Origin of the sequence: Psychromonas sp., assembly GCF_047632955.1 — a bacterium.
Classification (GTDB): Bacteria; Pseudomonadota; Gammaproteobacteria; order Enterobacterales; family Psychromonadaceae; genus Psychromonas.
Map to the genome: position 1 here is coordinate 115,343 of NZ_JBLIED010000005.1, position 57,671 is coordinate 173,013.

Here is a 57,671-nt window from a genome sequence, read left to right on the forward strand (position 1 = left end):
CCGCGTGAAAAGATAGCCAAAATGCTGAAATGGCTTGAAATAGGCCCTAAAACCGCACGCGTAAGCGGGATCACGGTCAGTGAAATTCCCTATCGGAAAAGCAATGATTTTGTTACTTGCTAGGACTGTTTATTTTTAAAATCCTTTAACACTATCTCTAAAGCGTCTACAACCACCTGCTTATCGATGTTGTTTTCTTCGAGGAGCTGGATTAAATCAACGGCTAGTTGCACCGCTTGCGGTGCATTGGCCAGCTGGGGATTATTCTCACTCATCACTGATATCCTGCAATTTAAATTCCAACATTTGGGTATAGGTATTACACTTTTGATAACGTCCTTTTAAGACCTCTATTTTTTCTTTAATGCCTATTTTTTGCTGCTGGTCTGCATTGATAATCAACTCTTCCTGCTCTGCAATCATGTTTAATAAACGTTCTTCGTAGTGATACTGTTTCTGTAACTGTTGGTAGATATTTTCTTTAATAGATGAATAGGATTTATATAATTTTTCAGCTTTCCCTTTTTCTAAGCTTTGTACCAGTTGTAATAATACCTGGAACTGATCAACAAAAAGTGTGCATTCATATTCAATCAGCGTTTCCGGAAGGTTTTTAGTCAGTGCATTTTGTAATGACTGAACCGTATGTTGTATTTGCTGGATATAACCTAAAAGGGTGAGACAACGTTTAGGGAATATATGTACTTGAAAAACAAAACAGTGGTTTTCTGTCTGCCGTATTCTAGCATCCAGTACTTTGCATCTTTCACTTAAGGCGTTTAATTGTTTCTCTAATTGCTCGATTGGTAAAGTTAACTGAACCATGCGTTGTACCCTAAGTTAATGGCCATTATCACCACAATCAATATGAAAATGGGGCGTATAAATTTAGCACCAAAATGAATAGCAGAATGCGCGCCTATGTATGCGCCAAGCATCAAACAGACACCCATGGTTAAACCAATCAGCCAGTCTACCTGACCAAAACAGATGAACACTAACAGGGAGGTGAAATTACTGGTGAAATTCATCGCCTTGGCAACACCGCTAGAGAGTAAAATATTCAGTTTATAAAGGCGCATATTGGAAATCACCCAAAATGCGCCGGTTCCTGGGCCGGAGGAACCATCGTAAAATCCTAACAAAAATCCCTGAATGAGCTGTTTTATGCGAAAAACTGACTTATTTTCAGGAAGCTTATGATTATCAACATCGGGTATTCGATTTAATAAGGTATAGAGAGCGGCAATTAAAATAATAACCGGCAGTATTTTCTCTATCCATTGGGTATCAATTAAATTAACAAAAATGGTGCCAATCAATGCACCTGTTAGCGTACTGTAGAAACTGTTTCGCCAAAATTGCGGATTAAATAATTGTTTTCTAAAGTAAGTATAGGATGCTGTACCCGAAGAAAAACAGGCCGATAATTTATTGGTGCCGAGGGTTAAATGCGCAGGTAACCCTAAGCTTAATAATGTCGGCACAGTCAGCATGCCTCCACCGCCAACGACTGCATCAATAAAACCTGCAATCAAGCCTACAAAAACCAGTAAAGCCCAAGTACCGGGGTCCAAAAAAAGTTCAGTCATTAATGTTTATTCTCAAATTCAATAGCAAAAGGGGGGAGAGCATCAAGCAAACCTTTCCCGTAACGTTTCGTTTTGACTCTCTTATCCAATATGATAATTTGCCCCGTATCATTTTCTTTTCTAATTAATCGTCCGCATGACTGGATCAGTTTTTTACTTGTTTCCGGAATCGAAAGCTGTAAAAAAGGGTTACCGCCCTGGGCTTTTATCCATTCAGAATGCGCCTCTTCAACGGGAGAATTTGGCACCGCGAAAGGCAATTTGGTAATAATCAAGTTGGTCAAATAATGGCCGGGTAAATCCAGCCCCTCGGATAAACCACCAGTACCGAAGATAATGCTTGTTTTACCCTGATCACAACGCTGTTTATGCGTTTCTATAAGTTTACTGCGTGATAATACCCCCTGTATTAATAAAGCATCCTGGTATTTTTTATCAAGTTTATCGGCGACTAAATTCATTTGCCAGTAGGATGCAAACAAAACTAAATTTCCCTCATTATCGCGCAAATAATGTTCTATTTTTTCAATCAGTTCATCATCAAAACCCGCTTGCGTCGGATCGTTTTCCATATCCGCAATAATTAAAGGGATGGCAGGATAATCAAAGGGAGATTTTAAACGCAGGTACTGCGTGCCGTCATTGCTTTTGAGCCCGCTTTGGCGCTTAAAGTATTCAAAATTATTCAGTGAAGTCAGCGTGGCCGAGCATAAAATAACCCCGGCGGCCTGTGACCAAAACATATATTCCAATATCCCGCCGACTTCTATCGGTGAAGCATTTAAATAAATCTCAGCTTTTTCTATTTCTGCCCATGCTGCGATGGGAGCTTGTTTAGTGGCTCTCTCTCTGGTCAGCATAACCCAAAGGGTATGCATCTTTTCGATACGTTGCAGGAAAAACCCCAGTTCAATCATTAAGGGTTCAATATCTTTAGTTTTGATATTACCGTCTTTGATCTCTTCACTGATAATATTGGACAATTTATTTAAAGCAGATAAACATTTTTTAGTTTCATCTTTTAAATTAGAGGCGGGGTTATGTAAGGCTTCGGGTAACTCTCCCAAAGCAAATCGGTATTGATTTGACTCATTAAAGTAACTTGGATTATTGTTGAAAAATAACTCTACAATTTTCAGATCTTTTATTATTTCCTGCGCACTTTCGAGCATATTAATACCCGGTGTGATGGTGGTATGGCGTTTAATGACCCTATTGATATGCTGGCTTAACTGGTTGATTTTTTTTAGCCAATCCTGACTGCCTTTGATACTGGCGCGCGCACTGGAAAAGTCGCGGGATATTTTAGGCAGGTGATGGGCTTCGTCCAGAACATAAAAGCAGTTATCCGGTTCGGGTAAAATGATCCCTCCGCCGAGCTCCAGGTCGGCCAACAGTAATGCGTGGTTTACCACAATAACGTCGGCTTTATTAATATAATCCCGAGCCCGATGAAAAGGACACTGGCGATGATTCGCCAGAGCGCGTTTACAGCTGAATTTATCGGAAACAATCTGCTGCCAGACGCGATTTGCAATGGGCGTCGGCCAACTATCACGGTCGCCCAACCATTTCCCTTCAAGATAAGCGCTGTGCAGACGTTTCAGTAATTCCTGATCACCCGCCTGCGGTTTTTCTGTAAATAAAACCTGCTGTTCACTGCTTTCCTGAGTGCTGAACAGTTTATGCTCACAGCAATAACGCTGACGTCCTTTCGCTAAGGTAAAGGTGAATTTAAATTCACTGTGACGCAAAAAAAAGGGCAGATCCTTATGCATTAACTGCTCTTGTAAGGTCACCGTTGCCGTCGAAATAATGAGTTTTTTGTTGGCATGTTGCGCAACGGGTAGCGCTGCAAGAATATACGCTAATGACTTACCAATCCCGGTTCCGGCCTCGGCAACTAGTATGCGCCGTGATTTGTCATATTCACCCGACAGTACTTTGGCTATTTCGGCAACCAGATAATTCTGTGCTTTACGCGTTGCGAAATGCGGCAAGGCCTCTGTAATAAGAGTATAACCTGCACGAATCTTTATTTTTAGGGAATCTGGAAGCATATATATCGCGGTTAAAGTAAAAAAAACATTTTAACAAAAATATCGCCACTAAACAGAATTTCTATCATACTTTTATGGCGTTAGTTAGGCACAGATCTTATAACTACTTATTGAACAGTTATTCAAGAGATGTATATATATAGGCCAAAATAAAGTATAACTACGAAAGTAAGCGCAGCAGATCTGCTTCCCCATCGGTTTCCCTCGGTAAATTAATGGGATTTTTTAAACCAGCTCCGAGCTTAATAAGACTAAGTTTCCTTTTTAAGGCAAATAAGTCTGTTAAGCCGCTTGTCTGACATTGCTCAGTACAAGAAGGGTAAAGAGAGAAATGTCTTTGCCTCCCGTATTTGGAAAGGAACTTAATATGAACCAACATCTTGTTGATAATTTCGACCGGAAGTTTGAATACTTGCGTCTGTCGATAACCGACGTCTGTAATTTTAAATGTAATTACTGCCTGCCCGATGGCTATCAAAGCACCCATGAAAAACAGTTTTTAAACAAGCAGGAAATAACCAACTTAGTGACTGCTTTCGCCGAATTGGGTGCAAAAAAAGTGCGTATTACAGGCGGAGAGCCTGCTTTGCGCAAAGATTTTCCGCAAATAATTGAAGCTATTGCTAATACCCCGGGTATCGAAAAAGTGGCCACCACTACTAACGGTTACAATTTGAGCAATAACGCCCAAGCCTGGTTTGATGCTGGACTCGATGCCATCAACGTCAGTGTGGATAGCCTGGATGCAAAAACCTTTCATCTTATTACCGGGAAAAATATATTCCAAAAGGTCATGCAGGGGGTCAATGATTCGGTCAAGGCTGGTTTTAAACAGGTTAAGATCAACAGCGTGTTAATGAAGGGGCTTAATGATATTGACATTGATTTGTATATTGACTGGATAAAAGATCAACCCATTCAACTACGATTCATTGAATTAATGCAGACCGAAGATAATAGTGAATTCTTTGATAAACACCACCTTTCCGGTGAATGGATTAAACAATATCTGTTAGAAAATGGCTGGACTAAAAAACAATCCTTAAGCCATGATGGCCCGGCACAAATTTTTTGCCATCCTGAATATCAGGGAGAAATAGGTTTGATCATGCCCTACAGTAAAGATTTTTGTAAAACCTGTAATCGTTTAAGGGTATCGTCGGTTGGTCGCCTGCATCTATGTTTATTCGGTGAAGAAGGGGTCGATTTACGCGATCTTTTAAGTTCACCGGCGGATAAAGAAAAGCTCAAACAACGCATATTAGACTCATTGAAAAGTAAAAAAGTAAGTCATTATTTGGCAGAAGGAAAATTAGGGGGAACACCACACCTTGCCTCCATCGGAGGTTAAATCTGTGCAGGCGATGTCTGCTCAGACGTTTTTGCCTGCAAAATAAAATCACTCCTATACTTTAAGCACTTAACAGTAAAATCAGGATCAACCTCTACTTGTTGCTATTTAGAGTTTGATCTCAATCAAGAACCCTACCGTTTGTAAAAATTAAACCTATCAATTCTGTATTCTACTCAATAATAAATTACCAACCAATAACCCTTTAATAATTAAGGTCTTTTTAGTGAAATTTGATAATAGTAAAAGAAACTTATTCAAAAAAAACGACAAAGTGACGGTTAATAATTTACTACCTTGGATTCAAGATGTGGATTTGTTCTTGAAAAATTGTACGCAATGTGGCGATTGCATTACAGCTTGTCCGGAAAAAATTATCGTCAAGGGTGATGGTGGTTATCCCAATATTGATTTTAATTTCGGTGAATGCACTTTCTGCGGGCAATGTGCGGAGGTCTGTGATGAACAGATTTTTGTTCCAGTAAAACAAACACCCTGGTTAAAAAAAGCGCACATCGAAAAATCCTGTTTAGCCTATGAAAATGTTTATTGTCGCAGCTGCAGTGAAAGTTGTGAAACGCAGGCACTCACTTTCCAAATAGGGTTAAGTGCCGTCCCTCAAATCAACCTTGATTTATGTACTGGTTGTGGCGCCTGTGTTGCACCTTGTCCAACGTCATCGATTTTTATAAAGGAATTAGCATGAACAGTGAAGAGTTACATATATCTAGTCTAATTGTTCACATCAGACCTGAAAAACTGCAGGAAATAGAAATCAGTATCAATTTATTAGACGGTGCTGAATTAATAACCATGTCACCCATTGGTAAGGCAGTGGTGGTGTTAGAAGCGCCCAATCAAGGCGTTATTATGGAAGTGATTGATACCATCAATGCTTTAGACGGGGTGATTAATACCGGCCTTGTCTATCACGAGTTTGAAAAATTAGAATCCTAATTTCAATTAATTAACCAGTGGTAACTCAATTAAATTATTTAGTTTCATTATATAGCGGGGAAACAACATGAAATTTACGAGACGTGAATTTATGAAAGCGCAGGCAGCAGCATCGGCAGCCGCTGTGGCTGGTATTGCATTGCCAGCAACAGCGAGCAATTTAATTGCAAGTCAGGATTTATCAAAAATAAAATGGGAAAAAGCGCCATGCCGATTTTGCGGTACGGGCTGCAGTGTTTTGATCGGTACCCAAAATGGGCGTGTGGTTGCAACACAAGGGGATCCTGAATCACCGGTCAATAAAGGATTAAATTGCATAAAGGGTTATTTCCTGTCAAAAATCATGTATGGCAAGGATCGTCTTACCACTCCTTTACTGCGTATGACCAATGGACTCTATGATAAAAATGGCCAGTTTGAAGCCGTTTCATGGGATGCCGCTTTTGATATTATGGCTGACAAATTTAAAGACGCGTTGAAGAAAAAAGGACCCACGTCTGTGGGCATGTTCGGTTCAGGTCAATGGACCTTGTGGGAAGGGTACGCGGCTTCTAAATTAATGAAAGCCGGTTTTCGGACTAACAATTTAGATCCAAATGCGCGTCATTGTATGGCTTCCGCCGTCGGCGGTTTTATGCGCACCTTCGGTATTGATGAGCCGATGGGCTGTTATGACGATCTTGAAAATGCCGATGCCTTTGTGTTGTGGGGATCTAACATGGCGGAGATGCATCCGATCCTCTGGTCGCGTTTAGCCGATCGCCGTTTAAGTAACCCCGATGTCAGAGTGCACGTGTTGTCTACCTACACACACCGTTCATTTGAGCTTGCAGATAACGGTATGATCTTTACCCCGCAATCTGATTTGGCCATTTTAAACTTTATTGCCAACTACATTATTCAAAACGATGCGGTTGATAAAGATTTTGTTAAAAAACATACTAATTTCCGCAAAGGTGTTACCGACATCGGTTATGGTTTACGGCCGACGGATCCTTTACAAAAAGCCGCTGCAAATCCAGATTCCGGTGCTTCGACGCCAATGACCTTCGATGAATTTGCCGAGTATGTCTCAGAATTTGATGTTGATTATGCCGTTAAAATGTCGGGTGTCCCTGCTGATAAATTAATTGAATTAGCAAAAGTCTACGCGGATCCGACCAAGAAGGTCGTTTCCTATTGGACAATGGGCTTCAACCAGCATACCCGTGGTGTCTGGGCAAATAACCTGATGTATAATGTGCATCTGTTAACTGGGAAAATCTCTAAACCTGGATCCGGACCCTTCTCATTAACCGGCCAACCCTCAGCTTGCGGTACCGCACGCGAAGTGGGTACCTTCTCTCACCGTTTACCGGCTGACTTAGTAGTCGCAAATCCTAAACACCGTGCCATTGCCGAAAAATTATGGAAACTGCCGGAAGGCACCATTGAGCCTAAACCTGGATATCATGCTGTATTACAAAACCGTATGCTTAAAGACGGCAAGTTAAATGCCTACTGGGTAATGTGTAATAACAATGTTCAGGCGGGGGCTAATATTAATGAAGAAATTATTCCGGGTTACCGTAATCCGGAAAATTTCATTGTTGTCTCTGACCCCTACCCAACCGTCACTGCGCAAATGGGTGATCTTATTTTGCCGACTGCAATGTGGGTGGAAAAAGAGGGCGCTTATGGTAATGCGGAACGTCGTACGCAATTCTGGCATCAACAAGTTAAAGCCCCTGAAGGTGCAAAATCTGATTTATGGCAATTAGTTGAATTCTCCAAACGTTTTAAAATTGAAGAAGTTTGGACGGAAGATCTGATCGCCAAAATGCCCGAAGTGCGCGGCAAAACGTTATATGATGTGCTTTATAAAAATGGTCAGGTTGATGCTTTTGGTTTAGACGAAGTAGCTGACGAGCGATTAAATGACGAAGCGCGTGATTTTGGGTTCTACATTCAAAAAGGTTTGTTTGAAGAATACGCTTCCTTTGGCCGTGGCCACGGTCACGATTTAGCGCCTTTTGATCAATACCATCAATCTCGTGGTCTGCGTTGGCCTGTGGTTGACGGTAAAGAAACGCTGTGGCGTTTCCGTGAAGGTTATGATCCCTATGTTGAAAAAGGCAGTGAAATACAGTTCTATGGCAAACCGGATAATAGAGCGGTTATTTTTGCACTACCCTATGAGCCACCCGCTGAATCACCGGATCAAGAGTACGACCTGTGGTTAAGCACCGGACGTATTTTAGAACATTGGCATTCCGGCTCCATGACCCGCCGTGTGCCTGAGCTTTATAAAGCCTTCCCCGATGCGGTGGTGTTTATGCATCCCGATGATGCTAAAGCCCGCGGTGTAAGACGTGGTGATGAGATAGTACTGGCTTCGCGGCGTGGTGAGTTAACTTCTCGTGTGGAAACACGCGGGCGAAACAGACCGCCACGAGGGTTGGTATTTATGCCCTGGTTTGATGCCAAACAGTTAGTGAATAAAATCACCCTTGATGCAACGGATCCGCTTTCTAAACAAACGGATTACAAAAAATGTGCCGTGAAAATCACTAAAAAAGTTTAACCTACAGTTTACGGCATTAATTCTCAGAGATCTCTGTGTTGCTGCCGTAAAATATTTAAATTCTTCGCTGTTATTTGAGCATGAGCATTAACAGCAAAAAGGATCAAGTTATGAAAAAAAAACTGACCGGGATTATTGCTTTCGGCATCTTTGTACTAAGTACATCAGTATGGAGTGCCGAAACGGTAATGCAAACCGATAATGGTGGCCTTAATTCGCTGCGCGGTTATCAACAAATCTCAGAAATCAACAAATCCGAAGCGCTTAAACGCGTACCAAGAGATCATTCCACGGTAGATCGAAACTATGTGCAGCAGCCTCCGGTTATTCCTCATTCCACTCGAGGTTATCAGGTTAACCTGAACGCCAACAAATGTTTATCCTGCCACAGTTTTAAAAATGCAGGCGCAATGGGGGCAACAAAAATCAGCGTCACCCATTTTGAAACACGTGAAGGTACTACATTATCCGATGTATCACCGCGTCGTTATTTCTGCTTACAATGCCACGTCACTCAAGCAGATGCTAAACCTCTGGTGGAAAATACTTTCCGTCCCGTTGAATCGTTACAGTAAGTTAGGAGCAAACTACTTATGCTAAATTTATTGAAACGGTTGTGGACCATTATGAAATCCCCCTCTTCTGCCGCGATGGGATTTATCCTGTTGATTGGTTTTTTAGGCGGAGTGATTTTCTGGGGTGGTTTTAATACGGGCATGGAGGTGACCAACACAGAAGAATTTTGTTCAGGTTGCCATGCGCCTATTGTTAAAGAAATCAAAGAAACCATTCACTATGCTAACCGTTCCGGCGTCCGTGCAATTTGTTCTGACTGTCATGTCCCCCATAACTGGACTGACAAAATCATTCGCAAAGTGCAGGCATCCAAAGAGTTAGTCGCGTTTGCCATGGGCACCATCGATACCGAAGAGAAATTTCAAGCGCGGCGCGGTTACCTGGCAAATCGGGAATGGCATCGCATGAAAGAAAACAACTCTCAGGAATGCCGCAATTGTCATGAGTTTGAATTCATGGATTTCAGTGAACAGGGACCGCGTAGTACCAAACAACACTCTACCGCACTTGCGTCCGGCGAAAAAACCTGTGTTGACTGCCATAAAGGCATTGCCCATAGACTGCCGAATATGGAGGGCATAGAAGGCTGGTAATGAAGTTATGATTCTGATCTCAATAATGTCGTCATTGTCATGAATTTGATTTTATGGATTTTAGTGAACAAGATACCCGCAGTAAAAAACAACACTCTACCGCACTTGCGTCTGGCGAAAAAACCTGTGTTGACTGCCATAAAGGCATTGCCCATAGACTGCCGAATATGGAGGGCATAGAAGGCTGGTAATCAAGTTATATTTCTGATTTTTATGGGAGTATACTTGTGGCACTGTGAAGGAGCATTTATGCTCCTTTTTTTTTGACAGCTGGATATGATAAATTGAAGATTGCAGGAATTGTTTTAGCGGGTGGATTGTCGTCGCGAATGGGCCAGGATAAAGCAAGTTTACAATTAGCGGAACAAAGTTTATTAACACGTAGCGTTAATTTACTTGAATCTCTGGATATTGAGAAAACCTTTGTCAGTGGGTTTTACCCGGATTTCAACTATATTACCGATATCTATCAACAAGCCGGACCCATTGGCGGTTTGCATGCCTGCGTTGAGGCACTTTACCCTGATTATGATGCGTTGTTTATTTTACCCGTAGATATGCCCTTAATGGGGATAGAGCAATGTGCTTTTTTATTATTCGAATTTAAAAAACAGCAACAGGGTGTGTATTATGAAGCGGCTAATTTTCCGATGATCTTACCGCTCACCGTCGCACTTAAAAATCATCTCACAGAAGCGTTAGCTTCAACGCACAACAAAGATCGTTCTCTTTACCGTTTACTTAAAACACTCAACATACAAGCGGTTAATGTTATAAAACAGCAGCAACACAGATTTCAGAATAGCAATACACCCCGCGAGTGGTTAAGCTGTCAGGAAAGCTATCAAAAACTGCAAAATAATAAGGAATAAAGATGAGTCACCTTTCAACAAAAGAGTTTAAACCCGCAAAAATTGCAGTATTAACCGTTTCTGATACACGTAATGAAGAAACCGACACTTCGGGTGGTTACCTTGCTTTGGCCTTGCAACAAGCGGGCCATTTACTGGCGGATAAAAAGATTGTTATTGATGATCTTTATAAAATCCGCGCCGTTGTTTCTGCTTGGATTGCCGACTCGGAAATTGATGCGCTATTAATCACCGGCGGCACCGGTTTTACTTCGCGTGATAGCACCCCCGAAGCCGTGTCTATTTTATTTGACAAAGAAGTTGAGGGTTTTGGTGAACTTTTCCGTCATGTTTCCTACCAGGAAATTGGTTCATCGACGATTCAAAGCAGAGCATTGGCCGGCTTTGCCAATAAAACGGTTATTTTCTGCATGCCGGGCTCTACCGGGGCTTGTAAAACCGCCTGGTCTAAAATAATTGTTGAACAGTTAAATTCTCAGCATAAACCGTGTAATTTTATGCCCCATATTGGTCTTTAAATCGGTGAACCTTGATATAAACATCTTACACTTTAATGTTTATATATATCAATGTGATACATCAACGCAGTGTTGATGTTCATGTTCTAAAACTTATACGCCATTACTTAGAAGATAAATTATGAGACCTTTATTTACCCACATTAATCAAGACGGCAAAGCCAATATGGTTGATGTCACGGACAAAAACACCACCCAGCGGCAAGCCATTGCGCAAGCCTACGTGGAAATGAAAGCTGAAACTTTGGCGCTAATTTTAAACGGGCAGCACCATAAGGGAGATGTTTTTGCCACTGCGCGTATTGCCGGTATTATGGCGGCCAAAAAAACCTCGGACATTATACCGCTTTGTCACCCGTTAGCGCTGACTAAAGTCGAGGTGGAGTTAGTGGCCGAGCCTGAATTTAACCGTGTACGTATTCAAAGTTTATGCAAGTTAAGCGGCAAAACCGGGGTCGAAATGGAGGCATTGATGGCGGCGTCCGTGGCAGCATTAACGATTTATGATATGTGTAAAGCGGTGCAAAAAGATATGGTGATAACTCAGGTCAAACTGCTTGAGAAAACCGGTGGTAAATCCGGGCACTTTAAATCCCAGTAAGTAAGGAATTTCGATGATTAAAGTTTTATTTTTTGCACAAATACGCGATCAGTTAGGCGTCAGTGAACTCGAGGTGCCGAGCGCTGAAAATAACGATCTCACTACCTTGCTAAGCAACTTGAAATTGCGTGATAACAACTACTTGTCAGTGCTTTCAAAAAGCACCTTAATGGTTGCCGTGAATCAAACCATGTGCTCCCATAATACCGCGCTCAGTAGCGGTGATGAAGTTGCTTTTTTCCCACCGGTAACGGGAGGTTAGTTATGATCAGAGTACAAACTGAAGATTTTAATCAGCAGTGTGAATACGACATTCTGCGAGAGCAATCCAGCGTCGGCGCAGTGGTCACCTTTACGGGGTTAGTACGTGATCTTAATCATGGAGAGAAGGTTGCAAGTTTAACCCTGGAGCATTACCCCGCGATGACCGAAAAATCATTAAGCGAAATAGTGATGCAGGCTAAGCAGCGCTGGAATATTCTCGCCTGTACCTTGATTCATCGTGTTGGTGAGTTAAATCTAAGCGAACAAATTGTTTTTGTCGGTATCGCCACGTCGCACCGCCGAGACGCGTTTGCGGCCTGTGAATTCATTATGGATTATCTCAAAACCCAAGCGCCTTTTTGGAAAAAAGAGTGCAATAGTCAAGGGACAAGTTATTGGGTTGATGCACGAGAATCCGACCTCAGTGCCTTGAATAAATGGACCGAAAAATGACTAAAAAATTGTTCATAAAAATGACCAGTAGCCTGCTTTTATCAGTGCTACTTTGCAGTTTTTCAGTACAGGCGAGCATTAAAGTTGCGGTGGCCAGTAATTTTAAAACAACGCTTATGGAAATTGCGGCAGACTATGAGCAACAAACCGGGCAGCAGATATTAATATCAAGTGCGTCAACGGGGATTTTATATCACCAGATTCAACAGGGAGCACCCTTTGATCTGTTTTTATCCGCTGACCTAAAACGTGCCAAATTAACCGAAGACTCAAATAAAGGCGTGAAGGGGTCGCGTTTTACCTATGCGCAAGGGCGAATAGCCCTGTGGATGCCGCAATCTCTTGAGCCTGTTAACCTGAGCAGCTTGCAAAAATTTAGAGGGCGAGTAGCTATTGCTAATCCTAAACTTGCACCCTATGGATTAGCCGCCGAGCAAGCCCTTACCCACCTGAATTTATTAACTCAGTTCTCCTATGTACAGGGGGCTAACATCAGTCAGACTTATCAATTTGTAGATTCGGGTAATGTTGAAGCCGGTTTTGTGGCCTATTCATTATTATTGGAACACCAAGCCGACCACTTTGTCTTGATTCCGGCAGGTTATTATCAGCCTATTTTACAACAGGGGGTGCTGCTCAGCGGTTCAACACAAACCCGCGAAGTGCAGGATTTTATGAATTATTTAACCTCTGAAAAAACCCAAAAAGTGATCCGTTCAAAAGGGTATCTGTAAGCAAATATGTTAACCGAATTAGATTACAGCGCCATTTTACTGACCTTTAAACTGGCGGGTTTAACCACCCTCATTTTGCTGATTATTTCGCCGCCTTTAGCCTGGTGGCTGGCGCGCAGTCGTTTTGTATTGCGCCCCTTTATCGAAGCATTAGTGGCTTTGCCCCTGGTATTACCGCCGACGGTTTTAGGCTTTTATCTGCTAATTTCATTTTCACCGGATAATTTTATCGGAGGATGGTGGTTAAGTTTAACCGGTGATACTCTGGCTTTTTCTTTTATTGGTTTGCTCATTTCTTCTATTATTTACTCCTTACCTTTTGTGGTGCAGCCTTTACAAAGTGCATTTGTCAATTTAGATAAAGATTACCTTGAGGTCTCAGCGACACTGGGATTTAATCCTATCGAAACCTTTTATAAAGTTGTTTTTCCGATGGTTTTACCGAGTTTTATTATTGCCGGGGCGCTGGGGTTTGCGCATACGGTCGGAGAATTTGGCGTGGTGCTGATGATCGGCGGAAATATTCCCGGGGAAACGCAGCTGCTCTCTATTGCCCTTTTTGACCATGTCGAAACATTACAATACCAGCAGGCGCATTTGCTCTCTTTTGGTTTGTTAGCCTTTTCGATGATACTGCTGGTGCTTATTTATGGTGTCTTACAAAAACGCCAACAGAGAATGATCCATGCTTAAATTTGACCTTAAAAAATCCGCACAGCACAAACCCTTATTTCATTTCCAAGGGCAAGTGGAACTGCAGGGAATTTGCACCGTTTTTGGCGATTCAGGGGCCGGTAAAACCTCTTTTTTCCGAGTTCTCGCGGGGCTGGATAAACATTTTTATGGTGCCTTAGAATGGCGAGGAAAAACCTGGCAGGATAATTCAACTTTTATTAAAACGGAAAAACGTCACATTGGCATGGTATTTCAGGAGCCGCGCTTGTTTCCTCATTTAGATACACTGGGTAATCTGAAGTTAGCGACTAAAAAGGCCGTCAACAGTTTATACACTATTGCCGAACTGGCCAAACTACTTGATTTTGAGCCGCTCCTCAATAAAAAAATTCAGCAACTGTCGGGCGGTCAAAAACAGCGCATTGCTATTGCCAGAGCCATTTTAACCGGCCCCGATCTGTTACTGATGGACGAACCATTATCATCCTTAGATCAGCACAGCAGACAGTTATTATTACCCTTTTTTAAAAAGCTCAGTGAAAAAATTCCGATCATCTATATTACCCATTCAATGCAGGAAGTTTTTTACCTGAGCCGGGAAATGATCCTCATTAATCAGGGGGAAATAGAAAGTATTGGTGATCCGCATGCACTGTTTTTGAATTTAAATTTAAGCTTAGCAAAACATAAACATTCAGGTTTAATGGTCAATGTGCAGGCTATCCACTGGGATGATGAGTTTTCTGTGCTGCACGGTTTAATTGATCAGCAGGCGATTCTGGTGGCGATGGAAAAACCGCCGACTCTTGAAGATATACAGATCAAAATTGAGAGCAAAGATGTGATTCTTGCAACTCATAAATTAGAATTTAGCTCATTGCAAAACTGTTTGCGTGTTCAAATAGAACAGATAGAGCAGCTGCCGACCAGCAGCGTTTTATTAACCTTAAATACAGGAACCCAAAAAATACTGGCTAAAATAACCATCAAATCTTTAAATGAATTAGAGTTAAAAGTGAAGCAGAATATTTTTGCTTATATTAAAGCCATGAGTATTTCAGCACTTGATAGTTGACCATTCAGTTAAAAAAAACTTCTATCCTGATGGCCCTTAAGACCAAATAATGGTGGGAGGAAATGACAATTTGCTCACTTATACGGATTGAAATTAATAATCGTTTGGGTCATTTTACTGAGTAAATGATAATGGCAGGTGAAATATAAAACAAAAAATTCATGGAATAGGTATAATTTGATTTCTAAAAATTCTGTTAGCAACGGCATTACGTAAAAAAGAGGTAGATGTGTCCTTTACAAATAAAAATAAAAAATCCAAATTGGCATTATTGTGGAAGTTGCTCCTGGTCGCAGGAGTGATTGCACTGATGGCCATTATTTATCTTGATTCTACTATTCGCTCAACTTTCACTGGTAAAAAATGGTCTGTGCCGTCGACGGTTTATGCACGGCCTTTAGAACTGTATGAAGGAGCACCGCTGACTGTCCGAGATCTCAAAACAGAGTTAGGCATGTTGGGTTATCGTTTTGTATCCCGTCTTGACAATCCCGGACAAGCCAACATTAACGGCAATGCGGTTAATATTTATACTCCCGGATTTCAGTTTAGTGATGACTTGGAGCCTGCCCGCAAGGTTGCTTTGCGTATTCAAGACGGTAGCATTTCTCAACTTAGCAGCAGCGATGGTGCGCAGTTACTGCGTTTAGAGCCCCTTGCCATCGGCGGCATTTACCCTTCTCATCATGAAGACCGTTTATTGGTTCAGCTATCTGAAGTCCCTGAGCCCTTGCAAAATATGCTCGTCGCTGTTGAGGATAACCGTTTTTACAGTCATATTGGTATCTCTCCGCGTGGTATTGCCCGCGCATTGATAGCAAATATTAAAGATGGTGGCATCTCGCAGGGCGCGTCGACGCTGACTCAGCAATTGATTAAAAATTATTACCTGACCTCTGAACGGACCTTAACCCGTAAAGCGCAGGAAGCGGTGATGGCTTTGCTGCTCGAACTGCATTTCAGCAAGTCTGAAATTTTAGAGGGATACATTAATGAAATCTACCTTGGTCAGGATGGCCCGCGATCTATTCATGGTTTTGGCCTCGCCAGCCAGTATTATTTCAATCGTCCTTTGGCGGACCTGCCCTTAGAGCAGCAGGCGTTATTGGTGGCTTTAGTCAGAGGGGCAAGTTATTACAACCCTTGGCGTAACCCTGCTCGAGCATTGGAACGGCGCAACCTAGTCTTAGATATTGCCGTTCGCGAAGAGCGTTTAGATATTGATTTGGCGGAGAAGGCTAAATCACGTCCGTTGGGCATCGGCGGACCCAGTGTTACTCGCAATAAACGCTATCCGGCTTACTTGGATTTGGTGCGCCGACAGTTGCAGCGCGACTACAAAGAAGAAGATTTAAGTTCCAGCGGCCTGTCCATATTCACCCATTTTGATCCGCTGGTACAGATGAGTGCCGAATCAAGCCTGGCGGCTAACATTGCCAACCACGAGGCCAGTGGACAAAGTAAAGAACTGCAGGGGGCTGTGGTTATTACTCGTCCGAATACGGGAGCGGTGATCGCTGTTCTTGGCGGAAAAGATGGGCGTTATGCCGGTTTTAATCGCGCCCTTGATGCGCGCCGTCAAATCGGCTCATTACTTAAACCTGCTGTTTATCTGACCGCCCTTGAACAGTCTGAAGAATATACGCTTGCAACACCGATAAGTGACGACGCATATACCTTAGCGCTTCCTAATGGTGATCTGTGGGAGCCTAAAAATTATGATCTTAAGGATCACGGTGATGTGCTGTTATATAAAGCGCTGGCCCACTCTTATAATCAGGCGACCGCGCGTTTAGGTAATACTATCGGTGTAGATGAGGTTGTTGATACTGTGCACCGGTTGGGCGTGGATCAGAACTTCCCAGCATTACCTTCGGTGACCCTGGGCGCTGTGGATCTGCTGCCCATTGAAGTCGCACAGATGTATCAAACGATCGCATCCGACGGTTTTTACACACCTTTAATGGCGATCAATGCGGTCCTCGATCCTAAAGGTGAGTTACTCACCAGTTATCCGCTGGAGGTTGATAAACGTTTTGATGCGGCATCGATTTATATGTTGAGTCATGCCATGCAGGCTGTTACCCACGAAGGTACGGCTAAGGCTTTAGAGTGGTTGTTACCGGATTTCCCGGTTGCGGGTAAGACCGGAACAACCAATGATCTTCGCGATAGCTGGTTTGCCGGTTTTTCCGGCGATATGATGGCGGTTGTGTGGTTAGGCAAAGATGATAATACTAGCACCGGATTGACCGGCTCAAGTGGTGCGCTGCGTGTCTGGGCAGATATTTTTAAGCAGCGCTCACGCTTGCCTATTCAAAACTTACCCCCAGAAAATATTAAAATGGTTTGGGTTGATCAGGATACCGGGCAAGGTAGCCAGCCATCTTGTACAAACACCATTCCACTGCCCTTTGTTGAAGGCACTGAACCTGAAGAAGAGATTCGTTGTCAGCAGGGCGCAACTAAAGTGATCGATTGGTTTAAAAACTTAGTCGATAAAATATGAGAAAATTATGCGATTTTTAAAAAAGTGTGCCGTACTGAGTTTGCCATTGGTGTTGGTTGCCTGTGGCACAATACCGACTCAACCTATTGATAATACTGAAAGACCCGAGGTTATTGATATTGCTCCGGAGCCGGTGATTGTTCCCGAACCGTCAGTGGTAGCGCCTCAGGAAAAGCCCGTTGACCGGGCGGCCAGAGCACCCTCTGCGGTTGTGTCTTTATTCAAGCGCGCCGAGCAGCAGGAGCAAAATGGCGACACTAAGGCGGCTGCTTCTTCGCTTGAAAGAGCGATCAGAATAGCGCCCCGTTTTCCTGAAAGTTATTACCGTTTAGGAGAACTGCGCTATCAGGAAGGTGCTTTCAATCAGGCTGCATCGCTTGCTCAAAAAGCACTTAGGCTTGGCGCAGAAGGAACGATACGACGTCTAGCTGAAGATTTGATAAATAAAGCCAGAGCTTATTAAACAGATGTTATTTATTTTAATGCTTACAGGAGCTCATTTTCTGAACTAATATTTTCTGATACCCATTAACTCTGCATAACCAGTCGTTAGAGATACTTATTAATGCATCTGCAGATGGTTTGGATATATCTCAAGGAGAAAATATGTCTTTAATCATTGCATCGCTTAATCATCAAATCACAGACGGTAATAAAACGCGAAACTTGCTGTCGAATATTGATTTATCCGTGTCACAGGGGGAGTGTGTCGCCCTAATGGGGGATAGCGGCAGTGGTAAAACTACTTTACTTAACCTTATTGCCGGGCTGGAGCCTATTCAGCAGGGTAGTATTAAGGTTGCTGAGCTGCAATTGGGGCAAGCGACTGAAAAGGCACTGAGTGAATTAAGAAAAAAAAAGATCGGTATTATTTTCCAACAGTATAATTTACTCTCTAGTTTGTCTGTTCGCGCCAATATTGAATTTAGTGCGCGTTTAGCCGGGCACTATGACCCTTTGATTTGCAGCAAACTGATTAACCAGTTAGATATTTTTTCATTATTAGATAATTATCCCGCGTCGCTTTCGGGTGGTGAAATGCAGCGTGTTGCTATTGCTCGGGCATTGGCCGCCCAACCGTATTTATTACTGGCGGATGAACCAACGGGTAATCTTGATCAACACAATGGTGCTTGTGTCGTGACCCTGTTAGTTGATCTCGCAAAACGTCATAACAGCGCATTATTGCTGGTTACTCACAGTGTTAATGTTGCCCGGAAAATGGATAAAATATATCACCTGGCAAAAGGTAAATTAACCTTAATTAAGGGAACGCGTTAGTGGCTTCCTTAACCCCAAAAATTACCACTCCAGTCGCTAAAATCAAAAAATGGTTTAAACCGGACCTTTATTTGGTATTAAAAACCCAAGTTGCAGAATACAAAAATAAACCATTATTACACCTTGCATTTATACTTAGCCTGGCAATAGCAACCAGTACATTATTATCTGTTCTGGTGTTAAATCATGCCAGCAGGCAGCAATATCAACAGGCAAATTCCGGGTTAAACAATCCCGTGGGTTTTCATATTATTGCCCAGCAGGGAAGTAAACTGACGAAACAAGATTTTTCCAGTTTAAGAAAAAAAGGTTTTACCCAAATAACCCCGGTTCTAAGCTTTCGTAAAAAACTGACTAACGGCGAATACATCACCTTCACCGCGATCGACTTATTGGCACTCAGTTTGATAAAAGCGGAGCACTTTAATAGCCAAAGGGTATCACTGCCGGAGGATTATGTTAGATCCCTATTATTATTCAATCAGGATAAACAATTTTCTTTAGCTGACAACCGCGTTATCCCTTTCAGCATTAGACCTGCAGGGCAATGGCAAGATCAAGCATTACTCGATATAACCCTTGCTTGGAAACTATTCCCGGAAGAGGGGGATTTTAGTTATTTACTGGTTGCACCCTTGAGTCAGCAAAGTAAAAAAACACTGGAGTCTGTTTTACCGGGACATTTAACTTTATATGAGCCATGGTCAGTAGAAGAACGTCAAGGTTTTGCAGATGCACTGCATCTCAATCTCAATGCGCTGGCTATTTTAGGTTTTATAGTCAGTTTATTTATTGCTTTTCAGGCAGCCAATCAGGCATGGCGAAAACGTGCTCAATTAACGGCACAGTTACGCTTATTAGGCGTGCAGCTGGTTACTATAAAAATGGCATTGATAATTGAAGCATTATTTTTAATTATGATGGCCACTGTATTAGGGATTTTACTGGCCATCGGCTTAGTGTCTATTTTACTCCCCCTGTTAGGTTTAACCCTTAAACAATTATATTCCTTAAACAGCAGCGGGCACTTTAACTGGCAGTGGTCGTATAATTTATGGGCATTTTTAATTTCCTCGCTTGCAGTACTGCTGGCATTAATGAAACAGTTTAAGCTGCTCTCCAGTAAATATATCGCGCGTTCCGCTCGCTTACAAAGCGAGCAATTTTCTGCTCGAAAAAATGTTATAGCAACGCTTCTGTTGTTCGCTTTATTTATATTTTGGCCGAATAATAACTGGTTACAGTTGATGATTAAGTACGCTTTGTTATTGATCGCAAGTATTGCTTTTTTGCCTGTTTTTTTACAATTAACGCTTTTTTCAGGTGCCAACTTAGGTAAATCGTTCCGCTTTAAGTTCCTTATTAAAGATGCGTATCAGCAGATAAAGCGGCGTTATTTGCCGCTTGCGGCTTTTTATTTGGCGCTAACTGCCAGTATTGCTGCCGCGTTATTGGTCAATAGCTTTGAAAACGCTTTTGTACGCTATCTTGATCAGCAATTAAATGCCGACATTTTTATTCGCCACAAGGCTTGGCAAAAAGAAACGATAGAGGATTGGTTAGGGACTCAATCCGCACTAAAAGAATATACTCTGTTTCAGCATAGCTGGGCAAAAATAGAAACCGAGTCAGTTAAGCTAGTTAATCATCAATCCCTGCGCCAGTTGGAATCACTACTGCTTAAATCGTCTGACCACAGTGATGCACAGGGGTGTTATGTCAATGAGCAGCTGGCTTTGAAAAAAAAGCTCAGCATCGGGGGGAAAATAAAAATAACACAAGGCAAACAAGTTTATCAATGCAACATAAAAGGAGTCTACTACGAATATGGTTACCCGGGTTATTCTGTTACCGTTAATAATGCGCCGTTAACCACTCATTTTAGTGGCTGGGTTGATACCGGATTTGGTTTGTTTTTTGAATCAGGGCAGTTGATTAGCAAACAAGAGATTGTAACGGCGTTAAACCTCGATCCTCAACAAGTATATCAACCGCAGCAGATTAAAATATTGGCGCTGGAAATTTTTTCGCAAACCTTTATTCTGATTCAGGCGATGACAGCGGTTTTATTATTGGTCGCCTGTTTTGGTTTGTTTTTGTCCGCACAGAGTTTGGAGTTGGCGCGTAAAAATGATTTATATATTCTTTACAGTTTGGGATATGACAAAAAGGTGCTGTTTACCCACATGTTGGTACAGTGGTTGGTGCTTGTTTTATGCGCTATTATATTGAGTTGGCCGATTGCAACGCTGCTGGCTAATGCATTAGTCACAGAGGTTTTACCGGCATCTTTTGGCTGGTCTATGCCACTGATGATCAATATTGCCCCCTTTGTTGTCAGCAGTTTGCTCGGTTTACTGTTGTTAATTCCGGCGCTAAGTATTCCCCTGCTTAAGCTGAATGTCAGGAAAAATTTATGTCCTTGAAAAAAGTTAATAAATATAACGGTATTTCAGCTAAAAAAATATTGGTTATATTATTGATTGTCTTTTTTTTATTCTTATTGAGCCTTTCTCTTTTAAGGAAAGAACTGCCGCAGGGTAACCCGCTGAAGGTGTTAGCCGATGATTATACAGAATATGAATTACCGTCAGAAAATCAAAAGATCATCTTTCCACAAGCGCATTGGCCGCATAGGGGATTTCGCCATGAATGGTGGTATTTAACGGCCAATTTAAGCACTGCAAGCGGTCAACGTTTTGCCACGCAGTGGACACTATTTCGAACTGCTATTAATGATCAGCATTGGTATTTTGCCCATGCGGCTTTAGCGGATACAACCGTTCATTTAGCCGAATTTCGTGATGGACGAGAGGAGTTCGGCAATGTTGAGTTAATAAACTTTCCGTTTACTGCGCTAATAGACGATTGGAGCTGGCGCTCTTCTGCGCAGTTATTACCTGCGCAGTTAACTTACGGCAGTGCGAAGTATGGCTTAGCTGGTGGTATGGCAGGTGATTCTGATTTGCCGCTAACAAACTGGCAAGTTAACCTCTTTTTATCCGATGCCAACCCTTTTTATCTGCAGGGGGTGAACGGTTTTAGTAAAAAACATGCCAGTAAAGATATCGCCAGTTATTACTATTCACAACCGTTTATTAGTGTCAAAGGTGATCTTTTATGGCAGGGGGAACGTTCGAGTGTCACTGGAACGGCTTGGTTTGACCGCGAGTGGGGATCAAAAATGCTGGCACCGGAACAACAGGGCTGGGACTGGTTTTCATTGCGTTTAAATAAAGACCGGGCGTTGATGATTTACCGTATCCGTTCAGAGGGAAATGATTTCCTGTACGGTAGTTTAATGGATAGCGGCGGTGATATAAAAATATTAGCGGCTGAAGATATTAGACTAAAAACTCAGACAAGGCTTCAAGAGCATTACCCGCAGTCTTTTACGCTGGAAGTTAAACCGCTTGGTATCAACTTAATGATTAATATTATCAACGACCAGCAGGTGATGCGTTTTGGCATTGAATATTTCGAAGGTATGGTCACTTTTAGCGGATCACACGAGGGTGATGGATTTGTTGAGATGACCGGTTATCATTAATAATCCCATTATTTAAGTGCGTTGTTTATCGTTTTCACTGTGCACAATCACCCATTTTTTAAAACCCTAAATGCAATCTTCTTTGCAAGTGGTGCTATTTTGCGCATTACTATTACCCTGAGGGTTTTTAATTTAAGCTGGTTTTTTATCTGCTGTTAAGCCCTGGAACTGTGAAATGTTGCTGCCGTGTCTGAGCATCTGCAGACCCTCAAAAGCGTTACTCCAGCAATCAAAAAACCAACTGAAGATGAGAATGGTGCTATTGTTATTTGTGTCAGCCTGCGATTAGTTTAACGGGCTCTGCTGATACTGATCCGCAAATTGCAGGCTAATATCTAATGATCTTCAGGTACATTAAGTTAAGCGAAAATTTTAGGTTTTATTAGGGGATATAATGAATAATTCGATTGTTTCATTGATCAGAACATTTTTTGCAAAAGTACTTACAGTGATCTTTTTTGGCTTGGCTGTGGTTATTGTTTTGTCATTACTTATCAACATTTGGGAAGGGATGCATAATCAATCGGATCTCACTGAAATTTTGTTAAAGAGTATCAATACCGGTATTATCGCGTTAGCTGTCTTTGAATTAGCCTTGATCATCAATAAAGAATATTCAGAGCCTATGGATGATGAGGGTAATGATGCGATCAGCAGTTTGCGGGGAACGCTGCCCCGATTTATCGGCACGGTTTGTGTTGCTTTATCGCTGGAGGGACTGATTATGGTGATTAAATACAGTCAGTTGGAATTGGCCGGTAATTTATACTATCCGGTCGCGATCATTATCAGCACCGCATTTTTGTTGTCAGCTTTAGGACTTTTCTTATATTTAACAGATAAACAACGCTAAGCTGTTTTATCAACAGATTAGCTGATTGAGGGCGCTGGTACAGCGGCAAGTGAAATGATATTTATTAATGCCATGTTAGTTTAAAAAGTCTTAAGCGAATATCCCAAGGTTGGCAGAGATCAGATCGCTATTAAAACGGTCTTATATCCTCTGCATTTGCAGAGGGTTGAATACAACCGTCAATTATAAAGACTCATCGGCTTGAATTTTTCCTACCAATAATACCGGTGCGGCATCGAGTTCGGCGGCATCCATCATTGTTGCAATACGCTCTACAGCGGAAAGTAATTGGCTTTGCTCCCACTCTTCAAGATTTTTATAACGCTTAATAAAGTGCTCTTGAAGTGGTTTTGGCAAGTCGTTTAATAACCTTTGCCCCAATTCACTGAGCGATAAATGCACTTTACGCTTATCCGTTTGACTGCGTGTTCTGATCACTAGATTACGGCTTTCAAGTCTATCAAGAATGGTTGTTACCGTTGCTGCGCTTACGGTTATTTCTTGAGCGATCTGCTTTGAAAGCGGCGCGTCAAGTTGCGCTATCTTACGCATTACCATTAATTGCGGTACGGTTAATCCTGACTCTTTATTTAGCTTTCGAGAATGTATGCTGATAGCTCTAATCACTTGGCGTAATGAAATTAATAGTTGTTCGTATTTTTCCATAATTCCCTCATTATATTTTTGCGTACAATAACAGAAATATTCATAAGACTCATGCGTAAAATAAAAAAAAGCAGAATGTCCCTATAACGAAAGAGCGCTATTCTGCTTTTTTACAAAATGTGCTCATAAACTACAGGTTATTACACCGGAAGCACAGATTTTGAACACTTTTTTGTTGTTGTTTTTTGCCTAGCTGGCAACTTCAATCTTAGTAAAGTCTATTTTGTTGCCGATGGGTGAGCGCTCAATATCAGCGACGGTATGATAGTGATTCTTTAGGATATAAGCGAAGCAGCCTAAAATTAATCCTATTGCCAATGCGCCAACCCATTGGATTTGTAAAAAATCTAATTTGAACAGCAATGTCAGTCCGCTTATTAGCGTAATGTTACCGATAATATAACGCGCTTTACCAAAACGCTGGACGGTCAGATTTAAGTTGTCGGTATAGAGTCGAACCAGTGAATCAAGTGAGTTGATAACAAATGTCACACCCACGATCACCATCGCCAGATTATATAAACCAACTGTCGGAATAGCATTAGCGCTGTAGTAATAAAGCACGCTGAACCAGATTGCGATGGGGATAGATGGGAATACCATCATCGCAAATAACACCTGATAGGTCCTCATTCCGCTAACAAAACGTGCGGTAAATTGACCAATCATAATGCTCCATGCAAACCACCAGAATAAGTAAAATTCATGATACTCATTAATCGGTAAGACAAAGTTTTCTATATTGCCGAAGTAGTCGCCTAATAAAGCAAAGGTAGTAAAGAACTCACCCACACTTGATTTATCAGATAAAAATGCTCCTGCCCACATTAATGCGATTAAGCCTAAAAATAACCAGGTACTGACCAAACTTAAAATTCTTACGTAACGAATATTGGTACTGGAATACACCGCTGCAGCAATAACCACAAATACAATTACGTAAAAACTGCCGACAATGCTTTTACCGTCACCTAAATCGGGTAAATACCAGGGCAGATTGGTCAATAATAAGTAGGCCGTAAAGGCACAGGTGCCAATAATGACGACGTTATTAATAAATTTGATTAATGGAATTTCGAAAAACTTAACTCTTGGTTCAATAACACAAAAGTAGAAAGAGGTTAGAAAGTAGAATGCCCAGATCAAGAAAGCCCAAAAACCAAACTCAATGGCTAAGGGATTGCTAAAGGCATATTCAGGACTGTTTACTAAATCAGCATAACCTGCAAATTCGGTTAGCGGGAACATGATTAATCCAACATCTAAACCCGAGGTAAAGAGAATGGCGATAAAGGTAAACTTACGTACGGGTGTAACACCGATACACTTCATGTTACCCCAACGGTAAATAATGAAGGCAATTGCGGTAAAGGTAAATAAAATACCTATTGATAACCAAACAGCCATTATTTGACCTCCGAGTGGAACTTGTTAACACACATAGTTAACTCCTTTTTTATGTTTTATTTGCGTCCCTCAAGCCTTAAGTATCGTGTTAACGATAGTTAAACCCTGAAAAATTGAACGCGGCTAAATAGGCCATTTTTATATTTTTCTTAGGCTGGCCATGTACCTTGAACTTGTTATCTGGCGATCTTGTAATCAAAGTGATTAGAGTGAATATGTGAAGGACAATAAAAAGTCGTAAAACACGGCTTTTTATTGTCTTTTCAGGATTGTCTTCGCAGAATTTTTATCGCAGCAATAACCCGACCTACTTATCGCCAATTAACTTTCCAAGCATGGCATAATAAATCTCTCGGTCGCCCACATGACCTACTAACTTACCATCTTGTTCGACTAATACGCCGTGTCCAGATTCATATCGAAGCGCCATTACGGTTTGCATTTTAGTGCACAGTGGCACTACCAAGGCGCGTTTTTTATTTACGTCGTCGGTATCACCATCGCGCCATATTTCCAAAGGTACTTTGGTATCGCCGTAACGAATAGAGCTGTTATTAATACTATCACCTTGATATAACCAACAATCGTCACGCTGACTAAGGCATATTTCACTTTTTTGTTCCGGGTAGTCATCTAACAGGCGCATTAGCGCCTGCGCGTTAACCACATCGATAGGATTGGTATGAGCGACAAAGGCCTCTACGTAGTCGTCCGCAGGATTCATAACAATGTTTTCCGGAGTATCGTGCTGAACAATAACGCCGTCTTTCATAATCGCAATATAATTACCAAGCTTTAGGGCTTCATCCAAATCGTGGCTGACAAATAAAACGGTTTTATTTAATTGTTTCTGCAAGCGTAATAATTCATCCTGCAGATCGCTTCTAATAAGCGGATCTAATGCGGAAAACGGCTCATCCATTAAAATAATATCGGTTTCCATTGCAAAGGCGCGTGCCAAACCAACACGTTGCTGCATACCACCTGAAAGCTCACTGGGTTTTTTATCCGCCCACTCGCCCAGGCCTACCAGCTCTAATTGTTCAATGGATTTGCTGCGCACCATGCGTTTATCCAAGCCCTTTTGTTCCAAACCAAAGGCGACATTTTCAGCCACGGTTAACCACGGCATGAGTGCGAATTTTTGGAACACCATAGAAATGCGGTTCATTCGAACATGACGCCGCTCATCTTCACTGAGTTCTTGAAAATTCTGCACCCCTTGCTCGGTTTCCAAAAATACATCGCCGCGTGTCACCGGATTTAACCCGTTAGCAGTTCGTAATAAGCTTGACTTGCCTGAACCCGACAAACCCATCAACACACATATTTCGCCTTTACCGACCTTTAAGCAGACATCTCGTACGGCAGCGGTTAACCCGGTCTGCTCTTGAATTTCTTGTAGACTTGCGCCCTTGTCCATTAGCGGTAATGCGCGCTCAGGCTGCTTGCCAAAAACAACATCAACATTTTTAAATTCGATCATTTTAGTAAGTCCTGTCGTTTATTTGCTTTTAAATATGCGGTCAAGCATGATGGCAACTAATACTATGGCGAGTCCGGCTTCAAAACCTGTCGCAATGTTGACCGTATTAAGTGCCCGTACTACGGGTTTTCCCAAACCGTCGGCTCCCACTAAGGCGGAGATAACCACCATCGATAAACTGAGCATAATGCATTGCGTAATGCCCGCTCGAATACTGGACATGGCCGCAGGAATTTCAACTTTTAAAAGCAAGCTGCGCTTAGTGCAGCCAAAGGCACGGCCCGCTTCTAATAATTCCAGTGGTACTTGGGAAATACCTAAATGGGTCAGCCTGATGGGCGCTGCTATGGCGAATACTATGGTCGAAATAAGACCCGGAACTACGCCCAAACCAAATAAGGTTAACGCTGGAATAAGATACACAAAAGGGGGAATCGTCTGCATTAAGTCCAACAACGGCCGTATAAAGCGGTACAACTTGGGGCGATGTGCTGCGGCAATCCCAATCGGGACACCCAGTAATACGCAGAAGCCCGTGGCATAAATAATTAAAGAAAAGGTTTCAATGGTTTCTTCCCAATAACCGAGATTCCAAATCAGCAACAATGACAAAACAAAAAATGCCGTTACAATTTTATTGCGCTGTTGCCAAAATATTAAACCTGCAACAATAATAATAAACAGCCAGGGTGGCAGCATGAATAAAAAATCCACCAAACTTTCGATCATCACGTCCAGTACCATGGAAACCGCATCAAAAAAAGCACCGCAGTAGGTAATTAGCCCATCCATCATGGTCTCGGCCCACTGACCGATGGGTAATTTATGTTCTGTTATAAAACTCATATTTTTAACGCCGTCTAATGAAAAAAAATCAGGCTGGCGGTTGCCAACCTGAAATAAAACTTAAAGCTTTAAATAGGCTTTTACGGCCGGTAAAGCAGGTTTGCCATCGACAGTTTTAACACCTGTCAACCATGCATTCAAAACAGACGGATTATTTTTCAGCCAATCTGTTGCAGCGGCTTCCGGCTTTTTGCCGTCATTTAAAATCGCAGCCATTACTTCATTTTCGGCTGTCAGGGTAAAGGTAAGATTGGTTAATAATGTGCCAACGTTTGGACATTCTTGGGTGTAACCTTTACGTACATTGGTGTACACACTTGCTCCGCCAAAATCAGGACCAAAAAAATCATCGCCGCCCGATAAATAAGCAAGATCAAAACTTGCATTCATTGGGTGTGGTGCCCAACCTAAAAATACTACCCAGTTGTTGCGACGCGTTGCTCGTTTAACTTGCGACAACATGCCCGCTTCGCTGGACTCGACTAATTCAAAGTCTTTTAGACCAAAGGCATCTTTAGCGATCATGTCCTGGATTAAACGGTTACCATCATTGCCAGGTTCAATCCCGTAGATTTCGCTATCAAATTTATCAGCAAATTTAACCAGATCAGAAAAGTCTTTAACACCTGCATCATATACATACTGCGGTACTGCTAAGGTGTATTTTGCACCTGATAGGTTTTTGTGAATTGTTTCTACGGTGCCCGCTTCACTATAAGATTTAATATCACCTTTCATTGTTGGCATCCAATTGCCAAGGAACACGTCGATGTCGCCATTTTCTATCGACTTATAAGTTACCGGTACAGACAATAACTGCGTATCCGTTTTATAACCCATCCCTTTTAATAGGGTAGAGGTGATAGCGGTCGTTGAGGTAATGTCTGTCCAGCCCACATCAGAAAAACGCACGGTGTTACATTGATCCGCAGCATTTGCCGTTAACGCTACCGTAGCCGCTAGTATGGGGAGTATTTTTTTTAGTCTCATAATCGTTCCTATTTTTAGTTTGCGATATAACAGACCATTGAAAACATCGGCTAAAGAAATGCTTGTCTTTCAACGGCCTGATTGAAATAGGGAGCTTTATCTCTATAGACTGAGAAAAACACCCTATTAGTTTTTATTACTTAAACTTGACTAATTGCCTATATTTTCCGTTTAGGGGCCCGTAATCGTTGACTGCTCTGCCAGTCATCCGCCACAGTGACCTTTGCTTTGCTTGGCGCAAGGGGTGTTTTACCTAAAATAATGTCGGCTGCACGCTCTGCCACCATAATGGTCGGTGAGTTCAGATTACCGTTAGGAATGGTGGGGAAAATCGATGAATCAACGACCCGAAGTGCTTCGATACCATGGACTTTCGTCTCAGAGTTCACCACCGACATGGCATCTTCACCCATTTTGCATGAGCAGGAAGGGTGATAGGCACTCTCAACTGTACTGCGAACGAACTGATCAATTTCCTGATCGGTTTGTATACTCAGTCCCGGCTGAATCTCTTCGCCGCGGTATTCATCTAAGCCGGGCTGATTGATAATTTCGCGGGTTAAGCGAACACAAGCGCGAAACCCTTCAATGTCATCCTGATGTGATAAATAGTTAAATTGGATTTGCGGTGCAACATGGGCATCATTTGATACAACTTTAACCGTACCGCGGCTTTTTGGTTTGTTATGACCGACGTGAACCTGGAAACCATGACCTGCAAAGGCTTCTTTACCGTCATAGCGCATAGCTGCCGGCAGAAAGTGGTACTGCAGATCCGGCCATTCCAAACTCGCTTTAGAGCGAATAAAGCCACATGACTCAAAGTGATTAGTTGCGCCTAAACCAGATCTATGCAATAACCAACGTACACCTATCAATAATTTATTGAACGGATCAATTTTACCGTTAAGCGATATTGGTTTTAAGCATTTAAATTGAAAGTAAAATTCCAGATGATCCTGAAGATTTTTACCTACACCGGGTAATTCATGAAGTTGTTCAATACCGGCTTTAGATAATGTATCGGCTTCACCAATACCCGACAGTTGCAGAATATGCGGAGAACCGATTGAGCCTGCACAGAGCAGTACTTCTTTATTACAACGCGTCTCGGTTAACTGACCTTTAGTCTCGTAACTAACTCCTACGGCTGTTTTGCCTTCAAGCAACACCTTGTGTACCAGGGCGTGTGTGACCACTGTCAGGTTATTTCGCTTCATAGCGGGTCTTAAGTAGGCATTAGCCGTAGACCAACGCACACCATTTTTGACCGTCATGTGCATCGGGCCAAAACCTTCCTGCTGCTCAGCATTATAATCTTTCGTTGCTAAATAACCGGCATCCACACCGGCATCCACAAAGGCCTGATATAACGGGTTTTTCATGTTATTGCCGTTATTGACAGCCAGTGGGCCCGTGTCTCCGCGATAAGCATTACCGCCAAATGACCAGGTCTCGGCTTTTTTAAAGTAGGGCAGACAATGTGCATAATCCCAATCTTTAGCACCGGACTGCTGCCATTCGTCAAAATCACGTGCATGGCCGCGTACATAGACCATGCCGTTAATAGATGACGAACCACCTAATACTTTACCGCGCGGACAATGCATACGGCGATCATTCAAAAATGGTTCAGCCTGTGTTTCAAACTGCCAGGCATATTTTTTGCTGTTCATCGGAATTGATAATGCGGTCGGCATTTGAATAAAGATACTCTTATCACTGCCGCCGGTTTCTAATAGCAATACTTGATTTTTTGAATCTGCAGACAAGCGATTAGCAAGCACACAACCCGCGCTTCCAGCGCCTACAATGATGTAGTCGTATTGAGCTGTAGTCATATTCATTCCTTAAAACGGGCTTTCAAGTGACTGCATACCAATATATACCGCTTTGATCTGGGTATAGGCTTTGAGTGTTTCGCTGCCATTTTCACGGCCGATACCTGACATCTTGTAACCACCAACGGGCATTTCAGCAGGTGATGCGCCATAGGCATTAACCCAGCAAATACCGGCATCAATCTGATGTATCACTCGGTGAGCACGGGTAATATCCTGAGTAAACAGACCTGCGGCTAACCCTAAGCGGGTATCATTTGCGCGGCGAATAACTTCATCTTCATCGCTGAACGTCAGTACCGACATAACCGGGCCAAATATTTCTTCTTTAGTCAAAGTCATTTCGTCTGTGCAGTCAGTAAAAATTGTCGGTGCAACAAAGTAGCCATTTGGTGCATTTTCAGGCTGTAATGTTTTACCACCGGTAAGCAGGGTAGCGCCTTCTTTTTTACCAATCTCAATATAGTCGAGTACTTTTTGTTGGTGGTCCTTGGAAATCAGAGGACCAAAATTGGTCTCAGGAATCATCGGATCGCCACAGATAATATTTTGCTCGGTACGCTCAACGAGGCGCTTAATAAAACGCGGATAAATATCCTTCTGAACAAATACGCGCGTGCCATTAGTACAGACTTCACCCTGTGTATAGAAATTAGCTAACATCGCTGCAGATACCGCATTTTCGAGTTCGGCATCATTAAAAATAATCAGCGGTGATTTACCGCCTAATTCCATGGTCACGGCTTTTAGTGAACCCGCCGCCGCTGCCATCACTTTTTTGCCGGTACCCACTTCACCGGTAAAAGAGATTTTGGCAATCTCTTCATTATTGGTGAGCCAGGCGCCAACACGACCATCGCCTTGAACCACGTTAAACACACCATCTGGAACACCCGCGAGAGTGAACATTTCGGCTAAGCGCATTGCGCCGCGTGGTGTTTCTTCCGATGGTTTAAAAATCATTACATTACCGCAGGCTAGAGCCGGTGCTGCTTTCCAACAAGCGATCTGCAGCGGATAGTTCCATGCGCCAATGCCTGCGCAAATGCCTAATGGTTCGCGGCGCGTGTAATAAAAATCATCACCGACCTGCTGCTGATTACCTTCAATACTCGGAGCTATTCCTGCAAAAAATTCAATGGTATCGGCACCTGTAACAACGTCAACCACGGATGCTTCCTGCCAGGGTTTACCGGTATCAAGCACTTCACCCGCTGCAAGTTCATCATTGTGTTCACGCAATAATGCAACGGCCTTGAGCAGAATACGACTGCGCTCGATCGGGGTCATTTTTGACCATTTGGCAAAACCGGATTTGGCACTGTCGATTGCGGCTTGCTGGACTGCGTGATCGGCGGTTTCAACTAAGTAGCTAACCTGACCTGTCGCGGGGTTAATCACTTCAAAGGTTTCACCTGTGTCATTGGGCATATATTGACCGTGGATATAATTTTGATAAACGACTAATGATGACATTGATTTTCTCCATACTGTTCGATAACAGTATTAATAAAGGCTTTAGATAAAATTTGGGCTTGTTTGAAATCTTCTTCAGGTGTTGAACTCAGCGCACTGCGCAGCCAGAAACCGTCAATGATCGCTGCGGTTTGTTTGGCGGCATTCATCGCGATAGTCGCTGGAAGAAGCTGTTTAAAAGAAAAAAGCAGGTTACTGTATAAGCGCTGATTATTGATATGTTGAAGTCTTGCCAGACCCGGATCATGCATCGCCTGAGCCCAGAAACTTAACCATGTCTTAGCCACCGCTTCAGATCGTTGTAACTCGGTGAAATTTGCTTCAACAATCATGGAGAGTCTGCAAACGGGAGAGAGGGTTTTGCCCGATGTCCTGACCAGCAATGCCTGCTTTAATTCATCGAGAAGATACTTAAGGGCTGCTTCTATTAACCCCTGTTTGCCGCCAAAGTAATGGCTGATGATCCCCGATGACATTCCCGCTATACCACTAATAGTGTTAATTGTAGTGTGCTGCAGTCCATGACGTTCGACGGACACTAAAGTGGCATCAATAAGTTGCTGTTGTCGGACTTGTTTGATCGGCGGTCTCGGCATAAATAACTTCTCCGTGTAGTTGAAAACGTTGTTAATTGAACGCTCAATTAATCACTATCCTAATGATTAGTGTCCTAACTATCAAGTGTTAATTAAATGTTGCCAGAATTGAATGATGGTTAAATTAACAGGAAGTGCTGCAATAAAAGAGTGACGCGCCGCACTAAATGCTTTGTCCTAAAGGGCTTTGGCCTGGTTGGCGAAAATGAAACAATTGAATAGTTACAGCTCAAATGATTTCTGCTGTAACTATTTTAGCAGTGCTAAATCAAAATATAAATCGGAAATAAGCTCTATTTACAAGCAGATCAGCTTGGTTTTCTTGCTTTGAAAGTGGGAAAAGAGGCCGGGAAATTAACTTTATCTTCGACGAAAAACTGTACCGATTGGAAATAATGGCGGCCGTGTATCCGCATGGATTTAGCCTCTGCTGCAGTCTGATAGAGCGCTCGAAATAGGGTAAAAAAAGCGGGTTGACTTGAAAAATTAGCACTTTTAATCTAACTGGTTCGCGCGTTGTCGGCGAAATTTTTGTCTGTATTCTAAAGATAATCTGATCATTAACAGCACGCTCTTCTATAGGCATAAAATTAGAATCAGCCTCTTGAATATATAATAATTTTTTGTAAAAAAGCAGTCATGTTTCTGCGCCTGAATAGATCGCCCAATGAGTGAAGTGAGTCTAAGTTGTGTTGATATTCAGCAGGGACCCTAATTAATAATGCTGCTTAATTTAAGCCTGTATTCTGTCTCTTCGATCTCTATGTAGGAGAGTAATGATGAAAAAATCAAAGCAGCGGAACTCGCTGCACAAAGCTCTGAGAGTGTTAAAAAGACTATTTTAGATACAGATTAAAAAGGATGGAGCTGTGTTTGGTCTTTTATATATGTTACTCGGTATGCGTTGCTCAGTAGTCGCAATTCTGGCGCAACGGATCCTGATAATGATGATCAGTGGATTCAAGAGGGGTCGCTGATTATGTTAGTTGTACCTGAGAACTGATGAAGGGGACTCAGATTGCCTCTTCTATAACTCTATAACCATGGCCCTTTTATCATCTGCATAGTTTTCCCCCATGCCCTCATTATGCTTTCAATCAAAAAAATATATGGTGTGTTTTAACAGCAGAATCACCATCAAGGTTACTTTTTTGTAATGTTCAATGCGTTATTCTAATAAGGTTTCTATACTTGTTGCGTCGCACTGCTGAACTGTAAGTCTGCCAGATGTGCATATAACGGATCGTTTTGCATTAGCTGTGCATGGCTGCCAATCGACCTTATTCGACCCTCATCAATCACCACAATGCGTTTGGCCTTAAGCACCGTTGCCAAACGGTGTGCGATGATAATGGTGGTGCGATTGTGCATCAATTTGTTCAAACTTTGCTGTACTAGACGTTCACTTTCAGCATCCAGCGCACTGGTTGCTTCATCTAACAGCAGTATCGGGGGATCCTTAAGAATGGCGCGGGCAATGGCAATGCGCTGTTTCTGGCCGCCGGAGAGCCGCGTACCCTTTTCGCCTAAAAATGTGTTGTAACCTTCAGGTAATTGCGAAATAAAAAGGTCCGCAGATGCTGATACCGCCGCAGCCCGAACCTCTTCATCGTTGGCATCGGGGCGGCCATAACGAATGTTTTCCAGTGCACTGGTCGCAAATACCACGGTTTCCTGAGGGACAACCGCCACGATCGATCGCACTTCCTGTGGATCTGCCGTGCTTATATCTACCCCGTTGATAGAAATTACTCCCGATTGAGGATCATAAAAACGTAATAGGAGCTGGAAAATAGTGCTTTTTCCTGCTCCGGAGGGGCCGACAAAGGCGATGGTCTCACCGGCTGTGATATTCAAGTTAAGGTTTTCTAACGCATGGGTATTGGGCCGTGAAGGATAATGGAAATTGACATTATTAAAGCTTATTCTGCCTTCGCCCAGTACGGGGATTGCTACAGGATTTAGTGGCGCACAAATTCCTGGTTGGGCATTGAGTAATTCGATTAACCTTTCCATTGCCCCGGCGGCGCGCTGTACTTCCCCCCACATTTCGCTGAGCATCGCACCCGAACTTGCAAGCAAAAAGGTGAATAAAACGAACTGTGCAAGTTCGCCGGGTAACATATTGCCCGCCAGGACCTCCTGCGTTCCCAGCCAAAGTACTAAGGTGATTGCACCAAGCAGGAGAAACATGCTGCTGAAAGACATCACAAAACGCAGTTTAATGCGTTCCACGGCGGCTATAAATGCGGCTTCGACTGCTTTTTTAAAACGTTGATTCTGTATTTTTTCAAGAGTAAAAGCCTGCACTGTTTCAATCGCATTGAGCATTTCATTTGCCATCCCGCTAGACTCTGCAATTTTATCCTGAGCGCTACGCGACAGTTTACGCACTCTGCGTGCAAGCCACAGAATGGGCCCGATTACCGCGGGAATGAGTAAGACAATGATCAGCGTTAAAGACGGGCTGGTATACATAATGCCGGCCAGAGAAATAAATAACATAATAGTGGAGCGCAGCGCAATCGAAATACCGACGCCGGAGATTGCTTGTACCAGTGTGGTATCGGTGGTCAGCCTGGAAAGTACTTCGCCGGTTTGCGTTACTTCAAAAAAACTGGGATCTTGTCTGAGTACCTGCGCGTATATTTTTTCGCGTATATCAGCGACGATTCGCTCGCCTAACCAGGTGATAAGGTATAAGCGCGTGGCTGACAGGATACTGATCAGTAGAATAACCCCCACAACCAGCTTAAAATAAAAATTTATTTTGTCAGCATTACCGCTGGTTATGCCGCTGTCGATAAGATAACGGGCGACAATCGGCAGGCTGCCCGTGACTGCCGAAGCCAGTAATAATATTATAATGGCAACAATCAGGGTGTTTTTATAGGGCCGTATAAAGGGCACAAGGGCTTTTAAGGGTTTAAGTGAATCCCCTTTGGGGCGATCTGTCTCGTGCATGCAATCCTCATCTTAAAATAGGACGGATAATGATCACTGAGCCGTTTAGTCAGCGCTTTTTTGTACTAAAGAGTAGATGCTGATTGTATCAGCATCTACAAAAATACGCTTATTCTTGGAGCTTAAACACTGTTTTGTCACTTTTTAATCTTCAGTAAAGGTTAGGAAGTAAGACAATGACTCCCTAATAGCTGCAGATACTTACTGCTGTGTTTGAAATCCTGCTATTTTATGCCAATAACCATTGCACTCTTTACTTGCCAGTTGGATTGCTGATAATTCGCCTTTAATAGCCGCCCGGTAATCTTTGAGTGTGCTGAAGCTCTCATTGCCGCTCGGGCTAACTCGAATAACATCCACAAGTCCCTGCATTGAAGGCACATCATTGAGCAGGTTATAACAATAACCCGATTGTGTTTGAATTCCATTTAAGACAAACACCTGCTGATCCTCCTGGGTTGTTGTGGGACGCCCGGTCGGATATTTAATGCAGCATAATTCACAGTCATCCTTGGCTTTATTTTCTGAGCGGGCGGTAAAACAGCGCGCAGAATAAGCTAACGGCATATAACCATGAGCGAACAGTTCAACCTCGAACTGATCACGTATGCCTAATTGCTCGCAATCTTCTAAGGTTTTGACTAACCAGTCTCGGGACAGCTCTACGGGCATGACCCAACGCTGCATACCTTTATTGATTAACAATTTTATGACACTGGCGTTATAACAGTTGATCGCCGGCCCGCACACAAAAGGAACTTTATTTTCTGACAATATCTGCACTGCACCTAAATCATTTGCTTCTACTTTAAACTGTCCATTCTCACATATTTGACGCAGTATTTTAATTTCAGAAGGCGCTTCCAATAGCGCCATAGAGGATAAAACGATCTCTTTGTTGGAGTTGGCTAATTCTTTGGCTAAATCAATCCAGTCCCGGGTTTTGAGTTCCCGGCGTTTACTGCAGACTGTTTCTCCAAGATAGATAACGTCAGCTTCGCTGCTTAGTGCTTGCTGATAAAATGTTTCTACCGTCTGTTTTTCCCAGTAATAAAGCAGGGGGCCTAATGCTAACTTCACTTGAATTCCTTAATATTGATTGTTTGCTACTACGATTATTGCCACGCTCTGTGGTAAGCGCCTAAGGTCGTCTGATTTCCCTCAGAAACATTGGCCAGCACTCTGTCCCATGATTCTTTTACCTGATAAGCGGCGGGATTTGCTAAGTAGGAATCAATCGCTTCACGCCAAACGCGGGTGATTTGTTCAACATAAGCGCTGCTTCTCTGCCGACCTTCAATTTTAACCGAGCAAATATTAGCCTCCATTAACTGTGGAAGCATCGACAGTGTGTTCAAACTCGTCGGCTCCTCAATGGCGTGATAAAGGTTGCCATCAACATTAAACTTACCTTTACACAGGGTCGGATATCCGGCTTTTTCATCGGCTTTATAACGATCGATTAAAATATCATTTAAGCGTGTTTCAAGTCCGTTTGGCGTTTCTTGGTAACGTACATATTTAGCCGGAGAGCATGCTCCGACTGTATTTGGCGATTCACTGGTAAAATAGGATGACAAATAACAACGCCCTTCAGCCATAATACATAAACTGCCAAAGGCAAAAACCTCGAGGGGCATATCGGTACCGCGCGACAGTTGTTTCACTTGCTGCAGAGAAAGTACTCGCGGTAATACAACGCGTTGAATATTAAAATTTTGTTGATAAAATTTAATCGCTTCGATATTGGTGGCAGAGGCCTGTACCGATAAATGTAATTCTAAATCAGGGTGTTTATTGGCGGCATAATCAAGGGTCGCAATGTCGGCAATAATGGCCGCATTAGCGCCTAAATCTACGCATTTATCAACGGCATTAAACCAGCGTTTTTCATTGCCCGGATGGGCGAAAGTATTTATCGCCACGTGTAATTTTTTATTATGATCACCAACATATTGCGCACCTTTACTCAATTTCTTGTCATTGAAATTTAAGCCCGCAAAATGGCGTGCGTTGGTATCATCTTTCAAACCAACATAAACGGCATCAGCGCCACAATCAATCGCTGTTTTTAATGCCGGTAAACTACCGGCAGGGCAGAGAAGTTCCATTTAAATTCCTAACAATAATAAATATAAGGCATTGTAAGAAACGGTAATTATTTTTTATTGATATAATGCAGGAGAAGGTGAGATAAACGCTGTTCAATGACGGTTTTTATTTGGCAGCTGTATTTATTTACGAGATTAGTATTTATAATGCGAATTAAATTTTTTAGCGGGGAAATCAATGTTTACGTCAGCCATTGCAAATATACATCACCAACTGGTTATTAATGCGCCAAAGGCTTTGCTTTATCCGGCCGCAATTGTCCCTTTTTTTGTACAAAAAAAAGTGTTATCGGAGTTGCTGCAAAGGTTACTTTCCGAAGCTATTGAAGATGATGATTTAGATTTTTTACAAGATAAATGGTTGAAAATCGAAGTGACAGATATTAAGTTCAGCTGTTATGTAAGCTTTGCAGATCAAAAGTTGGTCATTAAACAGCAATGCGAAAAGAGCGATGTGACCTTTTCCGGTGCGTTAAATGAATTTATATTGATTGCCGGCAGAAAAGAAGACCCGGACACGCTCTTTTTTCAACGGCGTTTAGTGATTGAAGGAGATACCGAGTTAGGTTTGGAGATTAAAAACCTGCTTGATAATATAGATTTTGATAATTTTTCACCGCGTATCGAAAAAGCTCTGAACAATTTTGCCACCTTTGTTCAGCGCGGTTTAATTAAACCGCAGCAAAAAGAGATAACTGCATAATTTTTTGCATTCAATCAGTGAGAAAGTTTGGTTATCATTGCAAAACCACTTGCTGATTACGCTATCTTTAGGTAGTTTCCTCGTAATAATTAAGTCATAAAGAGAATAATATGTTAATAGTAGAATACCTGAGCAAAAGCTATCATCGATTTTTACCCGATTTAGCTGAACATGCCAATCTTAAGTCGCGTTTTCTGATCACCCTGAACGGTCCCAGCAGCAGTGAACTGAGTGCAATCATTGGTGATATCACACGTTTCACAAAAAAAACGGTACACACCTCTACGGCGATTTTTGATAAACAAACCAACGAAGCTGTCACCGAACTGTTTGCCGATGCCAAGATAAGTCGCGATATTTTGCTGTTGTCCAGTGCTGATTCGTTATTTGAAAAGCGTGCAGGAATGAGAGATTCCCATGACCGTGATGCAAGTTTCGATCTTAATCATTTGCAGAAAAACATCGCCAACCATAATGGCATTGTGATTCTTGCGACAGACAAAAAGCAAACATTAAGTGCGTCAATGTCATCAAAAGTGGATGTGTTAATGCGTTTTCCTGTTTCAGTAAAATAATTTTCAATTTTCCAAGTAAAGTGTGATTTTAAAGGCGCAGCCCGCGGGCGCGTCTGAAGTCACACTTGCAAATCTGTTATAACCTTACCAATTCCCCTTGTTACTCCTGCTTCCCGGTAAAAAAATGATTATTAATGACCTGAGTGTTATTATTTAAATAATGATTTATTATTCCAATATTTTCTGTAAAAATACTGTTGTTATATAATTTAAGATCTTGATTATTATAATGTTGTCAGACTGAAATAAGGTGCATTAAGTATGTTTTATAGGGTAAAAACAGATCAGGATATTGATCAAGTGATTGATCTTGCCTGGTGTATTTGGCCGGAGCATTACACGTCTATCATAGGCGCTGAACAGGTTGAGTATATGCTCAACCATTTTCATTCAAAGGCACAAATAGCGCAGCAGATAAATGCCGATCATTATCTGTATTTTCTGATAAAAAAGGATAGTGAAGCGGTTGGTTATATTGGGCTTAAAATACAAGCAGATGCGCTTTTTTTAAGTAAAATTTATATTCTAGCATCTGAACGGGGCACGGGTATTGGCAGGGTGGCAATGGAACATATTAAAAATGTGGCACGCCAAAACAATCTTAGCAAAATATCTTTAACGGTTAATAAATATAATAAGAACACCATTAAAGCTTATTGTAAATTTGGTTTTATTAAAACCGGAGAACTATGTGCTGATATCGGTGGCGGTTATAAAATGGATGATTTTCAAATGGAGCTTAGTTTTTAGCACCTTGAAAATCTGATCATAACAAGCATCTATATTAGATGGATAATAGGGAGTAAAAATGAGACAACCGTTTTCCGTAAATGTGTTTCTGTATAAAAGAGTGGCAGGAGAAATTGAATATTTAATGCTCAAACGGGTACCGCGCACTGATTTAAAGATACCTGGTTTTTGGCAGTGCGTCAGTGGTGCCCTCGAAAAAGACGAGGGTCTTGTAAAAGCAGCTCAACGTGAGGTCTTTGAGGAGACCGGACTGTTAATTGAAACGCTTACGGCGACCGGCTTTAAGCTGACTTATCCGATTAAAGATGCATGGCGCGTTCTCTATGGACCAGATCCCAAAGAGGTTATTGAATGTGTTTTTTTCAGTGAAATACAAACGGATCCGGTGTTGTCCGATGAGCATTGTGCTTTTGAATGGCTTCCCTATCAACAGGCTTATGCACGTTTAACCTTCGGTGATTATCAACAGGCTATTGAGTCAGTCAACAATATGTTGAAGGCTGAACACAGGAAAGCTTAAAGGTTTGAAAGGTTTGAAAGACGGGAAGGTGTTGCAAGGCTGGTTATATTATTAGCAGACTACTCGAGTGACTGACAGATACTTGAAAGAACAAGCTCATCATTCCTAACATTAAGTGGATATAATTCTATGATAAAATGCATTATTTTTGACTGCGACGGCACTTTAGTAGACAGTGAATATCTGTGCAATCTTGGGCTTGAAATAAAATTAAAAGAATATGCCGTCACTCAATCTGCAGAGCAACTAATGATTCTTTATAAAGGCATGAAGCTGGCGTATGTACTAGATTGTCTGCAGGAAGCACATCAAATCAGCTTTAAGGACGATTTCATCCCCACTTACAGGGCGATAGTTGAAAATCTTTTTGAACAATCATTAACCCCCTGTGAAGGTGTCTTTGATTTATTAAGCCGTATTAAACTGCCTGTCTGCGTCGCCTCTAATGGTCCAAAAGATAAAATGCTAAAGGCGCTGCAGTTAACGCATCTTTCGTCTTTTTTTAAGAATAACCTGTACAGTGCTTATGATATAAATTCATGGAAGCCTGATCCCGGGTTATTTCTTTATGCGGCAAAAAAAATGGGTTTTAAACCGGAACAGTGTTTAGTGATCGAGGACACTCTGGTCGGAATAGAAGCTGCAAAAGCCGGAGGCATAAGAGCTGTCCTGTATGATCCCCATGAATTGCATAAAGAAACTTTGCATAAAAATACGAGTGAGCAGTTGACCATTAAGCACATGAAAGAACTTGAGGTTTTATTGTTGGCAGATTAAACAATGAACAGAAAATCAGATAATGTCTGCAACCATTTATTACGAGGAGTGGCGTTTATGAAACGTGTCGTATTGTATTCTATGAGTAATTGCCCGCATTGTGATGCGGCTAAAAAGTACCTGTCACAACAAAACATTCAGTTTCGTCTGGTCAATGTTAAAACAGCAGCAGGGCAAAAAGAATTTAGTAAAAGCGGTTATCGTGCGGTGCCAATTCTAAAAATAGGGGATCAGTTTATAAATGGTTTTTCTGTTAAGGAATTTAATAAAGTTTATCAGCAATAAATTGGATACAAAACCACTCGAAAGTTGAATATTCGAGTGGTTTTGCATTTTAAGCAATAATGATTGAAACTAATCAGGTAACTTTAATCAGGTAAGACGGCGTTATGGTAAACCTCTTGCACATCATCTAAGTCTTCTAACATAGCCATGAATTTTTCAAATTTTTCAACATGCTCCGGCGCAATATCATGGTCTATTTGCGGTACAAAAGTAATTTCTTCCACATCCAGCTCAAGATCCGGGTAAATCTCATTTAAGGCTGTTTTTGCTTTATAGAATTCAGTGTTAGGACAAAAAACAGTGATCTTGCCGTCTTCAGCTTCAACATCGATAACATCAACGTCAGCCATCATCAGTTCTTCTAAAACGGCTTCATCATCTTCGCCTTGAAATACAAAAACAGCTTGATGTTCAAACATATGCGCAACAGTGCCGGGGGATCCGATTTTAGCGCCGGTTTTCATAAAACAGTTGCGTACATCTGTCCAGGTACGTTTATTATTATCGGTTAAACAATCCACGATCACAGAACAACCACCAGGGCCATAACCTTCATAGCTGGCGCGTTCATAATCTTCTCCACCGCCGCCTTTAGCTTTTTCAATGGCACGTTCGATCACGTGTGTTGGTACCTGGTCTTTTTTGGCACTATCGATTAAATGACGTAATGAGAGGTTTCCATCGGGATCGAAGCCACCATTTTTAGCTGCAACGTAAATCTCTTTACCGTATTTAGAATAAACTTTTGTTTTAGCGCCCGCTGTTTTGGCCATAGACAATTTGCGGTTTTGATATGCTCTTCCCATCTGATTAGACTCTTTATATTGGTTTGTTAAAAATATTAGTTAGAATTTTACCTCTTAAGGAGACCATTATGAAAGTCCCAGATCAAAAAAATTTGTATTACACAAATATTTATGGATTTTCACTACTTTTAAAGCTAAAAATCAGTGAAAAAGCGCAAGGTTGCTGCTTTCTAAGCATATTTAAAAGGTTATTAGCGGCTGTAATCGCTAGCGGTTTGTATACTCCGCCTTCAGGAGGAGACAAAAAACATCGATAATGTTGATATCATGAACTGCACGACAGCATTGAACAACCCGCTTTATCACGCGCCCAATCGGGACGTTTCTGCGCATAGGAGTTATATTCAGGTTGTTGATCGTAGGGATTTTTTAATATTTTCTGCAGTTTGACGATTTCGCTGAAATCACCTTGTTCGGCAAGTTCGATAGCCTGCTGCGCCAGATAATTACGAATAACATATTTAGGATTGACTTTATTCATAGCCGTAGCACGATCTTCATGGCTTAAACCATCAACGTTAACTCGGGCAAGATAAGACGCTAACCACTGAGTAAAATCTTTAATATACTGCTCATCAAGATCCAGCAGACTGTAATAGCATGGACCTAATTTTGCCATCCATTGGGTGGCTGTTTGCGTATTCAAATCATTGGCAATATTGGCAAGTAAACGGTAAAAGACGGTCATGTCTGTTTCTACCGCACTTAATAAAGTTTCTAAAGATTTAAACAGCGCTAAGTCAGTTTCACCCTGATAATTTTTAAAGCCTAATTTTGCCGCCATCATGTCGCACCATTTACGGTGATAATCGATGCCGTAATCACTTAAGATCGTTTGTAATGGTTCAGCTTCTCCGATTAACGGAAAAATAGCGTTGGCCAACTGAAACAAATTCCACTGACTAATTTCTCCCTGACCGCCAAACCGATAACGTTTTTGCCCTTCATCGGTGGTGTTTGGTGTCCAGTTAAGGTCAAAATCGTCAATCCAGCCATAGGGACCGTAATCGATGGTTTCGCCAAGAATGGACATATTGTCGGTATTCATCACGCCATGCACAAAACCTACCCGCATCCAGTTAACGACGGTATCACAGGTACGTTCGCAGACTTCTTCAAACCAAGCAAGGTAGACTTGTTGGTCAAAGATGCCCGAAGCAGGCGCTAAATGCGGGTAGTCAGCGTTAATACAATGCTGCACCAGTTCGATTAAAAGTGCTTCATCACCGCGTGAGGCGGGCAGTTGAAAACTACCAAAACGTAAAAAAGAGGGAGATACGCGGCACACTATCGCAGAAGGCTCTAATGCCGCATTACCGTCATACATCATGTCACGAACCACTTGATCGCCGGTTAAGCATAAGCTCAGGGCGCGAGTGGTTGAAATGCCTAAATGAAACATCGCCTCAGAGCACAAAAACTCCCTAATAGAGGAGCGCAGCACCGCCATACCGTCGGCCCGGCGGGAATAGGGGGTTTTACCTGCGCCTTTTAACTGCAGCGTTTGGTGACCTGAATTTTTGCTGAGCAACTCGCCCAAATTTATTGCCCGTCCGTCACCTAATTGTCCGGCCCATTGACCAAACTGATGACCACCGTAGCAAAGTGCATAGGGCTGCATTCCATCGGCTAACAGATTGCCCGTCATTAATTGGGGAAATTCAGGGCTGCGTAATTCTTCTGCCGTAAAACCCAATTGCTCGGCAAAATCATCGCTCACCGCCACTAATTTAGGCGCGGTTGCTGTTGCCGGAGAAATCAAGGAATAAGCTGCATTTTCTACGCTACGGCAATAATTTTCGGTTTCACTATCAGCAGGCAGATTATTGAGGAGACGGTTATCAAATTTAAGATGGTTGAACGGCATGGGTTTGTTCCTTGCTGAGATAATAGATATTTTATACCATACTAATTCAGTAGGGTATGTTGAGCAACCCATAGTTAGGCAATACTCAAAGCATTTCCAAAGTGAAGAGTAAGCGAAAACAGCCAAATGAACATTAGCTTAATCACGCCCAACAGACAGACCCAACCTACAAGTTAACTGGTTATTTAAAATCCACATTAACCTTAGTGCAGTAATAACCGGCAATCTTTAATTATCTTCTTACCTAAAGGAATGATTTAATTCGCTGTTAACCAAGAATATGCATAATCGAGTAATAGGATGAATAACAGCTGTGCTTTACGCTCTGTAACTGCTTAGATTTTTCAACTATCGGATTATAAATAACTAAGGTACAATTTTATGCATTCAACTTATCTTATACAGTATTAATATATGCCATTCTCAAAAACGCAATCAATCTCACTTAAGTATCTATCTTCATATTCATTCGACGTTCAAGCTCAAATCAGAACAATGATTGAACAGGATACTCTAGGTCGTTTTTTGCTTAAAAAATATCCTCAAAAACATAATATTAACAACGATAAAATGCTTCGTGAATATGTCATGGATTTGAAAAATAATAATTTACGAAAATCTTCACCCTTAAGTAAAATTATTTACGATAAGAAGATTCATGTCATTAACAATGCGCTAGGTCTGCATACCTTTATTTCAAGAGTGCAGGGGGGAAAGCTAAAAAGTAAAAATGAAATCCGAATCAGTGAAATTTTCAAAACAGCCCCGGAAGCATTTTTAGAAATGATAGTTGTTCATGAGTTAGCCCACCTTCGCATAAAAGCTCACGATAAAGCATTTTATCAATTGTGCCAGCATATGCTGCCCGAGTATCATCAGTTAGAATTTGAAATGCGTTTATACCTCACGCAACTGGATCTTAAAGGAAAAATTTACTAACTGTTGTACTGTTGTTGCGCTCCATTTCCTGATCCCGGGAGATCGATAAAAGAAGCAAAACCGCTAAATGTGCCGGTGAATTATTTTTGAAACCGAAGAATATGCAACTTTAGTTTGCTTGATTGATAAGCTGATTCAATCATTACTGAATAACAAACACTGAACAACAGGGGGTTTTGATGTCCGGTAATCAAAACAGGGAAATATTAGAAAAGGGTGGTATTAACAGATGAAAATTAACCTGCAATGTTAATTATATAATGACACACAGCTGCTTAATCGAAACCCAAACCGTGTTGTTATTGCCTATGGCATTAATGCTTTTGTAGCATCTATAGTGAGAGTTAATTCACACTTTTATAAGCCTAATATGATATTTATGTCACGTGAAAGTATCTTCTATCTCCTGTACACTTAATCTATTATATCAATTTGTTACGATTACTATCAGAAGTCTATTAGCAGCAGCAACAAAGAGTTTAAAATCTTATTTTACTTAAGCTATAAACAGTATTCTATTGGCATTTTCAGCACATTACGGGCATCTTTAAATACAACAAACAGACAACAATGATTTGTCCTTCTGAATAGATTGCCTCTTCCATTAAGTTGTATTCTACAGTCCAAGACTAACTCAGTAGCACCGTCTCTGGCCGCTGCAGTATAGGAAACAGCATGGTTCAACTATTAACATTACCTTTTATTATCACTTCGAGTATTAGTTTAATTCTAGGTGGGTTTTTCATGTTTTTGTATTACCACCTCAGTTCACGTCACGAAGAGTCAGTGCAGTACTATTTTGTTTTTTCCTTATCGGCCCTAGTGAGTGGCGTTTTCCTGGGGGCTTTTGCCGTCTTATTAAATTCAGGTGAAAACCTCGACTATCTCAATATCTCTAATCGGGTGACTATCATCTGCGCAATGTTTACCATTGTTTTGAGCTTGCATTTCTATGTATCTTTCTTTGCCTATAAAGGCGCTGTATTACTCAAAGAGTGTTACGCCATATGCACTTTTTTCTCACTGTTATGTCTGCTACCTAATCAATATTTTCTGGTTAAAGAATTTTATGCTACATCGCATTATTATACAGGGCTGACATTTGGCCCATTGTTTAAACTTTGGGGTGGATGGGTGTTACTTTTGTCCGTCTATAGCCTGATGATCCTTGTCCGAATTTATTTACTTCAACGTAAAAATCAAGACAAGCATTCTTTAATCATGGTCAAGCTATTATTGGGTGCTGCTTTCATTTGGATGATAACGGGCCTGGGAGATGCACTAACGGGAATACAGCTGATTGACCTGCCTCCCTTGACATGGATCGGATCTTTTTTGGTTACTTGTTGCATCGCTTGGATCCTTATTCTTGATATCGATAACCTCTATCAAGATAGACGCCTACTGAGTAACCGCCTTATGTACGATCATTTGACACAAGCTTTCTCTCGTAGTTATTTTGAGATCCATCTGATCGAAACGATTAAAACTATGCAGCATAACGGTTTCATTGGATTATACGTTTGTATATTTGATGTAGACGATTTTAAAGCGGTTAATGATAGTTATGGCCATGCGAATGGAGACCAATTATTAAAGGGCATTTCAAATATCACCAAAGATGCGATTCGTCCCTCGGATTGTTTTGCCCGTTTAGGCGGAGATGAGTTTGTTTTGCTTTTGACTGACGTGCAGATGGACAGTGATGCATTTAGCATTGTTGAAGGCATTCGAAATAGTATCTTAAAAACATCCTTTGGGATTGGTGCTCATCAATTTAATGCATCATGCTCTTTCGGCATGGTGGGCGCAGGACCTGAACACTTGGATATTAAGGATCTGCCAAGCCAATTGTTATCTTATGCCGACCAAGCCCTTTATACTTCTAAATACCAAGGTAAGAACACCGTTAATTTATCGACCTTACCATTGTCAGCGCCATCTGCAGCTTGGTGCGTAAGCTAGTTATGAAAATTAGGTGTTTATGATTAATATCTTATTTGATGAGATCATGTACGTCTTGGTTTTTATTCTCTAATCTGAATTTCTTAACCAATATTGACATAAATAGCAGAGATAAACGTTCGGGTTTGTCCAACAATAGGATTAAGCCGTGATTTGCGTTGCTCACACGACCTATCCTTATTAGTTATGTGCTGAGTTGATAATCATTAAATTATTAACTTTATACCTATTAACACTAGCGTAACACCACCTAAAAACTCGGCCTTACTTTCTAACCAAGTACCACTTTTAGAGCCGATAAATACTCCAACCCAACTAAAAATAAAAGTGGTTACTCCAATAATAAGACACGCAATTAGGGGGTTTACATCTAAAATAGTTAATGTAAATCCTGCAGCCATTGCATCAATACTTGTAGCAATGGCAAGCATTAACATCACTCTATGGGTGATTTTTACAAGATCTTCTTCGATGCCCTCTGAAAAAGATTCGTAAATCATTTTACCGCCAATTACTAAAAGTAATATAAATGCAATCCACGGAGCATAAGATTCCACCCATCCCATGACACCTTTACCACCTACATATCCGATAAGTGGCATTATGCCCTGAAATAAACCAAAATATATTCCTGACATAATACTTAAAGATTTTATCTTGGTATTATGTTTTGCTCCTAATCCAATTGATACGGCAAACGCATCCATACTTAATGCTATTGCCAGAATTAATACTTCTACCATCAAATAAAACTCTACATTTATAAAAAATCATGGTTATTGAAAACAACCAACGCCAAACGGACAAATAACAGCGAGCTGTTATTTGTCCGTTTGTACACCCTGTATGGGCTGAATTAATGAGGTGAAAGTCCTCTATAGAAAGAACACCGTTCAATAACTCTCTGTTATTAAACGCTAACTACTAGCGAATGGCAAGGGCTTATCCGCGATGATTGGTCCGAAGGAAGACTCATCAATAAACACGGCGAGCTGATCAAAGAGCATCATATGTGTGACCCAACAACCCTCGTGAACAGTGAGTCCTATTGTCGCTGCGAGTAAGAAATAAGATAATGCAAAATAAAAGATCCCCACCGCTTCCAAGATAAGAAAAATTTAAAATACACTATTTAAAATCCACTTCTAAAGCAGGTTTGCTCTCATTAATAATCATTAAGATATTTCGATGATCGCCGATAAATTAAAGCAATAAATTAATGCGTGACCCTGTATCACTCTGCTATCATCCTTGGATTTTTTATAATTATTGAGTTTTATTGTGTATCCAGTTTCGCCTACCCGATCTATTTTCTCTTCTGCTATTTTAATTCTTGGCATTTTATTTATAGCCGCTAATTTACGCGGGCCAATAACAGGTATTGGACCCGTACTTGATCAAATTATTGATAGCTTTGCATTAAGCGCTCCTCAAGCGGGTATGCTAACCACGTTACCATTACTCGCATTTGCTATCGCCTCACCAATGGCAACGAGCTTAGCTAAAAAGCAAGGCCTTGAAATATCACTGTTTATTGCATTAGTGCTGATTGGTTTAGGGCTGAGTTCCAGGCTGATAGATTCTGCCGCTGTGCTTTATATTGGTACTGCCGTTATTGGGGTAGGCATTGCCATTGGTAATGTCTTGTTACCGAGCTTAATTAAGCGTGATTTTCCGCATAAGGTCGCGCTAATGACCTCTGCCTATGTACTCGCGATGGGGATTTTTGGCGGTAGTTATTCTGCCTTACTTATTCCTTTAGCTGCTTATAAAGATATCGGTTGGCAAATTGCCTTAGCCAGTTACGGATTAGTGACGCTGATAAGTCTCCTTATTTGGTTGCCGCAATTAAAGTTACATACCAAACCAACTCGAGATCTTACTCAGCCGCACACCCAAGGTAAAATTTGGCACCATGCTTTGGCGTGGCATATTACTTTGTGCCTGGGTCTTAACTCATTTTTCACTTATGTGATGATTGCCTGGCTGCCCAATATATTAATGGAGGGCGGCCTCGATGCACAGCAAGCCGGCGTGCTGCATGGTGCATATCAACTTGCTTCGGCAGTGCCCGGAATTGTACTTATTCCGCTATTAGCCAAATTAAAAGATCAACGTTTACTTGCCCTGGGATTAGCGATAATCGGGTTCTTTTGTTCTTTAGGATTACTGTATTTACCCAATTTTGCTTTTATATGGTCAACCACTTTAGGCTTTTGTTCCGGAGCAATTTTTATTTTAGGACTGTCATATATCAGTTTACGCACTGATCACTCAGGGCAAGCCGCATCGCTTTCGGGTATGGCGCAGTGTGTAGGTTACTTGCTTGCTGCTATCGGCCCCATGTTTGCCGGATCTTTGCATACTCACTTTGAAAGCTGGGCACCTGTCCTGTGGTTGTGTGCTTTAGCAAGTCTGCTCTGTGGTGTGTTTGGGTATTTAGGCGGGCGTAACGTCACTTTAAGTACGAATGCTTAAACTTACTTAATAAACTAAATTAAGGTTGGTGAAGCTGTTTAACGGTAATAGTTGGGATAATGAGGGTTACCCATTAGTAAGTTCCGGGTAGGGCTGAAGAGCACTGTATTAAGCTATATTTAGGTAATATTGGGCAGGAATGTTTTGACAATTTACAACCTTGCTTACACCAATATTTTTTTTAAAGACATTATAATGCTATAACTGCTGTTATTATTTTTTGCCATAATAAGCTTTTATATGTCACAACAATCAAAGGTTAATATTCAGGTTTCATATATTTACGATCCGATGTGCAGTTGGTGTTGGGGTTATCGTCCGAGCTGGCTTGCCCTGCAACAAGCAATACATGAGCAACTACCCGACGTACATATCAATTACAGTTTAGGCGGTTTAGCCCCCGATTCTGATCAGCCAATGTCCCTGCATACGCAAGAAGTTCTAAAACATGGATGGAAAAGAATAGCTAACCAGCTGGGTACCAAATTCAATTTCGATTATTGGGAAAAGTGTAAACCTAGACGTTCTACTTATCCTGCCTGTCGAGCATGTTTAATCGCAAGAGAATCTGGCCTAGAAGAACAGATGATAGTTGCGATTCAAGAAGCATATTATTTAAATGCAAAAAATCCATCCGATGATGATACCTTAATTGCACTGGCTAAAAAAATTGGCTTGGATGAAATAGCTTTCTCCAAACAATTATCTTCGCCGGAAATTCAGCAGCAGTTACTTTCTGAAATACAGCAAACCCATACTTTACCGATTAATGGATTTCCATCACTGGTACTGAGTATAGATGGGCGACACCAGCGGATTCAGTTGAGTTATCTGCATTGGGAAAAGAGTTTTGAGCAAATTCAAAAGATAATTAATTTAAAATTAAGGAAAGGTTACCTCGGGGTAATAATGCGTGCTTTGCACTATAAGAGTCATTAGAAAGCTGTAGCTTCAAGCGCTCGACATCATTTTTAAAACTGATTAGGTTGTGTTGATTAGACCCTGAGCGCTAATCGACCAAATCTATGTCTAAACTCGACAACAAACTCAGCGCTTCAAACCGGGAAAACTTTGCTTTCGATATTTTGTTTTCTAAAACATCGATATTAAAATTGGTTGACTCGCTAAAGTCTACATTGTGCAAATTAGTATGCATAAATAAACTGTTGGTAAAATCACAGTAAATCATTGATGAATTTGAAAAATCACCGTCTCTGAGATCTACTTCATGTAACTTGCATTGATCAAATTTTAATTCATTCAACGTTAAACCAAAAAATGATGAGTCGTTGAGAATGCATTTGCTAAATTTAAGCTCTGAATCTAGATGGAATGACGGCCAATATGCCCTTGTCCAATCAATACCAAGCAGTTTGCATTCAGCAAAACTTACTTCAAAGAAACGAGAATAAGGGATCTTTATCAAACTTAGATTGCAGCAATTAAATGAACAATTAAGAAACTTGCATCGAGCAAACACAGCCGATGAGAAATCACAGTCATTGAACTCACAGTCTTCAAACTCCGAGTCAGAAATGTTTAAAGCTAATAGCACCTGTTTATCAAAAGAGACTTCGAAATACTGCTCATTACTTTCTATTTTCACCACTGAACCTCTGTTCGTCTGACAAGGTTGTAGAATGACGCTTGCAGATAAATTCCATAAAATTTTAACCTGACCCATCGTCCTATAATGATTATATAGTAGGTAAATGGGCCCTTCAAAAGGTTCGGCTGTGCTTAATTATTAATTAGCAAATCGCATTACGATTTAACATTATAGAGTGCCAAATCCTTTTTTTTCTAAGAAATCTTTCATGTGCGTACGCGATGGTGAACTCATCATCGCTGATATCTGGCTTGTCCATGTATCGTATCGGGAATTATTAGTACGATTTTGGTAATAGTCACGACAGATTTCATTGTACTTCCCTAAGTATGACGTATCTTCGCTGTAATAGTCTTCCATTAGAGTGACTTCAACGGGAAGTCGAGGTTTTTGCTCTGGTTTTTCGTCCGGGTATCCCAGGCACATACCAAAAATAGGATAAACATAATCGGGCATTTTCAAAAGTTGGCATACTTTTTCTGGGTTATTACGGATACCTCCGATAAATACACCTCCAAGTCCAAGCGATTCCGCTGCCACCATGGCATTCTCTGCAGCAAGGGTCACATCAACGGTTGCCACTATAAATTGTTCTGTATATCCTGCCGCCATCTCTTTCTGCTCATAATGACAAACATCTTCAGATCTTTTTAAATCAGCGCAGAACACAAGAAATACCGGGCTCTTTTCTACCCAAGTCTGTCCGCCTGCCAGTTCTGCAAGTTTTTTTCGATTGTCGTTATCTGTAATATTAATAACACTATAAGCTTGAATATTATTCGAAGTCGCAGCCGAACCAGCTGCTTGTATAATGGTATTCAGTTTTTCTTTACTGACAGATTCCGGTGTGAATTTTCGAATTGAGCGGTGGTTTTTCAGAAGGTCAATAACTTGGTTCATATATTCCCTTAATTAACGTAATTAAAAATAGGCAGGGTAGCCATACCGTTTCTCTTTTTGGGAAGAAGCGAGCGTGGGGATAGCTTGAATTTTCACTACCTGAAGCACTTTGAACACAAAGCGGTTTAGAGATTTTACACTCTTTGTCTGTTGATGTACCACATTTATGCTCATGCAATGACGAAGCTTATCAATAAGATGGTTAAACAATGAAAGGTATTGGCGGTTATTTTAAAATACATTATTTATTAGTAAATCGTATTGTAGTAGCGAGTAAAAATAAAAGAGCTGACCTCACAACCCGCGTGAGCGCCATAAGAGGAACCTGAATCTCACCTAAATTCTCCTTTTCAGTGCGGTATTTTGAATTCATATATTCCTCCATATGGACTGGATCCCAAAAACAAGATCCAAACTAGTCTCAATTTAATCTGTTTTTCTTAAAAATACGCTTACCCCTGGGAAACTATTCGGTTAAGCACATAAGTGAGTACGCCTCCCGCGCGATAATAATCAACCTCAACGGCCGTATCGAGTCGAGACAACAATTTAATTTTGCGCTGCTCACCGGACGGATAATGAATAACGGCGTTGAGCTTTTGATTGGCACTCATATCACTCTCTAAACCAATAATGTCGAAGGACTCATTGCCGCTTAACTGCAATGATTTACGATCCTCGCCCTCCATAAACTGCAAGGGTAATACACCCATTCCAGCAAGATTAGAACGATGGATCCGCTCGAAACTCTCGGCAATAACAGCTTTAGCACCCAGCAGTAAAGTGCCTTTAGCGGCCCAGTCTCGACTCGATCCCGTACCATATTCTCTACCGGCAATAACAACACTGGCTCTTTTTTCCTGCTGATAATGCATGGCGGCATCAAAGATGAACATCGCTTGCGACTGACCCTGCAAATGGGTGTAACCGCCTTCTTTATCCGGCGTCATCTCATTACGGATGCGAATATTACCAAAGGTACCGCGCATCATTATCTGATGATTGCCGCGTCGTGAGCCGTAAGAGTTAAAATCTTTGTCATCAATCCCATGGTCGCGCAAATATTGTGCGGCAGGGCTGTCTTTGGGAATGGCACCTGCGGGGGAAATATGATCCGTTGTCACCGAATCTCCGAGCATAACCAGAATAGGTGCATCAACAATATTACTAAAATTATCGCGATATTGTGGTTCGAAAAAGGGTGGTCGTTGAATATAAGTGGACTCTTCGGAAAACTCATAATTGGCATCGGTCCCGGACTGGATCGCCTGCCACTCTTTATCGCCGTCAAATACGGCGCTATAACGCTTTTCGAACATTTGATGAGTGACACTTTCTAGCAACTCGGCGATTTCCGCGTTACTCGGCCAGATATCTTTTAAATAAACCTTTTCACCGTCACTGCCGGTGCCTATTGGATCCTGACTGAGATCTATGCGAGTGGTGCCGGCCAGCGAGTAGGCCACCACTAAAGGGGGTGATGCTAACCAGGAAGCCTTAACCTGTGGATGAATTCGTCCTGCAAAATTACGGTTGCCCGACAAAACAGCACAAACGATAAGATCGTTTTCCTCAATACAATCTTGAACAGGTTTTGGTAAAGGGCCGGAATTGCCAATACAGGTAGTACAGCCATAACCCACCAGATTAAAGCCGAGTGTATCAAGTGATTGTTGTAATCCTGTTTCCACAAGATAATCGGTCACTACCCGTGATCCGGGCGCAAGTGAGGTTTTAACCCAGGGTTGTTTAACCAGCCCTTTTGCCACGGCTTTTTTCGCCAGCAGTCCTGCTGCCAACATCACCGCAGGGTTGGAGGTGTTAGTGCAAGAGGTAATAGCGGCGATCACCAGTGAACCATGATGGAGCGACTGATCACTGTCATTGAGCGGAAAATCCGTGGTCTTTTGCTGACCCTTTCCATTGAGATCAATAAAGTCGTCGGTCGCGGTTTTTAACTGGCGCATGGCGACCTTGTCCTGCGGCCGGTCAGGTCCTGCAAGGTTGGGTTCAATATCGCTCATATCAAGAGATAAAGTATCGGAAAAATCAGCCGTTGGGGTAGTTTCATCAAGCCACATCCCCTGCACTTTACAATACGCTTCAACCATATCAATGGTTTGCTGATCTCGACCCGTCAATTTCAAATAATTCAGCGTTTGCTGATCGACTGGGAAAAATCCACAGGTAGCACCATATTCCGGTGCCATATTGGCAATGGTCGCACGCTCTGCCAAGGGTAAATAAGCAAGACCGGCACCATAAAATTCGACAAATTTTCCGACTACACCGTGCGCTCTTAGCATTTGCACAACCTGTAGCACCAGATCCGTCGCGGTGATCCCCTCTGCCAATTTACCGGTCAGTTCAAATCCGACAACATCGGGAATCTGCATTGAAATCGGTTGCCCAAGCATCACCGCCTCGGCCTCAATCCCGCCAACGCCCCAACCTAAAACGCCCAGACCATTAATCATGGTGGTATGGCTATCGGTACCGACCAGTGTATCAGGATAGACCAGACACTCATCACCCGTTGTTTCACTCCATACAACTTTAGCCAGATATTCAAGATTAACCTGATGACAGATGCCGGTGCCCGGAGGTACTACGCTGAAATTTTCAAAGGCTTGTTGCCCCCATTTTAAAAACTCATAACGTTCTTTGTTGCGGGACATTTCGATGGCCACGTTTTCATCAAAAGCGGATTTACTCGAAAATTTGTCAACGTTAACCGAATGGTCGATTACCAGATCAACTTTGGCTAAGGGGTTGATTTTTTGCGGGTCAAGGCCCTCTTTAACTAAGGCATTACGCATCGCAGCAAGATCCACAACTGCCGGTACACCGGTAAAATCCTGCATTAAAACGCGCGCAGGCTGATAGCTGATTTCTGTCGTACTGCCTCGGCCTTGACTGCTAGCGAGCGCTTCAATTTCTTTTCTGCTATCACCATCATCCTGCTGATGACGTAATAAATTTTCCAGCAAAACTTTGATTGAGACGGGCAAGCGTGTTATCGAATTGTCACCCGCTAGTTCGCCTCTATTTATCGCATAATAGCTATAAACTTGACCATTTACCGTGAAAGTGTTTTTAGCGTCAATATTAATTTTATTTCCAGACATAATCTATCTCCTTGATAAACTGACCATCTTTAACCCAACATAACCTATCCCTTTAACAAAATCCTATCTATCACCTAACGAATATCACCAGCTTAACTATTTCAAAAAAAAGTATTTTATTTACGAACAAAACTTCATCTCAGTTAGTCACCAATAGGAATGAATAGAGCAAATGGTAAACTCATGGAGTCAGGTCTTTCATTTTGCACAGTCAAAGACCTGCAATGAGTCTATCATCAAATCTTATCAATCATGTGGTTACACAATGAAAGAGATTGGCTGCGATTTTAAAATATATTATTCATCCGTCAGTTGAATTGTAGCTGTGAATGAAAAATACAATAATGAAAAATCTGACTCTACAGCCCTTCACCGCGAGATAACAAGCCGTATTTTTCGTTGTTAATTAACTTATATTTTTTCCGGAATACATCTTATATTATATTTTTCCTTCGACGGACCATCTAAGCAGATGAAGTTATCTCTCTCAGTTATTTTATTATAAAGCGGCCCATATGGGCTTTCTAGAGGTTGTGTTTTATTACTGAGAAGATAATTGGCAAGCGATATTTTAGCGTCCAGATCGTGTACCTTTGCAATATATTTAGATAAATATGTTATTGGCTCTTCAATCATGATGCTGCCGCCGTAATTTCGATAGTTTGGTTCAAATTTTGGAGCCGCTTCAATATTTACAACGCTTTTCGCAAACACTTCAGCGGGTAGGTTATCGAGTGAAATTAGCTCTTTGTAGCTCATTAATCGAGCATTTATTGTCATATTTACTTTAAAGATGATCTTAACCATCCATGACGGCAAACCATTCCAACCATCGGTATTTCGGTCAGCATCTAAAAACATATTGTATTCCTGTATAAATTCCCTGACTAAAGGATACTTCATGCTCATTTCTGAATGCGATAAATGCGCGATTTCAGTTAGTTTATCTACCTGGTAAGCCGAGTGTATATAAACGATGATATCAAGGTTATTTGAAAGCAGATTTATAAAGATTAGTTTATGTATTAAGTTATCGGCTAAAACTAGATGCTTTCGCAAATATTTATTGTCATTAAGCAGCATCTCGATCGCTTCTTCTGCTTTACCTGAGCGCGCAAGTGATAGAGCTGAAAATATTTTTATTTTATTTCCAAACGTTAAGTAGTGATAAGAAGGCAATGGAGAGCCAATGTCGGCTTTGGTCATCGTAGTAAATTCTGAATACGAAATAAATTTTTCATACCTTTTTGTGATAACCGAAAACTTCTTAATTTGATTTTCCCAGTGATTCGAACTGGCAATTACCTTATTTAAGCAGCCAGCTTTAGAAAGTTGACAGTACATCTTATTTTTATTGTCTGGCGTTGGTAGTTTTTCATCTTTAGTTAACTTTTTAGTCTCGCTCACCGGACCAAAAAGATTTTTAGGCGAATTATTGTAATGTGTTAATAACCGACGTCCTTGAGCTAGAATATTTTTTTCTTCTAGTGCAGCCATTCCATTTAGGTATAAATATGCTTCGCTTCCATTGGCTACTCTATTCTCTATAAGTGAAACATACTCTGACACCTCAACACTTAAATCATCGTCTACCTGCAGTAAAAGCACCGCCAAAAAGAGTATGGCTAATATTTTTACAAATGTTTTACACATACTTCTAAATTTATGTCGTTCCGTTGAGCTTGGCCATATTATGAGTAATATTAAAAATACAACATTAACGACGGGAATAAATATTACTGGGGACCACCAACCCGCGCGATTTAAATCGTGTAGGCGTAATATTATTATTAAAAAAAAACCTATATTTAATAATACAGTGAGTAATATTAATACGGGATTTAAAGCTCCTATGCCAAGGTGTTCGATAACTAAATTAAAAAATGGCGACACTTCAATCAAAATATAAGCAGCAATTAAGCTAGCTATTAACACTAAGTTGAACGTTTTTCTTGGCCAACGGCCACTTAAAAAAGACACTACTATTTCCCTATACTAGTTTCAAAAATATAATTCCCTGTTAACAGCAAAGTGTTTTCCGTCCTTGTTTAATAGCTTGCTAGCTTTCTCGTATATAAAACGTATCACTTTCATAATAAAGATAATTATCATTACGGAAGCTGAATAGAAACAAAGCTGACTTTCGAACATACTGGTTATCAACATTCTTTGTTACATAATTTTTGAGATTATGAGTATTACTCCGCAACATATTAGAGCCGTAATTAGTATGCATTCCAACAACCAATGCGGAATTTATTAATACCGTGAACATAAAGGCTGACCGAAAACATTGCTTTTTACTTTTATGACGGAGTTTTTGTTGAGCAACTATCGCTCCAGGCCAGCCAAAAAGTAATGAGTACATATGGAGTGTACTTTCAGATATTCGCCATTCATCATTCTGAGCTGCCCGTTTATCTTTTGCATAAAGAAAAAAAGTTAAAGTGCTAGCGATAACGTATATAAAAAATATAATTGGTGGTAAGTATCCAAGATAAAATGATCCACCTAAAGCAATCGTTAAAATATAAATTGGTAAATAGTTAAAGTTCATTGGCTCTCTCTGAAAAGTTAACAGTGTATTAGTCTTCATTCTCTCTAATACATATTTAAATTTCATTTATTTTTAATGATTATATGATAACAGACTTATAAAACAGTTAGATAGACCCAAAGCATGATTGTAAGTTGATGTTTTATATTGGGAGATGATGCTTCTGTATTTATAGGTAGATCTATAATTGTAGATCATAAAAAATTAACTTTTAATTTTCAATAAGTTAAAGCATTAATGGTTCATATCATGTACAAGAAAAAGGGGCATGAGCAGGGCAGGTTATTCATTTTTCACTGTCAAAGACTTGCTATGAGGCTATCATCAAGTGGATACGCAATGAAAGGGATTG

General features: G+C 41.3%; 56 protein-coding genes and 1 riboswitch (1 of these 57 cut by a window edge). Of the genes, 33 read left to right on the top strand and 23 right to left on the bottom strand.

Annotated elements, in window-relative coordinates; genetic code table 11:
* Nucleotides 1-123: the 3' portion of an acylphosphatase gene (locus tag ACJAZP_RS05705; RefSeq protein ID WP_415229772.1), read on the top strand. The gene continues 150 nt to the left of window position 1, outside the view; the window shows 123 of its 273 coding nt (coding positions 151-273); the start codon falls outside the window, past its left edge; its stop codon occupies nucleotides 121-123.
* Here the strand turns inward: ACJAZP_RS05705 and ACJAZP_RS05710 are convergent.
* Genes ACJAZP_RS05710 through dinG form a run of 4 tightly spaced genes read right to left on the bottom strand, consistent with a single transcriptional unit; the run spans nucleotide 120 to nucleotide 3,652 of the window.
* Entirely contained in the window at nucleotides 120-275 is a 156-nt protein-coding gene (locus ACJAZP_RS05710; RefSeq protein WP_415229773.1) for a YbaM family protein, read from the bottom strand. The genes ACJAZP_RS05705 and ACJAZP_RS05710 overlap by 4 nt on opposite strands.
* Nucleotides 268-825: a primosomal replication protein gene (locus tag ACJAZP_RS05715; protein WP_415229774.1), complete on the bottom strand. Its 558-nt coding sequence runs from the start codon at nucleotides 823-825 to the stop codon at nucleotides 268-270. Before ACJAZP_RS05715 ends, ACJAZP_RS05710 begins: the two co-directional genes overlap by 8 nt.
* Complete coding sequence (locus tag ACJAZP_RS05720; RefSeq protein ID WP_415229775.1) at nucleotides 813-1,592, bottom strand: TSUP family transporter; 780 nt, start codon at nucleotides 1,590-1,592, stop codon at nucleotides 813-815. The genes ACJAZP_RS05715 and ACJAZP_RS05720 overlap by 13 nt, the downstream gene beginning before the upstream one ends.
* The gene (gene dinG / locus ACJAZP_RS05725; RefSeq protein ID WP_415229776.1) at nucleotides 1,592-3,652 is read right to left on the bottom strand and encodes an ATP-dependent DNA helicase DinG; all 2,061 of its coding nucleotides are present in this window, start codon (nucleotides 3,650-3,652) and stop codon (nucleotides 1,592-1,594) included. Before dinG ends, ACJAZP_RS05720 begins: the two co-directional genes overlap by 1 nt.
* Nucleotides 3,653-3,874: 222 nt before the next feature.
* A riboswitch (molybdenum cofactor riboswitch) is annotated at nucleotides 3,875-4,029 on the top strand.
* On the opposite strand from dinG, the gene moaA reads away from it, so the two are divergent.
* From moaA to ACJAZP_RS05830, 21 genes are all read left to right on the top strand, one after another.
* On the top strand, nucleotides 4,020-5,003 hold the full coding sequence (gene moaA / locus ACJAZP_RS05730; protein ID WP_415229777.1) for a GTP 3',8-cyclase MoaA: 984 nt from the start codon (nucleotides 4,020-4,022) through the stop codon (nucleotides 5,001-5,003). Its footprint overlaps the riboswitch before it by 10 nt.
* 226 nt (nucleotides 5,004-5,229) lie before the next feature.
* Nucleotides 5,230-5,709, top strand: coding sequence for a ferredoxin-type protein NapF (gene napF / locus ACJAZP_RS05735; RefSeq protein WP_415229778.1), 480 nt, complete (start codon nucleotides 5,230-5,232; stop codon nucleotides 5,707-5,709).
* The gene (locus ACJAZP_RS05740; RefSeq protein ID WP_415229779.1) at nucleotides 5,706-5,960 is read left to right on the top strand and encodes a chaperone NapD; all 255 of its coding nucleotides are present in this window, start codon (nucleotides 5,706-5,708) and stop codon (nucleotides 5,958-5,960) included. Before napF ends, ACJAZP_RS05740 begins: the two co-directional genes overlap by 4 nt.
* 67 nt (nucleotides 5,961-6,027) lie before the next feature.
* Nucleotides 6,028-8,523: a nitrate reductase catalytic subunit NapA gene (gene napA / locus ACJAZP_RS05745; RefSeq protein ID WP_415229780.1), complete on the top strand. Its 2,496-nt coding sequence runs from the start codon at nucleotides 6,028-6,030 to the stop codon at nucleotides 8,521-8,523.
* A gap of 110 nt (nucleotides 8,524-8,633) precedes the next feature.
* On the top strand, nucleotides 8,634-9,098 hold the full coding sequence (locus ACJAZP_RS05750) for a nitrate reductase cytochrome c-type subunit (protein ID WP_415229781.1): 465 nt from the start codon (nucleotides 8,634-8,636) through the stop codon (nucleotides 9,096-9,098).
* An 18-nt stretch (nucleotides 9,099-9,116) separates the two neighbouring features.
* Nucleotides 9,117-9,692 (top strand): NapC/NirT family cytochrome c, encoded by a 576-nt coding sequence (locus tag ACJAZP_RS05755; protein ID WP_415229782.1) that lies wholly within the window; start codon nucleotides 9,117-9,119, stop codon nucleotides 9,690-9,692.
* 53 nt (nucleotides 9,693-9,745) lie between these two features.
* The gene (locus ACJAZP_RS05760; protein WP_415229783.1) at nucleotides 9,746-9,883 is read left to right on the top strand and encodes a NapC/NirT family cytochrome c; all 138 of its coding nucleotides are present in this window, start codon (nucleotides 9,746-9,748) and stop codon (nucleotides 9,881-9,883) included.
* Nucleotides 9,884-9,976: 93 nt separating this feature from the next.
* Entirely contained in the window at nucleotides 9,977-10,564 is a 588-nt protein-coding gene (locus ACJAZP_RS05765; protein ID WP_415229784.1) for a molybdenum cofactor guanylyltransferase, read from the top strand.
* A 2-nt stretch (nucleotides 10,565-10,566) separates the two neighbouring features.
* On the top strand, nucleotides 10,567-11,082 hold the full coding sequence (moaB, locus tag ACJAZP_RS05770) for a molybdenum cofactor biosynthesis protein B (RefSeq protein ID WP_415229785.1): 516 nt from the start codon (nucleotides 10,567-10,569) through the stop codon (nucleotides 11,080-11,082).
* Nucleotides 11,083-11,203: 121 nt separating this feature from the next.
* On the top strand, nucleotides 11,204-11,683 hold the full coding sequence (gene moaC / locus ACJAZP_RS05775) for a cyclic pyranopterin monophosphate synthase MoaC (protein ID WP_415229786.1): 480 nt from the start codon (nucleotides 11,204-11,206) through the stop codon (nucleotides 11,681-11,683).
* A 13-nt stretch (nucleotides 11,684-11,696) separates the two neighbouring features.
* The gene (moaD, locus tag ACJAZP_RS05780; RefSeq protein WP_415229787.1) at nucleotides 11,697-11,945 is read left to right on the top strand and encodes a molybdopterin converting factor subunit 1; all 249 of its coding nucleotides are present in this window, start codon (nucleotides 11,697-11,699) and stop codon (nucleotides 11,943-11,945) included.
* Between the two features lie 2 nt (nucleotides 11,946-11,947).
* Entirely contained in the window at nucleotides 11,948-12,400 is a 453-nt protein-coding gene (gene moaE, locus ACJAZP_RS05785; protein ID WP_415229788.1) for a molybdopterin synthase catalytic subunit MoaE, read from the top strand.
* Nucleotides 12,397-13,134 (top strand): molybdate ABC transporter substrate-binding protein, encoded by a 738-nt coding sequence (gene modA / locus ACJAZP_RS05790; protein ID WP_415229789.1) that lies wholly within the window; start codon nucleotides 12,397-12,399, stop codon nucleotides 13,132-13,134. Before moaE ends, modA begins: the two co-directional genes overlap by 4 nt.
* Nucleotides 13,135-13,140: 6 nt before the next feature.
* Nucleotides 13,141-13,827: a molybdate ABC transporter permease subunit gene (gene modB / locus ACJAZP_RS05795; protein WP_415229790.1), complete on the top strand. Its 687-nt coding sequence runs from the start codon at nucleotides 13,141-13,143 to the stop codon at nucleotides 13,825-13,827.
* Nucleotides 13,820-14,884, top strand: coding sequence for a molybdenum ABC transporter ATP-binding protein (modC, locus tag ACJAZP_RS05800; protein ID WP_415229791.1), 1,065 nt, complete (start codon nucleotides 13,820-13,822; stop codon nucleotides 14,882-14,884). The genes modB and modC overlap by 8 nt, the downstream gene beginning before the upstream one ends.
* A gap of 229 nt (nucleotides 14,885-15,113) precedes the next feature.
* Nucleotides 15,114-17,393: a penicillin-binding protein 1B gene (mrcB, locus tag ACJAZP_RS05805; RefSeq protein WP_415229792.1), complete on the top strand. Its 2,280-nt coding sequence runs from the start codon at nucleotides 15,114-15,116 to the stop codon at nucleotides 17,391-17,393.
* Between the two features lie 7 nt (nucleotides 17,394-17,400).
* The gene (locus tag ACJAZP_RS05810) at nucleotides 17,401-17,856 is read left to right on the top strand and encodes a tetratricopeptide repeat protein (protein WP_415229793.1); all 456 of its coding nucleotides are present in this window, start codon (nucleotides 17,401-17,403) and stop codon (nucleotides 17,854-17,856) included.
* 143 nt (nucleotides 17,857-17,999) lie between these two features.
* Nucleotides 18,000-18,674: an ABC transporter ATP-binding protein gene (locus ACJAZP_RS05815; protein ID WP_415229794.1), complete on the top strand. Its 675-nt coding sequence runs from the start codon at nucleotides 18,000-18,002 to the stop codon at nucleotides 18,672-18,674.
* Complete coding sequence (locus ACJAZP_RS05820; RefSeq protein ID WP_415229795.1) at nucleotides 18,674-21,100, top strand: FtsX-like permease family protein; 2,427 nt, start codon at nucleotides 18,674-18,676, stop codon at nucleotides 21,098-21,100. Before ACJAZP_RS05815 ends, ACJAZP_RS05820 begins: the two co-directional genes overlap by 1 nt.
* Nucleotides 21,091-22,224, top strand: coding sequence for a lipocalin-like domain-containing protein (locus ACJAZP_RS05825; RefSeq protein WP_415229796.1), 1,134 nt, complete (start codon nucleotides 21,091-21,093; stop codon nucleotides 22,222-22,224). The genes ACJAZP_RS05820 and ACJAZP_RS05825 overlap by 10 nt, the downstream gene beginning before the upstream one ends.
* A gap of 394 nt (nucleotides 22,225-22,618) precedes the next feature.
* Entirely contained in the window at nucleotides 22,619-23,077 is a 459-nt protein-coding gene (locus tag ACJAZP_RS05830) for a hypothetical protein (RefSeq protein ID WP_415229797.1), read from the top strand.
* Nucleotides 23,078-23,260: 183 nt separating this feature from the next.
* On the opposite strand, the gene ACJAZP_RS05835 is transcribed toward ACJAZP_RS05830, so the two are convergent.
* From ACJAZP_RS05835 to ubiU, 11 genes are all read right to left on the bottom strand, one after another.
* Complete coding sequence (locus ACJAZP_RS05835; protein WP_415229798.1) at nucleotides 23,261-23,743, bottom strand: MarR family winged helix-turn-helix transcriptional regulator; 483 nt, start codon at nucleotides 23,741-23,743, stop codon at nucleotides 23,261-23,263.
* A 189-nt stretch (nucleotides 23,744-23,932) separates the two neighbouring features.
* Entirely contained in the window at nucleotides 23,933-25,150 is a 1,218-nt protein-coding gene (locus ACJAZP_RS05840) for a BCCT family transporter (protein WP_415229799.1), read from the bottom strand.
* 307 nt (nucleotides 25,151-25,457) lie between these two features.
* Nucleotides 25,458-26,636, bottom strand: coding sequence for a choline ABC transporter ATP-binding protein (gene choV / locus ACJAZP_RS05845; RefSeq protein WP_415229800.1), 1,179 nt, complete (start codon nucleotides 26,634-26,636; stop codon nucleotides 25,458-25,460).
* A gap of 18 nt (nucleotides 26,637-26,654) precedes the next feature.
* A complete protein-coding gene (gene choW, locus ACJAZP_RS05850; protein ID WP_415229801.1) occupies nucleotides 26,655-27,482 on the bottom strand; it encodes a choline ABC transporter permease subunit in 828 nt (275 codons plus the stop codon).
* Nucleotides 27,483-27,542: 60 nt separating this feature from the next.
* Complete coding sequence (locus ACJAZP_RS05855) at nucleotides 27,543-28,472, bottom strand: choline ABC transporter substrate-binding protein (RefSeq protein WP_415229802.1); 930 nt, start codon at nucleotides 28,470-28,472, stop codon at nucleotides 27,543-27,545.
* 158 nt (nucleotides 28,473-28,630) lie between these two features.
* Nucleotides 28,631-30,313, bottom strand: coding sequence for a choline dehydrogenase (betA, locus tag ACJAZP_RS05860; RefSeq protein ID WP_415229803.1), 1,683 nt, complete (start codon nucleotides 30,311-30,313; stop codon nucleotides 28,631-28,633).
* Nucleotides 30,314-30,322: 9 nt separating this feature from the next.
* The gene (betB, locus tag ACJAZP_RS05865; RefSeq protein ID WP_415229804.1) at nucleotides 30,323-31,789 is read right to left on the bottom strand and encodes a betaine-aldehyde dehydrogenase; all 1,467 of its coding nucleotides are present in this window, start codon (nucleotides 31,787-31,789) and stop codon (nucleotides 30,323-30,325) included.
* Nucleotides 31,777-32,385 (bottom strand): transcriptional regulator BetI, encoded by a 609-nt coding sequence (betI, locus tag ACJAZP_RS05870; protein WP_415229805.1) that lies wholly within the window; start codon nucleotides 32,383-32,385, stop codon nucleotides 31,777-31,779. The genes betB and betI overlap by 13 nt, the downstream gene beginning before the upstream one ends.
* Before the next feature lie 1,185 nt (nucleotides 32,386-33,570).
* A complete protein-coding gene (locus tag ACJAZP_RS05875; protein WP_415229806.1) occupies nucleotides 33,571-35,349 on the bottom strand; it encodes an ABC transporter transmembrane domain-containing protein in 1,779 nt (592 codons plus the stop codon).
* Between the two features lie 201 nt (nucleotides 35,350-35,550).
* Nucleotides 35,551-36,429: a U32 family peptidase gene (locus tag ACJAZP_RS05880; RefSeq protein ID WP_415229807.1), complete on the bottom strand. Its 879-nt coding sequence runs from the start codon at nucleotides 36,427-36,429 to the stop codon at nucleotides 35,551-35,553.
* Between the two features lie 35 nt (nucleotides 36,430-36,464).
* Nucleotides 36,465-37,460, bottom strand: a complete 996-nt coding sequence (ubiU, locus tag ACJAZP_RS05885; RefSeq protein WP_415229808.1) for a ubiquinone anaerobic biosynthesis protein UbiU — start codon at nucleotides 37,458-37,460, stop codon at nucleotides 36,465-36,467.
* A gap of 178 nt (nucleotides 37,461-37,638) precedes the next feature.
* On the opposite strand from ubiU, the gene ubiT reads away from it, so the two are divergent.
* The 6 genes from ubiT (at nucleotide 37,639) to ACJAZP_RS05915 (ending at nucleotide 41,070) form a co-directional block, all read left to right on the top strand.
* On the top strand, nucleotides 37,639-38,163 hold the full coding sequence (ubiT, locus tag ACJAZP_RS05890) for a ubiquinone anaerobic biosynthesis accessory factor UbiT (RefSeq protein WP_415229809.1): 525 nt from the start codon (nucleotides 37,639-37,641) through the stop codon (nucleotides 38,161-38,163).
* A 110-nt stretch (nucleotides 38,164-38,273) separates the two neighbouring features.
* On the top strand, nucleotides 38,274-38,738 hold the full coding sequence (locus tag ACJAZP_RS05895) for an AAA family ATPase (RefSeq protein WP_415229810.1): 465 nt from the start codon (nucleotides 38,274-38,276) through the stop codon (nucleotides 38,736-38,738).
* 261 nt (nucleotides 38,739-38,999) lie between these two features.
* Nucleotides 39,000-39,488: a GNAT family N-acetyltransferase gene (locus ACJAZP_RS05900; protein ID WP_415229811.1), complete on the top strand. Its 489-nt coding sequence runs from the start codon at nucleotides 39,000-39,002 to the stop codon at nucleotides 39,486-39,488.
* Nucleotides 39,489-39,546: 58 nt separating this feature from the next.
* Nucleotides 39,547-40,008 (top strand): NUDIX hydrolase, encoded by a 462-nt coding sequence (locus ACJAZP_RS05905; protein ID WP_415229812.1) that lies wholly within the window; start codon nucleotides 39,547-39,549, stop codon nucleotides 40,006-40,008.
* A 129-nt stretch (nucleotides 40,009-40,137) separates the two neighbouring features.
* Nucleotides 40,138-40,785 carry an HAD-IA family hydrolase gene (locus ACJAZP_RS05910; RefSeq protein ID WP_415229813.1) on the top strand — a complete coding sequence of 216 codons (648 nt, stop codon included), beginning with the start codon at nucleotides 40,138-40,140 and terminating at the stop codon, nucleotides 40,783-40,785.
* Between the two features lie 57 nt (nucleotides 40,786-40,842).
* Nucleotides 40,843-41,070: a glutaredoxin family protein gene (locus ACJAZP_RS05915; RefSeq protein ID WP_415229814.1), complete on the top strand. Its 228-nt coding sequence runs from the start codon at nucleotides 40,843-40,845 to the stop codon at nucleotides 41,068-41,070.
* Nucleotides 41,071-41,153: 83 nt separating this feature from the next.
* Here the strand turns inward: ACJAZP_RS05915 and ACJAZP_RS05920 are convergent, their stop codons facing one another.
* Nucleotides 41,154-41,876: a YebC/PmpR family DNA-binding transcriptional regulator gene (locus tag ACJAZP_RS05920; protein ID WP_415229815.1), complete on the bottom strand. Its 723-nt coding sequence runs from the start codon at nucleotides 41,874-41,876 to the stop codon at nucleotides 41,154-41,156.
* Nucleotides 41,877-41,944: 68 nt separating this feature from the next.
* Between ACJAZP_RS05920 and ACJAZP_RS05925 the strand changes: the two genes are divergently transcribed.
* Nucleotides 41,945-42,133 carry a hypothetical protein gene (locus ACJAZP_RS05925; protein WP_415229816.1) on the top strand — a complete coding sequence of 63 codons (189 nt, stop codon included), beginning with the start codon at nucleotides 41,945-41,947 and terminating at the stop codon, nucleotides 42,131-42,133.
* An 8-nt stretch (nucleotides 42,134-42,141) separates the two neighbouring features.
* Here the strand turns inward: ACJAZP_RS05925 and ACJAZP_RS05930 are convergent, their stop codons facing one another.
* On the bottom strand, nucleotides 42,142-43,743 hold the full coding sequence (locus ACJAZP_RS05930) for a protein adenylyltransferase SelO (protein WP_415229817.1): 1,602 nt from the start codon (nucleotides 43,741-43,743) through the stop codon (nucleotides 42,142-42,144).
* A gap of 414 nt (nucleotides 43,744-44,157) precedes the next feature.
* Between ACJAZP_RS05930 and ACJAZP_RS05935 the strand changes: the two genes are divergently transcribed.
* Together ACJAZP_RS05935 and ACJAZP_RS05940 are read left to right on the top strand one after the other, a co-directional pair.
* Nucleotides 44,158-44,682 (top strand): YgjP-like metallopeptidase domain-containing protein, encoded by a 525-nt coding sequence (locus ACJAZP_RS05935; protein WP_415229818.1) that lies wholly within the window; start codon nucleotides 44,158-44,160, stop codon nucleotides 44,680-44,682.
* 675 nt (nucleotides 44,683-45,357) lie between these two features.
* Nucleotides 45,358-46,647, top strand: a complete 1,290-nt coding sequence (locus tag ACJAZP_RS05940; RefSeq protein WP_415229819.1) for a diguanylate cyclase domain-containing protein — start codon at nucleotides 45,358-45,360, stop codon at nucleotides 46,645-46,647.
* 206 nt (nucleotides 46,648-46,853) lie between these two features.
* Here ACJAZP_RS05940 and ACJAZP_RS05945 read toward each other — a convergent pair whose 3' ends face one another.
* Nucleotides 46,854-47,390, bottom strand: coding sequence for a manganese efflux pump MntP family protein (locus tag ACJAZP_RS05945; protein WP_415229820.1), 537 nt, complete (start codon nucleotides 47,388-47,390; stop codon nucleotides 46,854-46,856).
* Between the two features lie 538 nt (nucleotides 47,391-47,928).
* On the opposite strand from ACJAZP_RS05945, the gene ACJAZP_RS05950 reads away from it, so the two are divergent.
* Both ACJAZP_RS05950 and ACJAZP_RS05955 read left to right on the top strand, forming a co-directional pair.
* The gene (locus ACJAZP_RS05950; protein WP_415229821.1) at nucleotides 47,929-49,125 is read left to right on the top strand and encodes an MFS transporter; all 1,197 of its coding nucleotides are present in this window, start codon (nucleotides 47,929-47,931) and stop codon (nucleotides 49,123-49,125) included.
* Between the two features lie 240 nt (nucleotides 49,126-49,365).
* Nucleotides 49,366-50,064: a DsbA family protein gene (locus ACJAZP_RS05955; RefSeq protein WP_415229822.1), complete on the top strand. Its 699-nt coding sequence runs from the start codon at nucleotides 49,366-49,368 to the stop codon at nucleotides 50,062-50,064.
* A gap of 70 nt (nucleotides 50,065-50,134) precedes the next feature.
* Here the strand turns inward: ACJAZP_RS05955 and ACJAZP_RS05960 are convergent, their stop codons facing one another.
* The 5 genes from ACJAZP_RS05960 to ACJAZP_RS05980 all read right to left on the bottom strand — a co-directional run bounded on the left by ACJAZP_RS05960 (nucleotide 50,135) and on the right by ACJAZP_RS05980 (nucleotide 57,319).
* Complete coding sequence (locus ACJAZP_RS05960) at nucleotides 50,135-50,731, bottom strand: pentapeptide repeat-containing protein (RefSeq protein ID WP_415229823.1); 597 nt, start codon at nucleotides 50,729-50,731, stop codon at nucleotides 50,135-50,137.
* Between the two features lie 171 nt (nucleotides 50,732-50,902).
* Entirely contained in the window at nucleotides 50,903-51,634 is a 732-nt protein-coding gene (gene nfsA / locus ACJAZP_RS05965) for an oxygen-insensitive NADPH nitroreductase (RefSeq protein ID WP_415229824.1), read from the bottom strand.
* A 452-nt stretch (nucleotides 51,635-52,086) separates the two neighbouring features.
* Nucleotides 52,087-54,762: an aconitate hydratase AcnA gene (gene acnA, locus ACJAZP_RS05970; protein ID WP_415229825.1), complete on the bottom strand. Its 2,676-nt coding sequence runs from the start codon at nucleotides 54,760-54,762 to the stop codon at nucleotides 52,087-52,089.
* Between the two features lie 411 nt (nucleotides 54,763-55,173).
* On the bottom strand, nucleotides 55,174-56,742 hold the full coding sequence (locus tag ACJAZP_RS05975) for a DUF805 domain-containing protein (RefSeq protein ID WP_415229826.1): 1,569 nt from the start codon (nucleotides 56,740-56,742) through the stop codon (nucleotides 55,174-55,176).
* A gap of 79 nt (nucleotides 56,743-56,821) precedes the next feature.
* Nucleotides 56,822-57,319: a DUF1294 domain-containing protein gene (locus ACJAZP_RS05980; RefSeq protein ID WP_415229827.1), complete on the bottom strand. Its 498-nt coding sequence runs from the start codon at nucleotides 57,317-57,319 to the stop codon at nucleotides 56,822-56,824.
* Between the last annotated feature and the right edge of the window lie 352 nt (nucleotides 57,320-57,671).

Bases quoted from the DNA above. Each gene is read 5' to 3' on its own strand.
- choV (WP_415229800.1), bottom strand. From the start codon at position 26,636: ATGATCGAATTTAAAAATGTTGATGTTGTTTTTGGCAAGCAGCCTGAG.
- ubiU (WP_415229808.1), bottom strand. From the start codon at position 37,460: ATGGAACTTCTCTGCCCTGCCGGTAGTTTACCGGCATTAAAAACAGCG.
- ACJAZP_RS05980 (WP_415229827.1), bottom strand. From the start codon at position 57,319: ATGAACTTTAACTATTTACCAATTTATATTTTAACGATTGCTTTAGGT.
- betI (WP_415229805.1), bottom strand. From the start codon at position 32,385: ATGCCGAGACCGCCGATCAAACAAGTCCGACAACAGCAACTTATTGAT.
- moaD (WP_415229787.1), top strand. From the start codon at position 11,697: ATGATTAAAGTTTTATTTTTTGCACAAATACGCGATCAGTTAGGCGTC.
- ACJAZP_RS05930 (WP_415229817.1), bottom strand. From the start codon at position 43,743: ATGCCGTTCAACCATCTTAAATTTGATAACCGTCTCCTCAATAATCTG.
- choW (WP_415229801.1), bottom strand. From the start codon at position 27,482: ATGAGTTTTATAACAGAACATAAATTACCCATCGGTCAGTGGGCCGAG.
- ACJAZP_RS05815 (WP_415229794.1), top strand. From the start codon at position 18,000: ATGTCTTTAATCATTGCATCGCTTAATCATCAAATCACAGACGGTAAT.
- moaC (WP_415229786.1), top strand. From the start codon at position 11,204: ATGAGACCTTTATTTACCCACATTAATCAAGACGGCAAAGCCAATATG.
- moaB (WP_415229785.1), top strand. From the start codon at position 10,567: ATGAGTCACCTTTCAACAAAAGAGTTTAAACCCGCAAAAATTGCAGTA.
- modC (WP_415229791.1), top strand. From the start codon at position 13,820: ATGCTTAAATTTGACCTTAAAAAATCCGCACAGCACAAACCCTTATTT.
- ACJAZP_RS05720 (WP_415229775.1), bottom strand. From the start codon at position 1,592: ATGACTGAACTTTTTTTGGACCCCGGTACTTGGGCTTTACTGGTTTTT.
- moaA (WP_415229777.1), top strand. From the start codon at position 4,020: ATGAACCAACATCTTGTTGATAATTTCGACCGGAAGTTTGAATACTTG.
- dinG (WP_415229776.1), bottom strand. From the start codon at position 3,652: ATGCTTCCAGATTCCCTAAAAATAAAGATTCGTGCAGGTTATACTCTT.
- ACJAZP_RS05955 (WP_415229822.1), top strand. From the start codon at position 49,366: ATGTCACAACAATCAAAGGTTAATATTCAGGTTTCATATATTTACGAT.
- ACJAZP_RS05740 (WP_415229779.1), top strand. From the start codon at position 5,706: ATGAACAGTGAAGAGTTACATATATCTAGTCTAATTGTTCACATCAGA.
- nfsA (WP_415229824.1), bottom strand. From the start codon at position 51,634: ATGAACCAAGTTATTGACCTTCTGAAAAACCACCGCTCAATTCGAAAA.
- ACJAZP_RS05875 (WP_415229806.1), bottom strand. From the start codon at position 35,349: ATGCACGAGACAGATCGCCCCAAAGGGGATTCACTTAAACCCTTAAAA.
- modA (WP_415229789.1), top strand. From the start codon at position 12,397: ATGACTAAAAAATTGTTCATAAAAATGACCAGTAGCCTGCTTTTATCA.
- ACJAZP_RS05940 (WP_415229819.1), top strand. From the start codon at position 45,358: ATGGTTCAACTATTAACATTACCTTTTATTATCACTTCGAGTATTAGT.
- ACJAZP_RS05755 (WP_415229782.1), top strand. From the start codon at position 9,117: ATGCTAAATTTATTGAAACGGTTGTGGACCATTATGAAATCCCCCTCT.
- ACJAZP_RS05900 (WP_415229811.1), top strand. From the start codon at position 39,000: ATGTTTTATAGGGTAAAAACAGATCAGGATATTGATCAAGTGATTGAT.
- acnA (WP_415229825.1), bottom strand. From the start codon at position 54,762: ATGTCTGGAAATAAAATTAATATTGACGCTAAAAACACTTTCACGGTA.
- moaE (WP_415229788.1), top strand. From the start codon at position 11,948: ATGATCAGAGTACAAACTGAAGATTTTAATCAGCAGTGTGAATACGAC.
- betA (WP_415229803.1), bottom strand. From the start codon at position 30,313: ATGACTACAGCTCAATACGACTACATCATTGTAGGCGCTGGAAGCGCG.
- ACJAZP_RS05810 (WP_415229793.1), top strand. From the start codon at position 17,401: ATGCGATTTTTAAAAAAGTGTGCCGTACTGAGTTTGCCATTGGTGTTG.
- ACJAZP_RS05895 (WP_415229810.1), top strand. From the start codon at position 38,274: ATGTTAATAGTAGAATACCTGAGCAAAAGCTATCATCGATTTTTACCC.
- ACJAZP_RS05910 (WP_415229813.1), top strand. From the start codon at position 40,138: ATGATAAAATGCATTATTTTTGACTGCGACGGCACTTTAGTAGACAGT.
- ACJAZP_RS05830 (WP_415229797.1), top strand. From the start codon at position 22,619: ATGAATAATTCGATTGTTTCATTGATCAGAACATTTTTTGCAAAAGTA.
- napA (WP_415229780.1), top strand. From the start codon at position 6,028: ATGAAATTTACGAGACGTGAATTTATGAAAGCGCAGGCAGCAGCATCG.
- modB (WP_415229790.1), top strand. From the start codon at position 13,141: ATGTTAACCGAATTAGATTACAGCGCCATTTTACTGACCTTTAAACTG.
- ACJAZP_RS05925 (WP_415229816.1), top strand. From the start codon at position 41,945: ATGAAAGTCCCAGATCAAAAAAATTTGTATTACACAAATATTTATGGA.
- ACJAZP_RS05915 (WP_415229814.1), top strand. From the start codon at position 40,843: ATGAAACGTGTCGTATTGTATTCTATGAGTAATTGCCCGCATTGTGAT.
- ACJAZP_RS05750 (WP_415229781.1), top strand. From the start codon at position 8,634: ATGAAAAAAAAACTGACCGGGATTATTGCTTTCGGCATCTTTGTACTA.
- ACJAZP_RS05825 (WP_415229796.1), top strand. From the start codon at position 21,091: ATGTCCTTGAAAAAAGTTAATAAATATAACGGTATTTCAGCTAAAAAA.
- ACJAZP_RS05715 (WP_415229774.1), bottom strand. From the start codon at position 825: ATGGTTCAGTTAACTTTACCAATCGAGCAATTAGAGAAACAATTAAAC.
- ACJAZP_RS05835 (WP_415229798.1), bottom strand. From the start codon at position 23,743: ATGGAAAAATACGAACAACTATTAATTTCATTACGCCAAGTGATTAGA.
- ACJAZP_RS05945 (WP_415229820.1), bottom strand. From the start codon at position 47,390: ATGGTAGAAGTATTAATTCTGGCAATAGCATTAAGTATGGATGCGTTT.
- ACJAZP_RS05855 (WP_415229802.1), bottom strand. From the start codon at position 28,472: ATGAGACTAAAAAAAATACTCCCCATACTAGCGGCTACGGTAGCGTTA.
- ACJAZP_RS05710 (WP_415229773.1), bottom strand. From the start codon at position 275: ATGAGTGAGAATAATCCCCAGCTGGCCAATGCACCGCAAGCGGTGCAA.
- ACJAZP_RS05935 (WP_415229818.1), top strand. From the start codon at position 44,158: ATGCCATTCTCAAAAACGCAATCAATCTCACTTAAGTATCTATCTTCA.
- ACJAZP_RS05920 (WP_415229815.1), bottom strand. From the start codon at position 41,876: ATGGGAAGAGCATATCAAAACCGCAAATTGTCTATGGCCAAAACAGCG.
- ubiT (WP_415229809.1), top strand. From the start codon at position 37,639: ATGTTTACGTCAGCCATTGCAAATATACATCACCAACTGGTTATTAAT.
- betB (WP_415229804.1), bottom strand. From the start codon at position 31,789: ATGTCATCATTAGTCGTTTATCAAAATTATATCCACGGTCAATATATG.
- ACJAZP_RS05840 (WP_415229799.1), bottom strand. From the start codon at position 25,150: ATGGCTGTTTGGTTATCAATAGGTATTTTATTTACCTTTACCGCAATT.
- ACJAZP_RS05760 (WP_415229783.1), top strand. From the start codon at position 9,746: ATGGATTTTAGTGAACAAGATACCCGCAGTAAAAAACAACACTCTACC.
- ACJAZP_RS05905 (WP_415229812.1), top strand. From the start codon at position 39,547: ATGAGACAACCGTTTTCCGTAAATGTGTTTCTGTATAAAAGAGTGGCA.